Annotated in this window: 62 protein-coding genes and 1 pseudogene (2 of these 63 running past the window's edge); 21 read left to right on the forward strand and 42 right to left on the reverse strand. The window is 61.5% G+C overall.

The annotated features are described in order from the left end of the window. The 3 genes from IT430_04235 to IT430_04245 all read right to left on the reverse strand — a co-directional run. A protein-coding gene (locus IT430_04235) for a DUF2294 family protein (GenBank protein ID MCC6907129.1) crosses the window boundary here: on the reverse strand, positions 1-236 show its 5' end (the start). The gene continues 646 nt to the left of window position 1, outside the view; only the first 236 of its 882 coding nucleotides appear in the window; its start codon is at positions 234-236; its stop codon lies off the left edge, out of view. After that, positions 181-3315 carry a PAS domain-containing protein gene (locus IT430_04240; GenBank protein ID MCC6907130.1) on the reverse strand — a complete coding sequence of 1045 codons (3135 nt, stop codon included), beginning with the start codon at positions 3313-3315 and terminating at the stop codon, positions 181-183. The genes IT430_04235 and IT430_04240 overlap by 56 nt, the downstream gene beginning before the upstream one ends. A gap of 541 nt (positions 3316-3856) precedes the next feature. Continuing rightward, the gene (locus IT430_04245) at positions 3857-4276 is read right to left on the reverse strand and encodes a DUF2867 domain-containing protein (protein MCC6907131.1); all 420 of its coding nucleotides are present in this window, start codon (positions 4274-4276) and stop codon (positions 3857-3859) included. Between the two features lie 483 nt (positions 4277-4759). Here IT430_04245 and IT430_04250 point away from each other — a divergent pair, with 483 nt between their 5' ends. Continuing rightward, complete coding sequence (locus IT430_04250) at positions 4760-6646, forward strand: AAA family ATPase (protein ID MCC6907132.1); 1887 nt, start codon at positions 4760-4762, stop codon at positions 6644-6646. After that, the gene (locus IT430_04255; protein ID MCC6907133.1) at positions 6627-7748 is read left to right on the forward strand and encodes a hypothetical protein; all 1122 of its coding nucleotides are present in this window, start codon (positions 6627-6629) and stop codon (positions 7746-7748) included. The genes IT430_04250 and IT430_04255 overlap by 20 nt, the downstream gene beginning before the upstream one ends. 113 nt (positions 7749-7861) lie before the next feature. Here the strand turns inward: IT430_04255 and IT430_04260 are convergent, their stop codons facing one another. After that, on the reverse strand, positions 7862-9028 hold the full coding sequence (locus IT430_04260; GenBank protein ID MCC6907134.1) for a hypothetical protein: 1167 nt from the start codon (positions 9026-9028) through the stop codon (positions 7862-7864). A 654-nt stretch (positions 9029-9682) separates the two neighbouring features. Between IT430_04260 and IT430_04265 the strand changes: the two genes are divergently transcribed. After that, the gene (locus IT430_04265) at positions 9683-10945 is read left to right on the forward strand and encodes a chloride channel protein (protein ID MCC6907135.1); all 1263 of its coding nucleotides are present in this window, start codon (positions 9683-9685) and stop codon (positions 10943-10945) included. 356 nt (positions 10946-11301) lie between these two features. Here IT430_04265 and IT430_04270 read toward each other — a convergent pair whose 3' ends face one another. Next, positions 11302-12090, reverse strand: a complete 789-nt coding sequence (locus tag IT430_04270; GenBank protein ID MCC6907136.1) for a nucleotidyltransferase domain-containing protein — start codon at positions 12088-12090, stop codon at positions 11302-11304. 225 nt (positions 12091-12315) lie between these two features. After that, positions 12316-12765, reverse strand: a complete 450-nt coding sequence (locus IT430_04275; protein MCC6907137.1) for an Rrf2 family transcriptional regulator — start codon at positions 12763-12765, stop codon at positions 12316-12318. An 84-nt stretch (positions 12766-12849) separates the two neighbouring features. On the opposite strand from IT430_04275, the gene IT430_04280 reads away from it, so the two are divergent. From IT430_04280 to IT430_04295, 4 genes are all read left to right on the forward strand, one after another. Then, a complete protein-coding gene (locus tag IT430_04280; protein MCC6907138.1) occupies positions 12850-13191 on the forward strand; it encodes a carboxymuconolactone decarboxylase family protein in 342 nt (113 codons plus the stop codon). Beyond that, positions 13188-13637, forward strand: coding sequence for a group III truncated hemoglobin (locus tag IT430_04285; protein ID MCC6907139.1), 450 nt, complete (start codon positions 13188-13190; stop codon positions 13635-13637). The genes IT430_04280 and IT430_04285 overlap by 4 nt, the downstream gene beginning before the upstream one ends. 91 nt (positions 13638-13728) lie before the next feature. Continuing rightward, complete coding sequence (locus IT430_04290; GenBank protein ID MCC6907140.1) at positions 13729-14163, forward strand: DoxX family membrane protein; 435 nt, start codon at positions 13729-13731, stop codon at positions 14161-14163. Next, positions 14147-14863 carry an RNA polymerase sigma factor gene (locus IT430_04295; protein MCC6907141.1) on the forward strand — a complete coding sequence of 239 codons (717 nt, stop codon included), beginning with the start codon at positions 14147-14149 and terminating at the stop codon, positions 14861-14863. The genes IT430_04290 and IT430_04295 overlap by 17 nt, the downstream gene beginning before the upstream one ends. Before the next feature lie 12 nt (positions 14864-14875). On the opposite strand, the gene IT430_04300 is transcribed toward IT430_04295, so the two are convergent. The 5 genes from IT430_04300 to IT430_04320 form a co-directional block, all read right to left on the reverse strand. Further along, the gene (locus IT430_04300; protein ID MCC6907142.1) at positions 14876-15265 is read right to left on the reverse strand and encodes an AraC family ligand binding domain-containing protein; all 390 of its coding nucleotides are present in this window, start codon (positions 15263-15265) and stop codon (positions 14876-14878) included. A gap of 89 nt (positions 15266-15354) precedes the next feature. Continuing rightward, the gene (locus tag IT430_04305) at positions 15355-16221 is read right to left on the reverse strand and encodes a 4Fe-4S dicluster domain-containing protein (protein MCC6907143.1); all 867 of its coding nucleotides are present in this window, start codon (positions 16219-16221) and stop codon (positions 15355-15357) included. Between the two features lie 38 nt (positions 16222-16259). Then, positions 16260-16637, reverse strand: a complete 378-nt coding sequence (locus IT430_04310) for a DUF488 family protein (protein MCC6907144.1) — start codon at positions 16635-16637, stop codon at positions 16260-16262. A 72-nt stretch (positions 16638-16709) separates the two neighbouring features. Then, entirely contained in the window at positions 16710-17201 is a 492-nt protein-coding gene (locus IT430_04315) for a hemerythrin domain-containing protein (protein ID MCC6907145.1), read from the reverse strand. Positions 17202-17204: 3 nt separating this feature from the next. Further along, on the reverse strand, positions 17205-17675 hold the full coding sequence (locus IT430_04320; protein ID MCC6907146.1) for an Rrf2 family transcriptional regulator: 471 nt from the start codon (positions 17673-17675) through the stop codon (positions 17205-17207). 153 nt (positions 17676-17828) lie between these two features. Between IT430_04320 and ric the strand changes: the two genes are divergently transcribed. Both ric and IT430_04330 read left to right on the forward strand, forming a co-directional pair. Next, entirely contained in the window at positions 17829-18569 is a 741-nt protein-coding gene (gene ric, locus IT430_04325; protein MCC6907147.1) for an iron-sulfur cluster repair di-iron protein, read from the forward strand. Next, on the forward strand, positions 18569-19114 hold the full coding sequence (locus tag IT430_04330) for a hemerythrin domain-containing protein (protein MCC6907148.1): 546 nt from the start codon (positions 18569-18571) through the stop codon (positions 19112-19114). Before ric ends, IT430_04330 begins: the two co-directional genes overlap by 1 nt. 48 nt (positions 19115-19162) lie before the next feature. On the opposite strand, the gene IT430_04335 is transcribed toward IT430_04330, so the two are convergent. The 7 genes from IT430_04335 to IT430_04365 all read right to left on the reverse strand — a co-directional run bounded on the left by IT430_04335 (position 19163) and on the right by IT430_04365 (position 26383). Further along, entirely contained in the window at positions 19163-20296 is a 1134-nt protein-coding gene (locus IT430_04335) for a tellurite resistance/C4-dicarboxylate transporter family protein (GenBank protein MCC6907149.1), read from the reverse strand. Next, positions 20293-20535, reverse strand: coding sequence for a hypothetical protein (locus tag IT430_04340; protein MCC6907150.1), 243 nt, complete (start codon positions 20533-20535; stop codon positions 20293-20295). Before IT430_04340 ends, IT430_04335 begins: the two co-directional genes overlap by 4 nt. Further along, a complete protein-coding gene (locus IT430_04345; GenBank protein ID MCC6907151.1) occupies positions 20532-21080 on the reverse strand; it encodes a Rieske 2Fe-2S domain-containing protein in 549 nt (182 codons plus the stop codon). Before IT430_04345 ends, IT430_04340 begins: the two co-directional genes overlap by 4 nt. Positions 21081-21135: 55 nt before the next feature. Then, the gene (locus IT430_04350) at positions 21136-21759 is read right to left on the reverse strand and encodes a 4Fe-4S binding protein (protein MCC6907152.1); all 624 of its coding nucleotides are present in this window, start codon (positions 21757-21759) and stop codon (positions 21136-21138) included. 71 nt (positions 21760-21830) lie between these two features. After that, on the reverse strand, positions 21831-24077 hold the full coding sequence (locus tag IT430_04355) for a molybdopterin oxidoreductase family protein (protein MCC6907153.1): 2247 nt from the start codon (positions 24075-24077) through the stop codon (positions 21831-21833). Between the two features lie 36 nt (positions 24078-24113). Next, positions 24114-25358, reverse strand: coding sequence for an MFS transporter (locus IT430_04360; protein MCC6907154.1), 1245 nt, complete (start codon positions 25356-25358; stop codon positions 24114-24116). A 215-nt stretch (positions 25359-25573) separates the two neighbouring features. Then, positions 25574-26383 carry a hypothetical protein gene (locus IT430_04365; GenBank protein ID MCC6907155.1) on the reverse strand — a complete coding sequence of 270 codons (810 nt, stop codon included), beginning with the start codon at positions 26381-26383 and terminating at the stop codon, positions 25574-25576. A gap of 317 nt (positions 26384-26700) precedes the next feature. On the opposite strand from IT430_04365, the gene IT430_04370 reads away from it, so the two are divergent. Next, positions 26701-28185, forward strand: coding sequence for a potassium/proton antiporter (locus IT430_04370; GenBank protein MCC6907156.1), 1485 nt, complete (start codon positions 26701-26703; stop codon positions 28183-28185). Between the two features lie 23 nt (positions 28186-28208). Then, a complete protein-coding gene (locus IT430_04375) occupies positions 28209-28991 on the forward strand; it encodes a DUF4136 domain-containing protein (GenBank protein MCC6907157.1) in 783 nt (260 codons plus the stop codon). A 150-nt stretch (positions 28992-29141) separates the two neighbouring features. Here the strand turns inward: IT430_04375 and IT430_04380 are convergent, their stop codons facing one another. The 5 genes from IT430_04380 to IT430_04400 form a co-directional block, all read right to left on the reverse strand. After that, a complete protein-coding gene (locus tag IT430_04380; protein MCC6907158.1) occupies positions 29142-30509 on the reverse strand; it encodes an NAD(P)/FAD-dependent oxidoreductase in 1368 nt (455 codons plus the stop codon). Positions 30510-30577: 68 nt separating this feature from the next. Next, entirely contained in the window at positions 30578-30766 is a 189-nt protein-coding gene (locus IT430_04385; protein MCC6907159.1) for a hypothetical protein, read from the reverse strand. A gap of 174 nt (positions 30767-30940) precedes the next feature. Beyond that, positions 30941-31579, reverse strand: a complete 639-nt coding sequence (locus IT430_04390) for a trimeric intracellular cation channel family protein (GenBank protein MCC6907160.1) — start codon at positions 31577-31579, stop codon at positions 30941-30943. A 134-nt stretch (positions 31580-31713) separates the two neighbouring features. Continuing rightward, complete coding sequence (locus tag IT430_04395; GenBank protein ID MCC6907161.1) at positions 31714-32205, reverse strand: VOC family protein; 492 nt, start codon at positions 32203-32205, stop codon at positions 31714-31716. Positions 32206-33878: 1673 nt separating this feature from the next. After that, on the reverse strand, positions 33879-34670 hold the full coding sequence (locus IT430_04400; protein MCC6907162.1) for a nucleotidyltransferase domain-containing protein: 792 nt from the start codon (positions 34668-34670) through the stop codon (positions 33879-33881). Between the two features lie 269 nt (positions 34671-34939). Between IT430_04400 and IT430_04405 the strand changes: the two genes are divergently transcribed. The 10 genes from IT430_04405 (at position 34940) to IT430_04450 (ending at position 43708) form a co-directional block, all read left to right on the forward strand. Further along, positions 34940-36394 (forward strand): sigma-54-dependent Fis family transcriptional regulator, encoded by a 1455-nt coding sequence (locus tag IT430_04405; GenBank protein MCC6907163.1) that lies wholly within the window; start codon positions 34940-34942, stop codon positions 36392-36394. 759 nt (positions 36395-37153) lie between these two features. Further along, positions 37154-37387: a DUF2934 domain-containing protein gene (locus IT430_04410; protein MCC6907164.1), complete on the forward strand. Its 234-nt coding sequence runs from the start codon at positions 37154-37156 to the stop codon at positions 37385-37387. Positions 37388-37477: 90 nt separating this feature from the next. Beyond that, positions 37478-37714, forward strand: coding sequence for a thioredoxin family protein (locus IT430_04415; GenBank protein MCC6907165.1), 237 nt, complete (start codon positions 37478-37480; stop codon positions 37712-37714). A 135-nt stretch (positions 37715-37849) separates the two neighbouring features. Beyond that, positions 37850-38458 (forward strand): HPF/RaiA family ribosome-associated protein, encoded by a 609-nt coding sequence (locus IT430_04420; GenBank protein ID MCC6907166.1) that lies wholly within the window; start codon positions 37850-37852, stop codon positions 38456-38458. A gap of 417 nt (positions 38459-38875) precedes the next feature. Next, complete coding sequence (locus tag IT430_04425) at positions 38876-39184, forward strand: hypothetical protein (GenBank protein ID MCC6907167.1); 309 nt, start codon at positions 38876-38878, stop codon at positions 39182-39184. Between the two features lie 80 nt (positions 39185-39264). After that, entirely contained in the window at positions 39265-40776 is a 1512-nt protein-coding gene (locus tag IT430_04430; protein ID MCC6907168.1) for a Glu/Leu/Phe/Val dehydrogenase, read from the forward strand. 63 nt (positions 40777-40839) lie between these two features. Next, positions 40840-41259, forward strand: a complete 420-nt coding sequence (gene rnk / locus IT430_04435) for a nucleoside diphosphate kinase regulator (GenBank protein ID MCC6907169.1) — start codon at positions 40840-40842, stop codon at positions 41257-41259. A gap of 156 nt (positions 41260-41415) precedes the next feature. Next, on the forward strand, positions 41416-41976 hold the full coding sequence (locus tag IT430_04440) for a DUF2179 domain-containing protein (protein ID MCC6907170.1): 561 nt from the start codon (positions 41416-41418) through the stop codon (positions 41974-41976). Positions 41977-42495: 519 nt separating this feature from the next. Beyond that, a complete protein-coding gene (locus IT430_04445; GenBank protein ID MCC6907171.1) occupies positions 42496-42933 on the forward strand; it encodes a DNA starvation/stationary phase protection protein in 438 nt (145 codons plus the stop codon). Between the two features lie 34 nt (positions 42934-42967). Beyond that, positions 42968-43708, forward strand: a complete 741-nt coding sequence (locus IT430_04450; protein MCC6907172.1) for a hypothetical protein — start codon at positions 42968-42970, stop codon at positions 43706-43708. Positions 43709-43762: 54 nt separating this feature from the next. Here IT430_04450 and IT430_04455 read toward each other — a convergent pair whose 3' ends face one another. The 19 genes and pseudogenes from IT430_04455 to IT430_04545 all read right to left on the reverse strand — a co-directional run. Then, complete coding sequence (locus tag IT430_04455) at positions 43763-44191, reverse strand: hypothetical protein (protein MCC6907173.1); 429 nt, start codon at positions 44189-44191, stop codon at positions 43763-43765. A gap of 114 nt (positions 44192-44305) precedes the next feature. After that, positions 44306-44863, reverse strand: coding sequence for a transposase family protein (locus IT430_04460; protein ID MCC6907174.1), 558 nt, complete (start codon positions 44861-44863; stop codon positions 44306-44308). 68 nt (positions 44864-44931) lie between these two features. Then, positions 44932-45102 (reverse strand): annotated as a pseudogene (locus IT430_04465) (transposase). A gap of 311 nt (positions 45103-45413) precedes the next feature. Continuing rightward, entirely contained in the window at positions 45414-46370 is a 957-nt protein-coding gene (locus IT430_04470; protein ID MCC6907175.1) for a hypothetical protein, read from the reverse strand. 64 nt (positions 46371-46434) lie between these two features. Continuing rightward, a complete protein-coding gene (locus IT430_04475) occupies positions 46435-47229 on the reverse strand; it encodes a hypothetical protein (GenBank protein ID MCC6907176.1) in 795 nt (264 codons plus the stop codon). Beyond that, the gene (locus tag IT430_04480; protein ID MCC6907177.1) at positions 47226-48032 is read right to left on the reverse strand and encodes a hypothetical protein; all 807 of its coding nucleotides are present in this window, start codon (positions 48030-48032) and stop codon (positions 47226-47228) included. Before IT430_04480 ends, IT430_04475 begins: the two co-directional genes overlap by 4 nt. Next, positions 48029-50368 (reverse strand): phage tail tape measure protein, encoded by a 2340-nt coding sequence (locus IT430_04485; GenBank protein ID MCC6907178.1) that lies wholly within the window; start codon positions 50366-50368, stop codon positions 48029-48031. Before IT430_04485 ends, IT430_04480 begins: the two co-directional genes overlap by 4 nt. A 3-nt stretch (positions 50369-50371) precedes the next feature. Further along, a complete protein-coding gene (locus IT430_04490) occupies positions 50372-50809 on the reverse strand; it encodes a hypothetical protein (GenBank protein MCC6907179.1) in 438 nt (145 codons plus the stop codon). Further along, positions 50806-50976: a hypothetical protein gene (locus IT430_04495; protein ID MCC6907180.1), complete on the reverse strand. Its 171-nt coding sequence runs from the start codon at positions 50974-50976 to the stop codon at positions 50806-50808. Before IT430_04495 ends, IT430_04490 begins: the two co-directional genes overlap by 4 nt. 68 nt (positions 50977-51044) lie before the next feature. Next, positions 51045-51539 carry a hypothetical protein gene (locus IT430_04500; protein ID MCC6907181.1) on the reverse strand — a complete coding sequence of 165 codons (495 nt, stop codon included), beginning with the start codon at positions 51537-51539 and terminating at the stop codon, positions 51045-51047. Further along, positions 51511-51675 (reverse strand): hypothetical protein, encoded by a 165-nt coding sequence (locus IT430_04505; protein ID MCC6907182.1) that lies wholly within the window; start codon positions 51673-51675, stop codon positions 51511-51513. The genes IT430_04500 and IT430_04505 overlap by 29 nt, the downstream gene beginning before the upstream one ends. A gap of 1 nt (position 51676) precedes the next feature. Continuing rightward, complete coding sequence (locus IT430_04510) at positions 51677-51820, reverse strand: hypothetical protein (protein ID MCC6907183.1); 144 nt, start codon at positions 51818-51820, stop codon at positions 51677-51679. A gap of 28 nt (positions 51821-51848) precedes the next feature. Further along, positions 51849-52451: a hypothetical protein gene (locus tag IT430_04515; protein MCC6907184.1), complete on the reverse strand. Its 603-nt coding sequence runs from the start codon at positions 52449-52451 to the stop codon at positions 51849-51851. Beyond that, a complete protein-coding gene (locus tag IT430_04520; protein ID MCC6907185.1) occupies positions 52451-52882 on the reverse strand; it encodes a hypothetical protein in 432 nt (143 codons plus the stop codon). The genes IT430_04515 and IT430_04520 overlap by 1 nt, the downstream gene beginning before the upstream one ends. A gap of 18 nt (positions 52883-52900) precedes the next feature. Continuing rightward, positions 52901-53326 carry a hypothetical protein gene (locus IT430_04525; protein MCC6907186.1) on the reverse strand — a complete coding sequence of 142 codons (426 nt, stop codon included), beginning with the start codon at positions 53324-53326 and terminating at the stop codon, positions 52901-52903. Next, entirely contained in the window at positions 53326-53559 is a 234-nt protein-coding gene (locus tag IT430_04530; protein ID MCC6907187.1) for a hypothetical protein, read from the reverse strand. The genes IT430_04525 and IT430_04530 overlap by 1 nt, the downstream gene beginning before the upstream one ends. Further along, positions 53559-53942, reverse strand: a complete 384-nt coding sequence (locus tag IT430_04535; protein ID MCC6907188.1) for a hypothetical protein — start codon at positions 53940-53942, stop codon at positions 53559-53561. Before IT430_04535 ends, IT430_04530 begins: the two co-directional genes overlap by 1 nt. A gap of 6 nt (positions 53943-53948) precedes the next feature. Further along, positions 53949-54644 (reverse strand): DUF2190 family protein, encoded by a 696-nt coding sequence (locus IT430_04540; GenBank protein MCC6907189.1) that lies wholly within the window; start codon positions 54642-54644, stop codon positions 53949-53951. A 59-nt stretch (positions 54645-54703) separates the two neighbouring features. After that, positions 54704-56034, reverse strand: the 3' portion of a protein-coding gene (locus IT430_04545) for a hypothetical protein (GenBank protein ID MCC6907190.1). Its footprint extends 691 nt past the window's final position; only the last 1331 of its 2022 coding nucleotides appear in the window; the start codon falls outside the window, past its right edge; the stop codon is at positions 54704-54706.

Below are 56034 nucleotides of genomic sequence, written 5' to 3' on the forward strand. Positions count from 1 at the left end.
AGATCGAGCAGCACTCCATCCAGTCGCTCACGCCGGCAGATGTCCTCCGCTTCCGCCAGGCGCGCCGCCGTGGCGATCACCACGCAGCCAAGCTCTTCAAGCAGCGATTTCAACGCCATCGCCACCATGCCGACATCCTCGACGACGAGCACGCGCAGCCCGCCCAGCGATTTGGCGCGGTCAGTCTCGACCGCCAGGCACTTGACTTCCACGGGCGGCTTCTTTGTCGTCTTCATGGCTCTCTCCTTTCACGATCGGGAACTCAATGGTGCATTGCAGTCCCGACGACAAGAACTGCAGGTCTACTGTGCCGGCCAGATCATGTGTGATGCTGCTTTCAATCAAGAGCGATCCGAAGCCGCGCTTTCCGACAGAAGTGATCGGCGGGCCGCCTGACTCGACCCACCTGATGCGGGCATGCGAATGGCTTTCCTGATCAATGCGCTCCCACCGTACGGCAATCGTTCCGGTTTCGTTCGACAGGGCGCCGTACTTTACGGCGTTCGTGACCAGTTCATGAAATACGAGTTCCAGGGCAATGGCCGATCCACGCGAGACCACGAGATGGCCACCCCCGATGATAATGCGAGGTGAAGCCTTGCCGACATAGGGGTCGAGTTCCCTATTAATCATCGCACTCAGTTCGACTCCTTCGTCGCCGGGCTGGGTCAGCAGTGAATGCGCGCGGGCCAGTGCGGCCAATCTCGGCTCGAACTCGGCAAGAAACTCCGGCAGCGAGGCGCAGCGCTGGCCCAGCGCCTGGATGATCGCCTGCACCGTGGCCAGCGTGTTCTTGATGCGGTGACTCAACTCGTGCATCAGCCGCTCACGCTGCCGCTCGCCTTTTTTGTGCTCGGTGATCTCCACAAACGTGACCACAACGCCATCGATCCGGTTTTCAGCCGTCCGATACGGCAGCACGCGGCGGATATACGACTGCCCCTGTTCGCTGTCGACTTCCGCCTCGACGGGAACGAGTGTTTCAAGCACCTTCTTCGATGCCGGCTCAAGTTCCGAACCAGTCACGATCGACGCCAGGTCGCTGATCGGACGGCCGATGTCCGATGGAATCAGCCGAAGCACCTGTTTGATCGCCGGCGTAAACCAGCGAATGCGGCAGGAGGTGTCCAGGAACAGCGTCGCCACTTCGGTGCTGGCCAGAAGATTGTTCAGATCGTTGTTCGTCTGCTCCACCGCCTCAACCTTGCTTCGCAATTCGTTATTGAGGGTGTTGAGTTCTTCGTTGAGCGACTGCAACTCTTCTTTGGACGTTTCCAGCTCTTCGTTCGCGGATTGAAGTTCTTCGTTGATCGAGAGCATCTCTTCGTTGGATGTGCTGTACTCCTCGATAAGGCGGTCATACTGCTCCGACACTTCGCGAAGATCCTGCCGCGTCACGCGCAGTTCCTCTTCCAGGTGATCGACGGTCTGGCCGGATTGGCCGCGGCCGTCGTCATCTGCAGACTCCCGCGTCGCCGCATCCGCCGGCGCCGTCGGCTCTTCGAAGCTGACGAGCAGCAACGGCGACTCGTCGCGCGACCGGCTGATCGGGCTGACGGTCAGTGTCACTGGCCGTCGCCGCTCGCCTTCCTTGAGGTAGGCGTTCGTTGTCGTCGCGGATCGTCGCTCACTGTTCGCCTCGAGAATCGCATGGCGCAGCGGAGGCCTGAGCCCCGGCGACACGAGCGCCAGCAGGTCGCGCGTCGGCTTGCCGCCCGGCTGTGAGAGATACCGCGAGGTGTTGCCGTGATACACCAGCACCTGATGATCCGCGTCGATCACCACCGAAGGCGGGGCGTACCGATCCAGCAGTGCCCGATGCGCCATCGTCTGATATTCATCACGCTCGGGATGAAAACCCCTCGGCTGGCCCGGGGGCCTGCGCCGCTGATCCGTCACCGAAAACCTCGGAAAGTCAAACCGCCCGGCGTGGACCACCCGGCGAGAGCGGAAGATGCGCCACGGGGCCGAGAGCGGCTCGAACAGCTCCCCCTGCATGCCGATCGTCTCCGCGCTGCCCAGAAACAGCGTTCCCCCGTCGCGCAGCGCGAAATTGAACATCCCCAGTATCCTGCGCTGCGTGTCCGGCTCGATGTAGATCAGCAGGTTGCGGCAGATGATCATGTCCATCCGTGAAAAAGGGGGATCCCTGATCACGTTATGCCGGGCGAAGACAATCATGTCGCGCAGGTTCTTTTTCACCTCATAGTGCGAATCGCGGGCGATGAAAAACCTCGTCAGCCGCTCCTGAGACACCTGCGCCGCGATCGTGTCCGGATACACACCAGCCCGTGCGACTTCGAGACTGTCTGACACGTCAGTCGCGAAGACCTGCGGCTTGATGTGCTTACCAGAGCGATCGATCGCCTCCGCCAGAATCATGGCGATCGTGTACGCCTCTTCACCCGTGGCGCAGCCGGCCGACCAGACTCGAATCTCCTCTCCGTTCTCGCGCCGGGCCACCAGCGGCTCGACGACCTGTTTGTTCAGTTCCTCCCAAGCCTTCGGATCGCGGAAAAAACTCGAAACATTGATCATCAGATCGCGATACAGCGCCGCGGCCTCCGTCGGATCGTCGCGCACGATTCTCGCATACGAATCGAAATCATCAACGTTGCGCAGGCTCATGCGACGCTGCGTGCGCCGCAGCAGCGTCGGCCGCTTGTAGTCCGCGAAGTCGTAATCGAACTGACTGTGCAGGAGGCTGAGAATACTCTGCAGCGTGGCGGAGTCATCATCGGATTCGTCCGCACCTGATTTCCCTCCATCCGGTTCGCGGCCGCGTTCCGCGATGCAATCCACACGCGGCCGCGCCGCCAGTCTCTGCAAGACCTCGGGCATCTCCGCGATGGGCAGGACGAGATCCACCAGCCCGGTGCTGATCGCATTGCGCGGCATGCCGTCGTACTCCGCCGTCTCCGGGTCCTGCACGATCACCATGCCGCCTTCGGTCTTGATCGCGGAGATGCCGCGCGACCCGTCCGACGCCGTGCCGGAGAGAATGATCGCAATCGCGCAATCGCCGTACTCCGACGCCATCGAGTCATAGAGCCGATCGATCGGTCTCCGCTGGCTTCGCTCCGCTTCGGTGTCGAGCAAGCGCAGATGACCGTCCTTCACGACCAGGTCGCGATTGGGAATACACACGTAAACATGATTCGGCTCAATCGCCAGCCCGTCCTGCGCCGGCCGCACCCTCAGCGATGTGTGCCGCGAGAGGAGATCGACGAGATGGCTTTCGCTCTTCGGGTCGAGGTGTTGAACGACGATGAATGCCATGCCCTCAAGAGAGGATCCAGCGTCGAATAGCGCCATCATCGCATCCAGCCCGCCGGCTGATGCGCCAATCGCTACGACGGGGAAGGTTTGAGGGATGGTCGAGATGTAGCCACTCCCGTTCGGTGCGCAGTGCGAGACAGATAAACGACCGCTCTGGAACAGATTCTAGTCGAGCCGGCGTCGAATGGCGGAGCGGGATGATCTGGACCAGGCCAACGTGCCGGATTCAACGCCACTCCATGTCTGATTCGCCGCTTAACGTGCGGTCGGTCCCATGCCGACCAAAATCTTCTTGCAAACGCGTTGCCCCTTCATCGGATCGGCGTTACGAGGATCGGCGCTCGCGTTCGCTGATGTGCGGTTAGTGCACCTTTACTGCATCCGTTAATGGCGAGGGAGCTGCGGAGATTGCCCTTGTACCAGTAGACTTTACTGAGGGCTTTCATGAGCGCGACGATGGCGGCGGGCGAGAGTCGTCTCGACATGAGGAGCTGAACGACAGCGGGACGCTGGAGCGCGCGAACACACTTGTCGCCGCGGACTCTCACCCACCGCAAGTACACGCCGACGCGTTTGCTCAGGCCCTTGGCGATCCTGCTGCCTTCTGCTCGGCAGCCGCCACCAGTCCCTTCATCATCCCGCGAAAGACGATCCCGTGCAGCGGGAGCACCGAGTACCAATACGCGATCCCCAGCAGGCCGCGCGGGCGGAACCGCGCGGTCATCACCAACCGAGCACCGAAACCGGCGGCCGGCGCGGGTTCGACCTCGAAGCTCAGCGTGGCGATGCCCGGGAGCTTCATTTCGGCGGTCAGCACCAGCCGGCGCGGCGGCTCGATCCCGGTGACACGCCAGAAGTCCAAAGCATCACCCAGATGCAGCTCGTGCGCGCTCCTTCGGCCACGGCGCAGGCCCGGCCCGCCCATGAGCCGGTCCATGATTCCCCGCAGACTCCATGCCGCGGAGCGAGATGAGACCCTCAGAAGTGCGGGACTCACGCTCGTGAAACCCGTGACACGTTCCGCCAAAGGGAGTCGTGCACGGTCAGGGCGCTTCGCCGAACTTTCGCGTGAACAGCGACAGTTGTTCGACCAAGTCGCGTACCAAGTGCATGACGAGGCGACCCTCTTAACTTTCACCGTGTCGTCAATGCGCGATTGGCTGGAACCGCCCCTAACCGAGTTGGCCGATGACGCGCTGAGGCGCCATTTGGACGTTCTCGTGGCCCGAGGACTGGTGAAGCTCGTTAGCCGACCAGCCGGGGAGGTGACCGGTAGTCCGATTGAAGAGTACCACGGAACCGGGTACGGCAACATGTACTATCTTGTTTGCGAGCAGACGACGGACGAGCAGCAATCCGACCTCGCTCGAATGGACGAGCTGGCTCGCTTGGCACAAGTCACGGAATCGTGGGCAAAGGCGACAGGGAACTGGTCCGATCAAAGAGGGTCGTGGAGCGATGAAGGCAAGGAGCCACGTGAGTGAGACTGCGATACCTTCACTTGCCGGACTACGGTGTGCTGCGAGACCTCAAGGTGGAGTTTCGCGACGAGACGATCCTCAGCCGCAAGGGCTCACTGCAGTTCGTCGTCGGTCTGAACGGTACGGGCAAGAGCAGTTTGTTGCGGGCCGTCTACGAGACATTCCGATGGCTCGAAGCTGAACGCGTCCCACCGTTTCCGGTGGCTCTCGTGTATGAATTACAACGAGACAACGAGCGAGCCATGGTGATGTTCCGCCATCTGTGCCGGACGGCAAGCGAAGCCGCGTTTGCTGTCATTCCAGAAGGCTGGGAATTGTGGGAAGCCTGCACATCGGACAAGTCCGCCATTGACTGGGACGAGGTCCTCGAATCAGTTGACGGCGACGATGTACGGGACTCCGACCATTGGGCACAGATTGTAAATGGGGATCGACTGTCGGGAAACCAATTGGTGAGGCAATATCTTCCGTCGTCAATTGTGGCGTACACATCAGGTGACCTGGATGCGTGGGAGAAGGTGCGTCAAGTAGATTTGTCAGATGTCGATTTGTCGTATGCCACATATGACGGGTTGAGTGACGATCAAGACCGACCGCGAGGATGGACTCTTGAACGGGAGATGAACTCCCCAGAGGTCGCCATTAACAAATCCGAGCGATCCGCGATTCAATCACGAACGAGTCCGGCCGACCGTGGTACTGACGGCAAATGCATTTTGCTGGAGCCACAGGACTTGAAGCTGGCTGCCATCTCCGCCGGACTGATTGTGGCGGTACGCGAGTTGGCCGACGTTGCTGCAATCTCGTCACCAGAGAGTTGGCGAAGTGCCTTGCGGACGGCCGTGGCTCAACAGCTGAAAGGAGAGCGCCCGGCCGAAAAGGATGCACGCACGCTCTTGAATGAGATTGACTGGTGGTGGCCAACACACTTGAGCATCACTTACCGCCCACCATCCCAGCAACTCAACTCGGAGTGGCTAGCACAGTGGATGGCCCTAACGGCACTGGCTGATGAAGTCATTCGACAACCGCTGGGACGGTTGCAGATGGTCATACACCTTGGACGGTCCGAGAGGAGAATCGAACCAGATATTCGGGGAGTGTCTGCCGGCAATCGTGTGCCAGAGCCGCTGCGGGAGATCGTCGATCGCGTGGACGGTTCGTCTTCTGGAGCCGAGGCCGTAGTGCGAGTACTGAGCACCGTTTCGAAGCAGTCAACGGATTGGAATGATCGAGCGTTGTGGGACGTATTCCGCGCCCTTCACGCATGGCGGGCAGCCGGCCTGATCGAGGAAATCACCGTCACCGTGATGCGTACCACCCAGATGATCGCACACGACGGTCAGTTGGACGATGTGATTCTGACTTGGGATGACTTTAGCGATGGAGAGCGCATGCTGCTGGGGCGAATGGCGCTATTGCTGCTACTACGCGAGCGCGACGGGAGCCTGCTTCTGCTTGACGAACCGGAGACTCACTTCAATGACTCCTGGAAGCGGGAGATTATCGACATCATCGATGACAACGTTTTGAAGACCACCGCGGCTCAAGTGATGGTTGCTACGCACACGAGCATCGCGCTGACCGATGCATTCGCCAGTGAGATTGTCCGTCTGACTCGAGAGAATGGCCAAGCCGTACTTGATCCCGTCTCCTTCTCAACATTCGGTGCAGAGCCAGGTCGCGTGATGCTGCACGTCTTTGGAATGCAGGCATCGATCGGATCGCGAGCGGAGCAGGCACTACGCGCATACCTCGGACAGAAGTGGGATGCTCAGAACCGAAATGAACTGGAGCGATTGCTTCTAGCGATTGGCGGCGGGTGGCCGCGAGCAAGACTGCAACAGATCCTCGACGAGATGCGTGATGCTTCACCCGGTTCCTGATTCAGCCGTTCGCAAGAACATGCTACGGATTGTCGTGCTTCAGCGGCGTCTCGTCCGGCAATTGTGTGCGCTACCAGAGGGCTCAACCATTGATCTTCAGTGGCTGGAGAACGTTGCATGGCCGAACGCTGATCACGATTGGATTCAGAGGTTTTGGACGAACGATGGTGGCCAGAGACAAGCGTTGCTCGGAACCATTGCGAGTGCCGATCAAGGACCAAAGCAGGAGTTTCTCGCCGTGATGCGGGAACAGCACGCATTTCGGCACTGCTACACGGAGAATGCAGCAGTTCGTCTTCGCAAGACGGACAGAAGCTACTGGACGCAATCGCCAGTCCATGAAGCGATAAAGCGACTAATGCTCGCTTTCGACGATCCATGGCTCAACAAGTCGCTCGGCTATCCAGCGTCGATACAAGGCGCGCCAGAGAAGCTCACCAAGGAGTTGTACGTACGTACGCCACGTGCAAGAGTTTGCCCGTATTGCGACGGTGAACTACAGAGCATCGAAGTAGACCATTTTCTGCCAAAGAGTGCATTTCCATTTCTGTCCGTCCATCCCGACAATCTGGTTCCCTCCTGCCATGAGTCCAACAAGGGAGATCACAAGGGCGATAAAGTGCCTCTCGATTGGGATGAAGAGGATCAAACATCGCAGTGGTTCCATCCACGTCTACGAACGGCAAGCAACCGATTTGTGGTCGACTTCGTAGAGAAGACTGATCGGACGCTGGGGATAGGGCTTTCGGCGATTGAGGCAGCCGAGGCAAAGCGTGTTGAGAATCTGGACGGATTGTTCCGTTTGTCTGAATACTGGGGCGCTGCCATCATGGACGATATCCAGACGATTCAGCGGACTGTTGTCGACTCCCTCAGTGCTGCGACTCAAGCAGTTAGCGCCAGCATTGTCATCGAGCAGTTCGAACTCCTGGCCAAGCAGGAATCAGCGTGGATTGGCAAGCGCGCTCGCGCCATCTACTACAGTGAACTGTACAGATTTGCAGCTGCAAACGGGGCGATAATCGAGGACACGCTGTTGCAACTCGACGAAGACCGGAGGCGCTTGGGGATCAAGTCTGCCGTACCTCCAGCGATAAACTGAGTCGAGATGCGATTCGGCTCCACGTTTCAATTCAGGGCTAGAGGACTGGCCGGATGACCCCATGGCTGGCGGTCGACAGTCCCAACTGGCCCCGGATCAGACTGCCACGATCGTTATGGCGAGGAGTGGTTGCCTGTGATGCCTTCAATGGCCTCTGTGTTGAGCGAGATGCGCACGGCAAACCCTTTGCGATTGACAATGCAGAGATCATCCAAGAGAATCACAGTACCGAGAATACACCGTCTCGCCTGATCGCGCGTCGAACTGGAATGCACTCCCCGATTTGCGAGGTCGAGCAGCCGATCAACGCACGCTGCAGCATGTTCAAGATTCGCTTCAATCATCCGCGCATCTGTCTGTTCGACTTGGCACTCCTCCAGGTACTTCAGCAATCGGTTCTTGAATGAGGCCTTGTCGAGCTTCCGCTCATTTGGAGCCGACGCTTTGGGAGGAAAGAGGCAGTCTGCGGCGTACTCGATAAGCCGCCGACAGCCCAGTGCGACGCTGGTGAACTGCTCATCGACTCTCGCTGTTTCAAATCCACGAAGTGTTGCCCATAAGCGTTCGTGGACGTCGGGCATGGCGTCTCTAATGCGAACAAGAGAGGAATCAACTACCCCATCGAATAGTTCGACCATTGAGCCTCGGCACTCGGCTGATTTGAGTTTTGCATCGCAACCGCTGTGCCGATCAAAGATCGTAAACTTGGCTGACACATCCTCGTAATCGACTGGATCAAAGCCTACCCGTTGAAGCAGTTCAAGGAGCCACGGCTGCTTTGAGTCCGGAGAAAGTCCGTCCCAAGTTACGTACGCAGCCTTGCCATCAACTCGGAGCATAGCCATGAGCTGGTATCCAGCAAGATGAGAGGGCAGGCGTTCGTCGACTTGAAGTGCGCCCAGGTACAAGTCCGGCAACGCTTTCGATGCAGCGCTGTGAAGTTGCAGGGCTTGGCGAGGCTCGATCGTCTCGAAGAGCGTGCAGTAGACGTGGCTGGAAGAGACAACTTCGACAGCTCGCGGCAAGAGACCAAACCAGCAGAATGGTTGTGGCGTTAGCCACTCGCGAGTAAGCGATTCCAGTGTTTCCAGGTTCGTTTTGCTCGTGGTGGTGCGGCCCCGGTGGACTAGCTCTTCGGCACCCGTGTGAATGAGAAGCGATCCTCCGTAGAGTCTGGACCGGATCTTGAGGTCGCGGCGTCTTCCGTGCTTGAGCAAGAACTCAATTGCGCTGGCGCCGCTATCCAGAGCGTTTTCATCAAAGTGAAAGCAGACTTGCATGGTGAAGGGTATTCTTCTGGCCGATCGGCTCACAAGGCCTCTGACGATCGCCCTTGAGACCGGATCGTCTCAGGTCGCCCTCCTCTTGGCAATTCACGCGGCGGCTGCAAGCGGCTCGCCCGGGGTGGCGGCTGCATTGACGGCGCCACACGGATGCCCCGCTTGACCCAAGTCGAGCCCCAGCCTCCAACTGGCGCCACCGGTCGGCACCGGCTGCCGGCTCGCCACGTCGCACGTCCGTGCACCAGACTCGGCACGCCCAGACAAGCCCAGGCAAGCCCAAACACGCCCAGCCCTCTTTCGGCGCAAGACAAAGGCCAGCCCTAAGTGACTGGCCTTCATCATCTTACGAAAGTAGTGGGAGCGCAATAGTGTTCGCGACGCCGCGACAGGGGAAGAGAGACACGAGAGGGACGGGGCGGTTTCCACAGTTGCAAATGGCAGAGGGAAGCCATCGTCGCGACCCAAGATGGCGCACGTCGCGAACCGATGGAGCCGCGGCCTAGGCTCAGATCGACACACGGCCCGTCAGGCGGCAGGCATCTGGTCAAAGTTCACGCACGTTCAACCGTTAGCAGCGATCACAATCTGGGCACAGGCCCGTTAGCCTACCATGATGCAGTCGCTTGGATGAATTGAGGGATCACGCATTTCATGGCGCAGAAGACGTTCTGGCAAATGGTGTTATGGTCGGCGGCGCTAGGCGCGGTGGTTGGACTGTTCTGTGCGGGGTTTCTCGTGATCTGGCACGGGCTGGATCGATTAATCTGGGAGCAATGGCTTTCGAGCGGTGTCGATCGCATCTGGTTCAGCACGCTTGTGGGGTTGATGGTCGGGCTGATTCTCAAGTTGCTTTCCGATCCCGGAAGCATGGCGACGATCATCTATCACTTTCACAAGTCAGGCGAGTTGCCCATGAAGGACAACCTGCCCATCCAGCCCGTATCGATCATCGGACTCGTCGCGGGGCAAAGCGCGGGCCCAGAGGGCGCGCTTACACAAGCAGGAGGATCGTTCGGTGCGTGGTTTGCGAAACTCATCAAGTTGCCTGCGCTCAAACGGGTGCTCACACTGGCGGGAATGGGCGCGGGCTTTGGAGCCTTTCTAGGTGCGCCGGTGGGCGGCGCGCTGTTGTGGCTGGAGATGCTGCATACCCGGGGCCTGGAGTATTACGAGGCGATTGTTCCGACGCTGGTGTGCAGTTGTGTGGCGTTCCTGACGATGACGGTCACCATCGGACACGGCATCGTTCAACCATGGCACGTGACGATCACAACAGCGGGCGCATCGTTGTGGTGGACGCCGCTGGCGGCTGCGGGGGTCGGGTTGGCCTGCGGCCCGGTGGCCAAGGCGTACTCGCTGCTGTTTGGCGCGCTGGGCAGACTGGTCAAGCGCTCGAGACTGCCCCTGGTGGCACAGACGACTCTGGCTGGATTGATCATCGGGCTGTTGGGCTACTTTGTCCCACTAAGTTACTTCTATGGCAGCACCCAGATTCCACAGGTGATGCAGCTGCAGGGGGCGACGGCGATAGCGCTGGTGGTGTTGCTGCTTGCGAAGATGTGCGCCGCGTCGGTGACGATTCGCGGCCACTGGCAGGGAGGTCTGATCATTCCGCACATATTCATGGGCGCGGTGCTGGGGAAGATCATTGCGATGGCTGTGCCTGGGATGGATCCGACACTCATCATGGTTTGCAGCATGGCGGCGTTCAACTCTGCTGCGACACAAACACCGCTTGCATCTGCATTGATTGTCCTGGCGTTGACCGGCTGCGGCGAACCCGTGCCGGTGTTTCTGGCAAGCGTCGTTGGGTTCCTGGCGGGTCAGGGAATCGTTTTGATTGAGAACAAGCAGTCGCGGACCGAAGGGTCGATCTATCACCTGCAGCCAGCGGAGGCGCAGTTGGTGCCCTAGCAGCGTCGGCGCTCTTTTCCAGGCGTCAAGAATTCGTGTGGGCAAGGGGAGAATCGACCGATGCGCGCCATACCGATTCGGTTTGACTTCTCAAAGGCCCGTCTCATGCTGAGTTTGTCCAGTTCCGCCAGCGATCGCTCGTCTCGCGGCACGGTGGTTCGGAAAACAGCTGCAATTCCAGTGCCTCAAATCTCTTGGCCCTAAGTCTTCTTCCCATCTCAAGGGGATGAGCCAAGGTCTGGGGGGCCGGCAGCGGGGCCCCCCGCAACCGACTCACGACGTCAGCGAATCCAGACAATTCCTTGAGGTCCTCTCTCCCAATACCGGGCAATCCGATTGAGCGGGCGTTGGTCGTCTCACGGTGCCGCATCGGACGCCGAAGTGCCGACTCCAAGTTGGAGTGCGCGCAGGTCGGGGCGGTGGCTCACGTCGGGGGTCTCAGTCACCCATTGGATGTTGAGTATCCCACCGGGGAAGGCATATCCGGTCTGCCGAAAGGCGAGTTCAGCCAGGCAGAAGCTCCAACCCTCGAACCAATGACTCGCCTGGTCGCGTTGCAACTCGGACCCCGTACACACCACGAGGAGATCAATGTCGCTCCCGGGCCCGGCGTTGCCGCCCTCGGTACTCCCGCCCAGAAAAAGAGCGGAGATTCCATATCGCTCAGCATCGAGCAAGGCCGCCAATCTCTGGGCGTAGTGTTCGCGCCACCGCCAATGGACGCCGTCTGCTGTGGCTCGTTCTCCGAGCAACTCGGTATGCTTCCACTCAAGGTACTCCCCAAGTCGATGCGCGATGCTGTGCAGGAGCTGCCTCTCTTCGTCGAGGAACGCCGTGGATTCATCATCGATGGCCGACGCATCGGAGACTTCGACGCAACCCACGACGATCCCCCCGAGGCGGATCGGTGCGGTGATCGACTGGCCCGATGAGGAGAAGCCGGGTCCAACGTAACTGCGACCGAGATACTCAATTCTTGCACTGGTGGACTCGGGCCGTTGCCAGCCTTCCGGTATCGCCTCCAACACGGTCAGGAAGGTGCGCGGGGGAGTCTGGCCGCGCTGGGAGACCATTTCATGGATGCGGTACAGACACCGCAGTTCTTTGGCGCGTTCTCGCAACGCATCGATATCTTCGCTGGGCATGGTGAACCTCGGCTGAAAAACTCCACGTGGTGGGCTCGGCCACGGGTTGGCGCCGCTCGCGACCTCACTCCTGATCATTCCTGATCGGACGATCGGGCCTGCTCTGGTGATGCGCCGCCGCTCGCTCGTGCATCGTACTGCCCCGCATTAACCAGCGTGGGCCGGACCCAATCGTATCCGAACTGCGTGTCAGCGGGTCGGTGCGTGATTGAGAGTGGGGGTGGTTCACCGCCCGGTCGATCTGTCCGGGTCCTTGCCAAGGGCCTTGAGCAATGTGAGCCGGGGCTCGGCGAGGTCAGCGATCGTTTTTGTGTTCAAGACTTCGAGGAAGGCTCCGCTCGCATCTTCGAGAAGTCGCTCGAGCCGGCACGGTCCGTGCAGAGGACACGCCCCGTGCTCCCGGAGACATTCGGCGAGAGCCATGTCCGGTTCGAGGAAGCGAATCACATCTCCGACGCGCACCGATGCGGGATCGGCCGTGAGGGCCACACCCCCGCCTCGCCCTCGGGTGGTGCGCACAACGCCGAGTTCGCCGAGGCTCTGGACCACCTTGACGAGGTGGTGGTAAGAGACCGAGAACCGCTCCGCCATCTCCACCACCGTGGCCTGGCGTCCCGAAGCCGCCAGAAACATCAGCACTCTCAGGGCGAAATCGCTTCGATCGGCCAGACGCATGGTTTGATCTCCAGATGGTGGACAGATGGCACGTGGACTGTATAATGGTATATCAGATACCACAAATAAAAGGAAACTCTGACCATGCTTTTTCCGGTCCACCCTGATATCGCCCGCCAGCGGCGCGAGACGGCGCCCGCGCAGTACAAAGCGTTCCAGGAATTCTCCAGGCAGGTGTTTGCGGATGGGGTGCTGGACGCCAAGACAAAGCAGTTGATCGCGCTGGCGGTCGCGCATGTGACGCAGTGTCCATACTGCATCGAGGGGCACGCGAAACTGGCGGCCCGCGCCGGGGTGACGCCTGAGGAAATGATGGAAGCCATCTGGGTTGCGGCCGAGATGCGCGCCGGTGCCGTCTACGCCCACTCGGCCATCGCGCTTGAGGCGATCGCTGCGACCCCAAAGGCAAAGGATGGTGCGCCGTGAGTGCGATGGCCGGTCAATCAGAACCGACCAACGCCAGCGCTGATCCCCTGGCCTCGTTTGAAGTCAGTCGCGCCACGTGGCCTGTTGAAGCGGTCGACCTCGACGTCATTCGGACCGTCGTCGACTCTTTCTACGAGTCGATTCGCAGCGATTTGATTCTGGGTCCGATTTTTCGTGATCACATTTCGAACTGGCCCGCCCATCTCGCAATCATGTACCGGTTCTGGTCCACGATCGTCAACTTCACCGGCCAGTACTCCGGCAATCCGCTTTTGGTGCACGCCCGCCTTCCCCATCTGGCGGAGGCTCACTTTGTCCGCTGGCTTGAACTGTGGTCGGAGACGGTCGAGAAGTTCGTGGCGACTTCCGATCAATCGAGGTTTGTGCATCCGGCCGTTCGCGTGGCCCGGCGGATGATGGCGGTTTGCCTGCCCTCGGCGGGCTGATGGGCTCGGTGGGGACGATCTTCGATTTTTCTGGAGTCGTTCTGTAACCAATCCGGCGCCCGGCACTCAGTGTTTGTAGGAGGTCTACACCATGACCAATACAAACAGTCTTTCGTCGATCTACGTTCCGCTTCGCCTGACCTACGGCCTGGTGCCCATTGTGGCGGGGCTGGATAAGTTCACCAACCTGCTGACCGACTGGTCAAAGTACCTGCCGCACTTTGTCGCGAATGTGTTGCCATTTGATGCATCGACGTTCATGCTGATCGTCGGAGTGATCGAAATCGTTGCGGGACTGGTCGTCCTTACCAAACTGACCCGATTGGGCGCGTTTGTGGTAATGGCGTGGCTGGTGCTGATTGCCATTGCGGTCGCCAGTTCGGGCTTCCTGGACATCGCCGTTCGCGACCTGGTGATGGCGCTTGGAGCGTACACCCTTGGCGCGGTCGCTGGGATTCGCGGCGAGCCCTGGGTGCCGGGAATGGCCGCGCCTCAGAAAGGCCATGCGCATGCTCCCGCACACTGAGTTGCGCCCTGACACGCGATTCAATGAGTCGCCCACTTCAGCCCGACCTGATCGCCTGAAGTGGGCTCTCACGGACGAGGAAGTCGTCGGCCGAGTTCTGGCGGGTGATCTTCCCTCGTTCGAGATCATTGTGCGGCGGTACAACCAGCGCCTCTTTCGAATTGCGCGAAGCATGACCGGGGAGGACAGCGAGGCGGAGGATGTCGTCCAGGAAACATACGTTCGGGCTTTCGAGCATCTCTCACAGTTTGAGGGACGGGCGAAGTTCTCAACATGGCTGACGCGAATTGGCATCTACGAAGCATCGTCGCGCCGGCGCCGGCGCCGGCGGATGCGGCCGACGGATATGCAAGGATTGAACGGCTCGGACGAGCCGCAGAGCGAACAGAGCGATGACGCGGGGCGGAGGTCGAGTATGCGTGAGTTGCGCGACGTTCTTGTGGAGGCAGTGGAGTCGCTGCCGGACGACCTTCGAACCGTGTTCGTGCTTCGCGCAGTCGAAGGCGTGGGCACGGCCGAGGCGGCGGACTGTCTCGACCTGACGGAATCGAACGTCAAGGTGCGTCTTCACCGCGCGCGCGCCATGCTGCGGAACTGGATCGACGCCCGAATCGGGAAAGATGTTCGCCGCCTCTATCAATTCGACGGCGAGCGCTGTGATCGAATCGTCACGACAGTGCTCAATCGACTCTCGCCGTGAGAGGCGACGGCCTCAGGTCCCCAACTGTACAGTCAGCAGCATTTCGCTCCGCTCGTACGCCACCACGTTGTGCTCGATGCCCGGCGCCAGCGCGAGCAGCGTGCCGGCCGAGAGGTCATGCACCTGCTCTTCCGCAGTGACCTGGAGACGGCCCTTGAGTACCTGGATGAGGACCACGCCATTGGCCTGATGAGGGGGCAGGTGGGTGAGGTGACCGAAGAGGAACAGTGCGACCGTTGTGTTGCCGTGCTTGTAGATCGTCTGCTGTTGGTGGCCCGCCTCGCCGGCCTCGGCGTCCTTACGAAGTTCCTTCGCCCTGGCGTTCAGGTCGATGTGATGCTGCGGCGCCGTGAATCGGTATTTGGATTCCCTGACGACCTGCTTGGGATCTTGCTCACTCATGTTGAACCTCTCCTCATCGGGTGTAGGCATCAGTCATTCAATCAAAGCACGGGCTGTTCCCGGCGTGGTTCATGTTGTGGTTGTGCCCTTCATCCGCCGAAGTACGCCTTGATGGCCGCCAGTGTCGTCTGCCGACCAATCGTGGCGATCGATTTGAGATTGGGCAGATCCTTTGGACAGACCACCACGCAGTTGCCCGCCCTGCCGCAATCGTCGATGCCGCCTTTTTTCATCATCAGGTTCAGCCGCTCATCCTTGAGCACTTCGCCAGTGGGATGAGTATTGAACAGTTTCACCTGACTGAAGATCGCGGCCCCTACGAACTGGTTGGTCGCGGAGTATTGCGGACACGCCTCCAGGCAGCACGCACAACTCATGCAGCGTGAAAGCGCGTAGCGCTCTTCCTGAAGTTCACGCGACATCGCCGGACCGGGGCCCGGGTTGTAGGTGCCGTCAATGGGGACCCAGGACTTCGTACGCGTCAGGTCGTCAAACAACCGCTTGCGATCGACAAACAAGTCGCGCACCACGGGGAACTTCGTCAACGGCTCGAGCGTGATCGGTTTCTCCATCTGCGGCGCGTGACGTTTGCGCATCGGTGGGTGCTCGTCATAATCAACCGGGTTGTAGGCCGGATGATCGCGCGCGGACCGTTGACGGGTGTAGGTTGGCTCCAGCCGATTCACCAGTGCGGCACAGGCTTGCCGTGCCTTGCCGTTCACGAGCATGGTGCAGGCGCCGCACACTTCTTCGAGGCAGCCGCAGTCGTAGACGACGGGCGTGGTCGGTGTGCCATCGGTTGTGACGGGATGCGCCGCGATGTACTGCAGGCACGAGATGATGTTCCCGCCCGACACGCGCGGCACGGTGAAGTCCTCCCAGCGCGGGGAAGCATCGGGGTGATCTTGACGGCGAATTCGCAATACCACAACTTGTGCATCGGCCTGATCGTCCATCTGTTCCACCTCTTTCCTGAGACCGGCGCTGGTGGCAATCAGGGGCGCTTGCGACTCTGTGCCTGCGACCAATCCTTCAACACTGACCTGAGCACAATCGCGTGGTTCAACTTTGGATCTCTCGCCCCGTAGAGCAGCGTGAGGCGACGGCGGCGGTCAATGCGCGTTAGAAAAGCGTCCACCGCAGTTGCATTTGCGCGGAGTTCCTTTCGATAGTCGCGCGCGAAGGCGTCAAACCGGCTCATCTCGTGCCCGAAGGACCGGCGCAGTTCGGTGCTCGGCGCCAGGTCCTTAGCCCAGAGGTCGATGGCAGCTCGCTGTTTGGAGATCCCGCGGGGCCAGAGTCGGTCGACGAGTACGCGCGTGCCATCCTCAGGCGACGGGTCGTCGTAGATGCGTTTGATCTCGATGTGCATAGGTCATCTCCCGGACCGAAGCAGCATGGACTGCGCCAGTGCCTGCAATGCCGCGCCCTTCGATGCGCGGCGTCAGTCTCGCGTGTGTCGCGGCTTTCGCCCGCGTGCCGGATCGATCACGGCCGTCTGGGCTTCCAAAGCGCGTCGTTGCTCGTCTGTCAGCGCCTGCTGGAGTCGATTGAACAAGTCGCGCTCCTCCCAGCGGATGTGCGATTCAAGCAGATCGCCCATCGCGCGCAGCGTGACGGATTCGGAACGTCCCCGATCGCGTTCAGCGCGAATCCGCGCCGCCAGGTCGCGTACTTGACCGTGTTCGTTCAATAGCCTCTGCCGATCCGGATCGTTCATGAGTTCAAGCAGCAGCCGCTCTTCGTCGTCAAAGTGGTCGGCGATCTCGCGATCCCAGGCGTCGATGAAGTCAGTCGCGAGTTTGGCGCATGCTTCTGCGCCGTCGGGAGGGGCCTTGCGTAAACGGCTGGATTGCACGAGCCCGGTGTAGTGATCGCGGCTGAAGGGCGCGAGCACCTGCTCGCGTGTCAGTGGGGGGTGTTCGGAGTTGCTCACGACTCAATCTCCTTTGCGAGTGGCCGACACGGTTGGTTCAGCGCACAGCGCCGGGCACAGTGGCCGGGAGCGCGAGGGTTCGTTGATCAGTTGCGCAATGGTAACGGATGCGAAACTCCGTTCGATCTGAGACATTGCTTCATCGATGCGTCGATGCATCGGACACAAGTGGGTGCCGTGTGACTCGATCCCCAGAGGGCACGAGAGGATGCGTTCGATCGGGTCGACAGCATTGATGACATCCAGGACAGGGAGGCTCTCCGGATCGCGCTGGAGGGTGAAGCCGCCGAGGGATCCCCTCTGGGCCGAGAGGATGCCGGCCTTGGCCAGCGCCTGTAAGACCTTAATCAGGTAGCCCGGAGCCGCCCGCGTTCCCTCGGCGATCTGCCGCACCTTCAGCATTTCGCCGGAATGCTGGCCGAGCCAGACCGTGGCCCGAAGGGCGTATTCTCCGGCGTCGGATAGAAGTTTCACACTAATTCTCCCTGTCTGAGCACCGAATTCGGCGATTCTGCTGGTCCTGAGGATATGATCGTCCTAAAAGAAGTCAAGAAAGCATTGAAGCACGAATGAATGATATCGGAATTGACGATTCGATCCACTAACCCCTTCCCACGGAGTCCCTTCATGACCACCCATATCGATCCCGCCACCACTGTCGGTCAACTGGTTGCCCAGCGTCCCGGCCGATCCCGGTTCTTCGAGAGCATTGGGATTGATTACTGCTGCGGCGGCAAGATCCCGCTTGAACAGGCCGTCAAAGGTCGTGGGCTCGAGATTGAGGCCGTGACGGCCATGCTGGAGGCCGCCGATGCCAAAGCCCAGGGCCACGACGCCGTGCTCATCGATGCCAACGCGATGGGGCTGGCCGAACTGGCAGACCACATCGTGCAGACGCATCATGCATACCTGCGCGCCGAGTTGCCGCGCCTCGACCAGATCACCGAAAAGGTGTACCGCGTGCATGGCGAACACGAGCCGCGCCTGGCCGAGGTGCGGGGCGCGTTTCGTGCGCTGCGAGATGAACTGACCGAGCACATGATAAAGGAAGAGCGCATTCTCTTCCCGATGATCCGCGAGATGGCCCAAGCGGACGGGCCACAGCCATTCCATTGCGGCTCCATTGCCAACCCGATCAACCAGATGGAGGCGGAGCACGAACACGTCGGCGATGCGCTCGCCACGATGCGCCGCGCCACCGATGACTACCAGCCGCCGGAGTGGGCCTGCAACACCTATCGCGCCATGCTCGACGGCCTGGCCCATCTCGAGCGCGACATGCACCAGCACGTTCACAAGGAGAACAACGTGCTCTTTCCAAAGGCGATACAACTCGAAGCCGAATTGCAGCAGAAGGCGGCCGTCTGATGCCCGTGCAACTTGGCGGCCAAACGCAGGCGGACTTCACGGAGCCCATCCAACTGCTGATGGACTGCCACCGCCGCATCGAACACTTTCTCGGCATTCTGCAGAAGGTGGTCGATCGGTTCGGTCAAGGCGAACTCAACGACGAAGCGCGGCGGGCCCTCGCCGCCGCGCTCGACTACTTCGCTCATGCCGCGCCGAATCACACGGCTGATGAGGAGGAGTCGCTCTTCCCGCGGCTGCGGCAAACGCACGATTCCGCACTGGCGCCAGTCGTCGAGCAGGCGGCGGCGCTGGAACGCGACCATCGCCATGCCGAGACGATTCATGCGCGCATCGAACGCATCGGGAGAGGATGGCTGTCAAACGGACGGCTCGATGCGGCCGACCTGGATCGGATCCGCGAAGATTTGCGATTGCTGAGCGGCCTATACGCCGCGCACATTGCCTTCGAAGACGAGCAACTCTTTCCCGCAGCTTCAATGGCGCTGGACCAAGCCAGCCTGGCTGAAATCGGCGGTGAAATGGCCAAACGTCGTGGCTTGTGACCCCACAGGCGCCGATTGCCGGTAAGCTTGATTCGGTGCTGCGCGTCCCTAGCGCGCCATCGCCGGGTCCTTTGGTCGGATTGTTCTTACGAGCATGAGCAGCAGCCCGAAGAACGTCAGTCCCCAGGCCGCCAGTGCGACGTAAACAAACCCGCGGGGAATGACGTCGAGGAAATCCAGCGGCATGACTTTGCTGATGCGAAAGGTACAGGCGGTGTACATGCCCAGCGGAAAGACCGCGCCCCAGTAGAGCGGGTCATAGCGAAGCGAGAAGCGCCGGTAAATGTGACGCCAGGTGCCGAGGATCAGGAGCATTGGAATCCACCACGTGGCCGTCGCCCAGAACAGCAGTGTCACGCCCATGAGAAAGGGCGAGAGATTCTGGAGCAGGGGAGAGGCGGGGGTATTGTCGATGAGCACCGTCCCGGCCACGGTCGAGATGGCCATCGCGCCCATGTTGATCCAATACGGCGGCGCCAGATCCGAGGGTTCGAGGACGAAGAAAGCGTAGCGGTAAAAGATCAGCGAGATGATCCAGACATAAAGCATCCCGCCGCCAAGCCACAGAATCAGTGACAGGAACAGAATCTCCTGGCGTGACGCTGCAAAAAATTCCGACAGTTGACTCCCGAGCAGGGACACGGCCTGCGTTCCCACGACGGCGACGAGCCAGCCGCCGTTGATGCCGCGCGCCAGTTCCGGCTTTTCCCGTTTGACCGTCAGGTTGGTGAACACCGCATAGATCAGAAACATCCACAGCGCCAGCCCAAAAAACCAGAGGACCTTGGCTGCGCCTGGCTGTCGTGCGATGAGCAGGGTTTGCGTGCCCAGCACGCAGGTGCCTGCAATCATCGTGAAGAACCCCACGCTTCGGTTGTGATCGCGCAAATCGGCGAAGAGTTGTTGGGGGTAGTTAATCAGTCGAATGCCGGTCATGGCCCAAAGACTGACATAGAAGACGACGTTGAGCCAGAACAGAATGGCGGCGAGCCAACTGTGGCCAAGCAGGTGGCAGGCGATGGATACGATTCCCGTCGCCATTACCATCGCAAAGTATGCTGGGTGGAGATCGCGCGCGCCGAGGATGATCCGGGCGCGCAGGCCGTTTGCCGCGGGCGGATTGTTCTTCGCCGTATTCGGCGTAGCGGCGTGGGCCTGGTGCGGCTGGATCGGTTGGCTCATCGCTCCATCCTGTACAGGTAGCGGAGCAATCCGAGATTGAGACCCAGGCAGACGATGCTGACAATTGCGGCCGGCCAGATTACGGCAGAGTCACCTCCGAGCCAGGCGTTCATCGTCGCCGTCAACAACCATAGTTGAAGCACATCAAGAATCAGGACAAAGCAGAGTATGCCATGTACAACGGCCATGCGCTGTGATCGCGAGAAGAAGGGCGTTTTTCGATTGCGCGGGTCGCTCATGCGGTGCGCTCCTCCACGCCGGTGGCATAGACCGCGCCATTTCGCACATCGAGCGTGATGCGAGGCAGAGGCCGGCGCGGCGGCCCGGCGATGGGCCGGCCCGTGGTGAGATCAAAGTAGCCATGGTGGCAAGGACAACGAAACTGGCCTTTGTCGACTTCCGGAATGACCGCGCACGCGAGATGCGTGCACTCCTGGGCGTAGGCCAGCCAGGTCAGTTCGCCGGTGCGAACGAGCAGGCAGGCGTCATGCGGCTGAGGATACGCGAAAGTGATCGTCGAACCGATCGGTACGTCACTCACCTTGGCGATCTCCGCGATTGGCGGCTGGCCGCGCCGTCGGCGCCGCCAGTTTTCGATTCCGATCCAGACTTGGCCGACGGCGAAGGCGAGACTGGTGAGAACCATGAACTTGGTGAAATCGCGCCGCGCAACGTACTCGTCCTGCGGGAGATCGATCGGAAAGTCGCGACGCCACTTGGGTTGTTCGACCTCGGGTCGCCCGTCCGGAGTTCTAACGATTTGATTGAGATCAGGTCGGGTCATGTGTCTGGCTGCCTTTGAAGGGTCCTCTCGGTCGTTGCTGCCGCACACTGGGGCACTAAGTCGACAACACGTTGAGCATGATGTCCCCGCCGAGCGAATCCTCCTCCATCGCTGCGGCCACATCGATGTATTCGGGGCGGGCGTCGCGCGGCACCATCATGTTCACCTTCGTGGTCACCGTTTGGTTGCCGAAGCGAAAGCGGTTGACCGCCGCCGATCGCTTGCGCAAGCGCTCGATCTCCTCGCGCGTGCCAAAGAACAGCGCCTGACTGGGGCACACCGACGCGCACATCGGCTTCTTGCCCACTGAACTACGGTCGTAGCACATATCGCACTTCATCATCAATTCGAGATCGGATTTCATCTTTGGCACGCCGAAGGGGCATGCCAGTACACAGTTGCTGCACGCGATGCAGCGCGGCTTGCGGGCGCTCTGCACCACGCCGTCCTCGGTGCGCTTGATGGCGTCTGCCGGGCAGACTTCCGCGCAGGTCGGAGAGTCGCAGTGCATGCAGATCACTGGCGTCGTCTGCGTGGTTCGCGAGCGTTCGACGTATTCGAGATGGATCATCGAATGGCCGCGATGCGTGTCGCACTCGCTGCACGCCTGCACGCACGATTCGCATCCGATGCAACGACTGGGGTCAATAAAGAACTCAAGGTGTTCCGGAACGGGCATCACCACTCCTGTCATGATGTCGCGGATTCAGGCGCCCGGATGCCGAGGCCGCCCATGGCGCTTCAACTGCCTCACTGCTGCGGTTCGAGTTCGGCCTCCCAATCGGGTGGGCCCTGGGCCTTGCGGATGCGCACGGCGCACGCCTTGTACTCTGGAATCTTGGAGATCGGATCCTGGGCCGAGTTGGTGAGTTGGTTGGCGCTCTTGCGCCCCGGCCAGTGGTAGGGGATGAAGATGGTGTCGGGCCGAATGGTGGTGACGACCATCGCCCGCAGCGTCGTGTCCCCGCGCCGCGTCTCGGCCGTCACCCAATCGTTGTCCGCGATTCCGTGCTGCTCGGCGAGCCGTGGATGCATTTCGATACGCGGCTCGGGATACTGCTCCACAAGCGGGCCGATGCGCCTCGTCTGGGAGCCGGAGAGAAAGTGGCTGACCACGCGGCCGGTCGTGAGCATGAGCGGGTACTCGGCGTCCGTATCTTCGACGGGCGGGCGGTACTCCGCGATGTTGAAGCGCGCTTTGCCATCCGGGAAGTAAAACGGCCCGGAGCCCTTGGCGACCGGATTCCACGAGCCGGGCTCAAACAAACGCGGCGTCCCGGGATGATCATCGCTCGGGCATGGCCAGAACACGCCGAATTGGTTCTCAATTTTCTCGTAGGTGATGCCCGAGTAATCCGCCACACCGCCCTTGCTGGCGATACGAAGTTCGTCGAAGATTTCCGCAGGCGAGGCAAACGTCAGGCCGTGTTCCCGCCCGAGGGCGTGGGCGATGTCCTGGATGATCTTCCAGTCCTGACGGGCCTCGCCGGGACAGTCGACTGCCTTGTTGATCTTGATCACGCGTCCTTCGAGTTGCGTGACTGTGCCTTCATCTTCCTCATGCAGCGAGCCGGGAAGCACGACGTCGGCGTGCTGGGCCGTCTCGTTCAGGAAGAAGTCAATCGCGGCATAGAACTCGAGTTTGTCCAGCGCCTGGCTGACGAAATTGTTGTCCGGCAGAGAGACTTGCGGATTGAAGCAGATGCTGATCAGCCCGCGAATCTCTCCCCGATCGATCTTGCGGATGATCTCGTAGGCGTCCACGCCGGCCTTGGGCAGATCCGCTTCTTCGATCCCCCAGACTTTGCAGATGAACGCGCGGTGTTCCGAGTTGGAGATATCCCGCGCGCCGGGCAGTTGATCACACTTCTGGCCGTGCTCGCGCCCACCCTGCCCATTGCCCTGCCCGGTGATCGTGGCGTAGCCCCCGCCTTCGCGCCCGATGCGACCCGAGGCGAGGACGATGTTGATGGCGCCCAGCACGTTCTGAACGCCGTGCGCGTGGTGCTCGATCCCGCGCGCGTGCATGAGGAAACTCGACTTGGCCGTTCCCCACCATTCCGCGGCGCGCTGGATCGCCTTGACCGCAATGCCCGTCACGTCAGCGGTCTTCTGCGGCGTCCATTCTTTCACGCTGGCCGCGACGGCATCGAACCCGACGGTGTGTCCTTCAATGAACGCATGATCGATCCAGTCGTGTTCGATCATGAGATGCAGGATGCCATTGAACAGAGCCGCATCGCGTCCCGGCTTCACGGGCAGGAAAAGATCGCACGTACGGGCAATGGGCGTGATGCGCGGATCGACGACGATGATCTTCGCGCCGTTCTCGCGCGCCTGCCAGACATAGTCGGTGGTGATGGGGGCGCACTCGCCGACATTGGCGCCGCTGATCCAGACGACTTCGGAATTCGGAATGTCGCTCCATGGATTCGCCGCCCGGTCAATCCCAAACGCTTTTTTGTTGCCCGCCGCGGCGCTCACCATGCACAAGCGGCCGTTGTAGTCGATGTTCGCCGTTCGCAGCGCCATGCGAGCGAACTTTCCGATCAGATACGCCTTCTCCGTCGTGAGACTCGCGCCCGTGAGGATGGCAAAGGAATCGGGGCCATGTTCGTTCTGGATGCGTTTGATCGCCTCCGCCACCCGACGGATCGCTGCTTCGTACTCGATCGGTTTGAACCCGCTCGGGACAGACCCGTCGCGCTCGACGGCGTTGAGCAATCGATCCGGGTGTGAACCCTGGAGATAGCGCTTCACGCCTTTCGGGCAGAGCATTCCGCGGTTGAAGGGGAACTCGAGCCAGGGTTCAAAGCCAATGACCTGCTCGTCCTTGACCTTGAGTTGGATGCCGCACTGTTGTCCGCAGAAACAGCAGTGGGTCTTGACAATCCGATCGGGTTCGACGCCGGGGTCGAGGCGGATTCCCGACATGAACGCGCCGTGCGGACCGAATTCTTGGATGATCTGAAGTTTCTCGACTGGCAGAGTGGCCATGATGCTCCATCTGTACGGAGATGAATCGCGGGTGAATCACTCGAATCCTGCAGGGTCCATTGCGTTGGTGAGCGCTGACGCTCGCGATTCTTCCGCACGAGCCGACTCCCATAGGGTGCCTTGCGCCACCGCCAGCATCGAGCGCCGGCAGCGCGGGCAGATCCACTGATAATGTTCGATAGCCGAGTTCGGGAGTTCGTATTGATAGCCCAGTTGACGTTCAACGGTGATCAGGTCTTCCACCTGCATGCGCGATGCGAACGGTTCGCCGCAGCGCCGACACGCCGCCTGCGCGCCGGCCGCGCCCACGTCTTTGTAGAACGCCACGCCCAATTGTGCCGGCCGCTGGAAGATGTGAAAGAACTTTCCAAATGGCAGGTACAGAAGCGTGAAGATGACCGTGATGGCGTGGAGGATAGCAAGAAAATCAAACGCATAGCCTTTCATCCACGTGTAACTCGCCGTGAGCATTAGCCCGGTTACGCTGATGGCAAAGAGCAGGAGAAGCGGAAGGATATCCTCACCGAATTCCTGCACCGCCGCCGCGCCGTGTTCACGCATGCGGCGTCGCATCGCGATCATGACGCCGCCGATCACTAGAAACGCCGCCCACACCAGCCCATGGAACGTGATGAATCCGAGAATGGAGTCGACCGGAAAGGCAAAAGTCGGCAGGCCGAATACGTACGCGCGGTACCACTCGAGGTTGTCCGGGAGGGTCTCAAAGTGGATCCAGCCGAAGACAAGCGGGAACGTGATCGCCGACGCGAGAATGCAGCCCCACATGATCAGCCAGTGCGCCGCCCAACGGGATCGACCTCGCTTCCAGATGAACAGATTCAGGGCAAAACCCCGGAAAAAACGTCGGAACCACTCCGCCGTATTCCTCCACAAATGTCCCGAGCGGAAGAACACGCGCCACCCTCGCCTCCAGTACATCGCGGTCGGCGGACGCTGCAGCCACATTGCGTAGCGGTACGTCAGTCCAAAGGTGGCGAAGAGTGACGCAAACAAGTAGCCGATCAACGCTGCATCAAGATGCGTTAGATTCCGCGACCCAAGGACAATCAAGATTGCCAGCAGTCCGGTGATGATCGCGGCCCACAATCCGGACTTGAGAACTGGTCTGGTCAAATCCGATCCTTCCATCCACTCGACCCACGCAGCTCCGAACGAGCATGCAGGTAGCCTTCGGAAACATCCGGATGATACCCGTGCGCTCGGAAGACGTCCCTGTGCTCGCGACGAGTTCGCGGGATCACTTGAACCTTCGAGACGCATCCTGCGTCGACATCTGCAACATCGTTCCTCTCTCACTTCGCCGTACCGAGGGAGTCGACATCAGACTGGTGATGTGGAGCAAGCGAGGGTTTCCATGGGCGATTGAGGCGGGAATTCGTTACGAGGCGGCTCGTTGGTTGGGGTTGAGCTTTCGGCGCTTTGTGCCTGCGCTGTCCACCCTGATTCGCTCGCGTCGCCTCCGTAGGATTGCAAGGTCACCGGGCCGGGAACTGAATGCATCTCAGACGCGCTGTTGCGCGCCGTTTCCGGCACCCCGTACATCCCCGTCTCCGTTCCTCGCGCGCATCTGCCAAATCCAGAGCAGCGGCATCCACTATCCGATGTGCCGCAATCCGCGGTCCGGGCGCTTCAAGCGATTCCAGCCCGAGCCCCGGCTCAAGACCACTGCAATCCGTATCGCACGCCATCGTCAATGTCGCCGTGCCTCCCGTCGCGGCTGGATGCATCGCAGTTCCGGAACCGCCGCAAATGCAGCCCGTGCTGCTCAGACCGTTTGTGATCATCAGCGGCCAGGTCGCGTAGTTTGCGCATTGGCGGGCGTCGAAGTTGGCGACACCGAAGAAAATCGGAATGGGGATGCCGCCGCCGGGAAGGGCCGTGACCCAGAGGATGAACCGCCGCGTCGTGCCGATGACCTGGTAGTCGAGTACCGCGCTGGCGATCAGCACGTCGAACGTGTTGCTCGTGCCGGTGCAATTGGAGTTGACGTACTGAGTCGCGTTGATGCCGGTGTCAGCCAGGATCAAACAGGTGCGCCACTGACAGCAGACCGTATCGGGGTTGATCGTGTTGCACGGTGAGTCGGGATCGCAGATCGAGGTGTGGACGCCGTCGAGGTCTCTCTCGAGGGCGCCTTTGCTGGACCACAGGGCCGGTTGCGTTTGCAACCGACTCTTCATCATCCCGGGGGCGCAACGGTGTTCGTCATCATGGGCAATGCTCACAGAGACTTGACCGAGGAGAATCGGCTTGCTTTCCTGCAATTCGGCTGACAGTTGCGCCAAGATAGCGATCGACGAGGTTGTCGTGTGGGTCGGTGAGCGTGTGGATGAAGAGGTCTTGGCTGTGCCGGGAAGCAGCGCGCTGGATACATCTTGATCCGGCGGCCGTGCACCGCTTCGCGAGCGAGTCGATTGCTGAGTAGCTCCCCAACTCTTGCGGACTCGAGCCCACACCGATGTCATTCGATACGGACGCTCCGCAGCCCTGTTGTCCGATGCGAATGGGCCCTGACGGAGCGATCCCTGGGTCGAGTCCGCCCACTCGACTGCCAGCCCGGAACTGACGCGACAAGTTAGGAGTTTGTGCGATAATCTCGGCGATGATGCTGTCACTCACAGAACCTTCCACGACGGCCACATTGCTGCTCGTATTCGGCCTGCTCATTGCGTTCAGCGTGCTCTTCACCCGAGCATTGGACCGGCTCGGAGTGCCCGTGGTCCTTCTCTTTCTGCTCCTTGGAATGCTCGGCGGGTCGGAGGGCATTGGCCGGATCCGCTTTGAAGACTATGAACTCGCGTTTCGGCTCGGCACCATTGCGCTGGTTCTCATCCTCTTTGACGGTGGGTTGAACACGGCGCACTCGTCGATCCGTCGAACAATTGGACCTGCGGGCATCCTTGCGACGGTCGGAGTCGCCTTCACCGCGGGTATCGTCGCGGTTGCGGCCCGACTCTTCGGTCTGCCATGGGGCGAGTCTCTCCTGATAGGGGCGATCGTCTCGTCGACTGACGCGGCGGCCGTTTTCGCCGTGCTGCGCGGCGGGAGTATTCGGGTCAAAGAGCCTGTCCGCAGTACACTTGAAGTCGAGTCGTGCATAAATGACCCGATGGCGATCATCGTCACTATGACGATCGTCGAAGTGATCGGGAGCGGCGCCGGCCCAAGCACATGGAACTTGGTGCTTGTACCAATACAATTGATCACTGGCGGCACAATCGGTGTTCTGATCGGGTTCGCCGCCCGCTGGGTTCTCAACCGAGTCAACCTGAGTACGGCTGGGCTTTATCCCGTAGCCACGCTCGCAACCGCGTTCCTGGCGTTCGGATTGACCACTCTTGCCTACGGAAGCGGATTCCTTGCAGTGTTCGCGGCCGGCGCAGTATTGGGCAACGGACCGCTGCCATATAAGGCGGGATTGACTCGAGTGCACGACTCGGTCGCCTGGTTCGCCCAAGTCTCCATGTTCCTCATGCTGGGCCTGCTTTCGTTTCCAAGCCGATTGGTCGATGTGGCGGGGATTGGTCTCGCGCTCGGTCTCGTGTTGGCAATCGTTGCTCGGCCACTTGCCGCTGCTGCGTGTGTTGTCCCATTCAGATGGCGCAAAGCCGAAATCCTCTACACCGCGTGGGTCGGCCTCCGCGGTGCAGTCCCGATCGTGCTCGCCACGATTCCGATCATGGCCGGCATTCCCAGCGCCGAGCGCGTCTTCGATGTCGTTTTCTTTATTGTCGTTGTCAGTACCGTCATTCCCGGCGCGAGCATCATCCCCTTCACGAGGCGTCTGGATCTCGTGGATGAGAAGCCGCCGCCACCATCCGCGTCGATTGAGATGCACTCCCGGGCACGGCTGAGTGGCGATATCCGCGTCTATCGCCTCCAACCGCCGGCCACGGCTTGTGGGGCGGCCCTGTCTGAGCTCGCTTTGCCCGAGCACGCGACGGTGCTCCTTGTTGTTCGAGGCGAGGAGCTCATCCCAGCGCGTGGACGGACGCGGCTCGAGGCAGGGGACTTTGTCTACGTCTTTCGCCAACCTGAAGACGAGGCGCCCATTCGCGTTCTCTTCGGCCGCTCGCTCGATGAGTAGGCCATTTGTTGGGAATTCAATCAATGAGTGACGACTTCCTTCAAACGATAGTTCAGTACGGAGCAAGCGCGTTCGTCGCTCTCCTCGTCTTGGTGGTCCTCGTCGTCATCGCGTCTACCACAGATCTGGGAAGAGCAATGCTCCCAGACGCGGTGACAAGTGCGCTGGCCAAGCTCCTGCCAGATTCGTGGATCAAGGATGTCAAGGTGAAGGGTCCCGGACTGTTCGAACTGAAGGTGCGGGGAGCGGCCCATCTGAAGACTGTGTACGTCCGACATGCACAACACAGAACCATCGCCTGGACCTTTGATCCAGAAGCACGATGTCCTCAGGCGGGCACCTTCTCGATTGTCGATTTCTATCCCGACATTCGAGTAGCTGCACGGTCACCCATCGACCGTGCAACAGTTCGGACGCGAATCTCGACCGCTCTGAGTGAAGTACTTTCGACCAAGGGCTTCCAACCAGTCAAGCAGAGCGATGCGGACATCCTGATCCGCATCGTCGTGTGTGTCGACCATGGCATTCCGATTGACGATCTGCAAAGTTCGTTTGGCGACCGAGACATCGGAGAATGGAAGGCAGCGCTTCGTACGGCCTTGCAGCACGATGGAGTTCGGAATCCCACGAAGCTGGCCCAGGGCACAATCCTCCTGAGCCTCTTCGACGCGGCCTCCCACACAGTCTTATGGCGTGCAGCGGCGCTCGGGAGATTTGTCGTCGATGTCAGCGAACACGAGCGCGATCGGCGAGTTCGACTGGCGGTGTCGGAGATGTTGGATTCGTTTCCGCCGAAGGCTTTGTAGGCCATTCAGTCGAAATCATAGTACCAGTTCTCAACTTGTTTCGTCTCGACATGTAGGACTCGTGAGCCACTGTCGGCGAGCCGAGCTGACCACGCGGTCAGGACCTTCACCCACCCAGAACATTGATGCATACGACCCTCGCATGAACGCTCACGACTGACCCGTTGTCGACGTTGTAACTCCACCAGCGGAGTGGACCGACGCTTCGCGCGCATCACGGTCCGCGCGTACCTCGTCAGGAACGAAGTCGGGCGGGCGAGGCACCTGAATGTTGAGGCGTGAATCGCCGGTGATGAGGCGGGCGTCGCGCGTGTTCAGAAGCCAACCCCAGACCCAGCTAAGCAGGACGAGAACACGGTTGCGGAATCCGATCAGGAACAGGATGTGAACGACGCCCCAGAGCAGCCATGCGAGGAATCCGCCAAGCTTCCATTGCCCGATGTGAGCGACAGCCTTCGCCTTGCCGATTATCGCTATCGAGCCTTTGTCCCGGTAGACAAACCCGGAGCGCTCGGCGGGCATTGCTCGTCCTGTGACCTCGCGTGCGATCACCTGACCGGCGTAGCGGCCCATCTGAATGGCTGCCTGCGCCACTCCCGGCACGGGGTCATTCGTATCTGCTGACCTGGCCGCGGCCAAGTCGCCGACGACGAAGACTTCCGAGTGACCCGGAATGGTCAGGTCGGCGTTGACGACCACGCGGCCGGCACGGTCGAGCGCTACGCCCAGGGATCGGCCCACCGAGCTGGCCCTCACGCCCGCAGCCCAGAACACGTTGCGCACCGGGATGAACTCGTCGCCGACGGATACGCCGTGCGTTGTGATGTTCGTGACGATGGAGTTCAGGCGCACCTCCACGCCCATGCGTTCCAGGTCGCGCTGAGCGCGCCTGCTCAACTCCGGCGGGAACGGAGGCAGCACACGGTCGGCTCCCTCGAAAAGGATCACACGCGTGGTCCGTGTATCGATGTGCTTGTAATCCCTGGGAATCGTCTTCCCGGCAATCTCCTTGATGGCGCCAGCGAGTTCGACCCCGGTTGGTCCGGCGCCGACGATCCCGAAGGTGAGGGCCGCGCGGCGTGCTTCCGGGTTGCCTTCGTATTCGGCAGATTCGAACGCCAGCAGGATGCGCCGCCTCAACTCCGTCGCGTCCTCGAGGGTCTTCAAGCCCGGCGCGATTGTGGCCCACTCATCGTGCCCGAAGTAAGCGTGCGTCGCCCCGGCCGCCAGAATGAGATAGTCATATCTCACGCTCCCGCCTGCGAGCATGAGTCGACGACCAACGACATCGACTGCAGTGATCTCCCCGATCGCAACCTGACAGTTGCTCTGGCCGCGCAGAATCGTACGGATGGGCGAGCTGATGTCGGCGGGCGAGAGCGAGGCTGTGGCCACCTGATACAGCAGTGGCTGAAAGACGTGGTGGTTCCGGCGGTCAATTAATCGGACATCGACTGGGGCGCCGGCCAACGCCTTGGCGGCCGCGAGGCCGGCGAAGCCGCCGCCGACGATGAACACTTTGGGTGCTTCTGTAGGCTTCACGCTTTGGAATCACCTACGCCCGAGTACGTGGATCGACACTACGATTACTTGTGCAGGGCGCCTCCCTCGTTCTCCCACTGTGCGAGCGCCTTCTCCGATGTGCTCTGATTGGGCGCCGTCAGGCGGCGCTGGATCGTCTCGTTTCCCGACCACCGCGCTCGCGTGACACCAGATTCATGCTCTGGCTGTTTGAGAACAGGTTGTACGCCGTCTGAGTCATCGATTGCCATCACGACATGATTGTATCGTGCTGATCGCAGCCGCGATGGCCAAGCATGCTGACGCGAACAGTATCATCGGTTTCGTGTGAAGTGCTCATGACTTGGACCAACTGACGCAAGCGTGTGCGCCATGATGGGTCCGCTGCTACCATAGAAGGCGCCGTTCCGAGGGCGGCTGAGCGCATCTCAACTGCTTCCCGCACGTGCCGTGAACTCAGGCAACTTCAATCTCCAGCGAATCGATGCCAGTCGAAGGGTCAACGTCACGACGATTGCCATGGATTGAACGCCCCATGCCTCCATTCGAGGGGCGAGCACCACGTACGTGATCGCTCCGCACAAGGCGGCCGTAGCATACAGATAGACGCCCGATCGCAGCACTAGCGGAACCTCGCCGGTGAGGACATCGCGGATCATCCCTCCGGCAACGCCGGTCATTACGCCAAGCAGCACGGCGACGATACTCGTCTCGGTGTACAGAACCGCTCGTTCCGTCCCAACCATCGTGAAGAGAGCGAGCCCGAACGCATCCGCGACGAGCAACAATGCGCGCGGCGTATCCCAGCAGCGCGCTGCAAGGAACGTGACGCCGGCAGCGAAAATGGCGCTCAACACGAACGTCGCGTCTGCAACCCAGAAGGGTTGCACCCCGAGGATGAGATCTCGCAGCGTTCCGCCACCCAGTGCGGTCACAAGTGCAAGAACGACCACGCCGAACAAATCAACGCGCTTGTTTGTTCCGGCGAGGACTCCTGTAACTGCGCACACCGCTACAGCGAAGTGTTCAGAGACATACCGCAAAGAAGCGTCCACTTCAACCAGCAAGAGTCACCCCCGACGCAGAGTGCAGCAGCATCCCGTCGCGACTCCAAGTGAACGGTCATTCCGTCGGCCGCACCCCTGCCGCGACGGACGTTGCCGTCGATTTACTGTGCAATGGCGTAGATTTGACATGCGCGCTAACCCGACTCTCGCAGTAGATCGTTCACTGCAAGTCGCTTGTTGTGCATGACTATTGCCCCAGTTGGGTCGCGGGGCCACTCGGAGCGCGGGCGATCCCAGTAGAGTTCCACGCCATTGTGATCGGGGTCGTGAAGGTACAGCGCTTCACTCACGCCGTGATCACTGGCCCCGTCCAGAGGGATCCCAGCGCTCATGAGACGCCGTAGGGCATCGGCGAGCGCAGTCCGCGTTGGATAGCGAATCGCAAAGTGGTAGAGTCCGGTCGTGCCAGGCGCCGGCGGCGAGCCTGCTGCGCTCTGCCAGGTATTGAGGCCAATGTGGTGGTGGTAGTCACCTGCTGACAGAAAGACCGCTTGCTCGCCATAGCGTTGGGTGATCTGAAAGCCCAGCACATCGCAGTAAAAGGACAGGGACCGATTCAGGTCGGCGACCTTTAGATGCACATGGCCAATGCGCGTTGCGGGATCGATGGGATTGTCGGGAGCCATAATCAGTAGTGGGTCGACCTTTCGCCGAAATGACCATCAGGCGGCGCCTGAACGAAATGTCCGAGCCAAGACGGCGAGTGCACGCGGCGCGGCTTCAGCGGCGTCGTCAGTACTCACGCATCGGGATCGCACCGCTGCGATTCTTCAGCTGTCCCATCAGTGTCTGATGAACAGGACACTTGTCGCCGTTCTCCAGCAGCCTCATGCGCTGCTCCTCGGACAGGTCTCCGGTAGCTTCGACATCCTTTCTATGAGATTCACTCGAGCCGTTGCGTACTCACAATCTGCGCAGTCCTGAGCGTACATCTTGCGGTGTCCGAGAAGAATTGAGACGCTTGCAAGGGGCCGCCCCTTCCGCCGTGCGTACAGATGACAATCATCGACGTGCACGCGCCGAGCGACACGAGGAGCAGTTCAATCGGGTCAGGCCCCTTGTCGGCCCCGCCAACCTCGACCGGCTCATCGGCTCGCGAGCTGTGTTCGCCGGATCAACCGAGTCGCTCGTAGCCGTCGCCCACCGTAGTGACGAGCACTTCAGTCGGTTGATTGGACATGAAGATGCTCCCATTGAACTTTGCATCGTGATGTGCTCAACGAGTCCGACGATTGTAGTCTACTCCGACACACGTACGCACCTGCGTCGAGTGAGCGCCGTCGTTATCACCGTTGTCGCCGCCGGCTCTCATGGGCGGCCGATCCGTGCGGTGAGGCTGAAATCGAGGTTGACTGAACGACGTCAGAGGCTCAGCCAATCTGGTCGCACGCACCATCACTCGTACAACTCTGTGCCATCGGCAGTTATGGGATCGAAGTTGTTGGAAGCACACTCAGGGCGCCCCGAACAGCGCGATGCACACAACCGCGATGATCACACAAATGATGGTGAGTGCGGACAAGGTCAGACAGCCGCGCATCGACTGATACTCAGTGCCGTCGGCATCGTGTGCGGAATGCGTGGAATCCTCGAGCGTAGACTGATGTCCGGTTCGCGAGCGAGACACGTTAGGCCTCCTTGTAGACCCTTTGGGTGTGTCACAGTGGTCGACGTCGTACAATCGCCGCGCACGTTGACCACCTGCGTGGTTTCAGAGCTGAAAGCGCGCCGCCAAACGGAGCGGAGATCTCCGTTCCACAGGCGGCCAAGCGCGCAAAATGAAGGGTGAAAATCAGCCGTGCATCAGTGGCGGAGCGCGGGGTGCGTGAAGTCGACCACGAGTTGAAAGGCGCTGCCGATGCGGCGTAGCCCCTCGCTGATTCGATCCACACTGCAGTTCGAGGAAACTAAATGACCCCACCAGCGCGTGCCTGGGTTGGGGGCCGCGTTCCTGGGGGTGCGGGTCATTGTCGCCTCGGCGCTCCTCGTGGAGCATCGGCGGGCCCGACGGGAAGGGCAACAGGACCGTGCACTCGGGGGCGTAGGGCTGCGACGCAGTCGAACCCGCCGGGCCAGGCTGTCGCGCAGCCAGAACCGGTTGGGCCGCCGCTGCAACGATGATCCACATCGCGAAGAGGAGCCGGGGCAACTGTCCGATCGAATGCACCGAGTCTTCATGACGAGATGGTGCGCCCATCGTGTGCCATTGTAGACGGGGCAGTCGTAACGGGGATGCGGCAGAGATCTTGCATACGGCTTCGGGCGGCTGGTCCACCCGTCTGCGCGACACGTCTTGATATCACAAAGGGCGACCGGGACCTGATGATTGGAGGCCGGCAAGCCGCAGCGACCTCAGGTCAGGTCGATGTCGGAGGTCGGGGATCTCCGTCATCCACTGAATGTTGAGGATCCCACCCGTGAATCGGCACCCCGTCTGCTGCAGGGCGAGTTCGGCCAGACAGAGGCTCCAGCCCTCGAACCAATGACTCAGTCTTGTCCTCTGCTCTTCCGAGCCTTGGCAGACAACGATCAGGTCGATGTCGCTGCCCGGACCGGCGTTCCCGTCCTCAGTACTTCCGCTCAGGTAAACGCCCAAGACTCCGAAGCGCGCCGGGACCAAAGCAGCCGCCATCGCCTTGGCATACATGTCTCGCCAACGCCAGTGAACGCCGGCTGTTGTGGGTCGCTCGCCCAGCAACTCCGTATGCTTCCACTCGAGGTACTCCCCAATTCGGAGAGCGATGTTGCGGAGCAGTTCCTTTTCTTCTTCGAGAAACGTCGTACTCTCGTCCGCTACGGGTGATGCATCCGATACTTCGACGCGACCGACGACGGTGCCATTGAGACGAATGGGTTCGGACATCGATTGGCCAGATGACGAATAGCCGGGTCCGACGAAGCTACGCCCCAGGTACTCGATTCTCGCTCCAGTTGAATCGGGGCGCTGCCATCCTTCCGGAATCGCCTCCAGCACCGCCAGGAAGGTATGCGATGGCGGTTGGCCTCGTCGAGAGACGACTTCATGAACGCGGTACAAGCAACGAAGTTCCTTTGCTCGTTCCCGAAGCGTACGCAACTCTTTGTTCGGCATCGGAAACCCTCCGAGAATTGCTCCTCTGTACGCGACTCATTCCAGGGCGACTGTCCGCATGTCGGCCGCAACGCCGCACACGCAACCCGCAGCGGCCCCTTTCGCAGCCGTTTGGACATTCGCACGCTCTGACCGGGGTCCGATCATCTCGATATGATAGAGAGGGTACCACCTGCCGAGACAACCATGATCGTCGCGACACTCCTCGGAACGAGTCTGATCTTTCACACAGAGTGGGGGTGCCTGTTGTCAGATGCGAGCCCGGTGCGATGACAGACACACCGTACGAAGAACCACACCACACCGAAAAGTTAGCGCATGCGCTCGAGGAGCGCGTCAAGGAACTTCATTGCCTCTATGAGGTCTCTGCAATCCTGGCGGATGAGCGTCGGTCCGTTGACGAGAAGCTTCAGTCGCTTGTGGAGAGCCTTCCTGCGGGCATGCAATTCCCTTCCATCGCCGCCGCGCGGTTGCGCTTGGACAACCGCAATTTCGAGAGCAGTCCAACGCCAAAGGTCGTCCATCAGCAATCGTCCGACATTCGGGTCTTCGACGAAGTCGTCGGCCAAGTTGAAGTGGTCTACAAGAAGACCATCCCTGACGGATCAACGCCCGCATTCTTGCGCGAGGAAGCACTGCTGATCCATGAGGTCGCGCGGCGGCTGGCGGACTTTCTCACGTCGGAATGGCGGCGGGAACGCGCGCACCATCTGGAAAAGAGACGTCACTCTCAGGCATCGGGTGCAGCGAAGCCCGCGAAATTGGACGGGCCCCAGGGTCTCGTCGGCCAGTCGACGTCGATGCGAGCGGTGTACCGAGCGATCGAGAAGGCCAGTACCACAAGTGCGACGGTTCTGATCCACGGCGAAAGCGGAACTGGCAAAGAACTCGTGGCGCGCGCCATCCACTATGGAAGCAAGCGGTCGGGCGCGCCGTTCGTCCCGGTCAATTGCGCGGCCATCCCGGAGAGCCTTGTCGAAAGCGAGCTCTTCGGATACGTCAAAGGCGCGTTCACCGGGGCGGACACCACCCGCGCCGGCTTCTTTCAGACGGCCGAAGGAGGGACGATCTTCCTGGACGAGGTGAGCGAGATGAACACGGCCGTGCAGGCGAAGCTATTGAGAGTGCTGCAGAATCAAGAAGTGCGAATGGTGGGATCAGATCACACTCGGGCCACGGATGTCCGCATTCTCGCGGCGACCAACCAGAACCTGGCTGATCTGGTGGAGGCCGGACGATTCCGTGCCGACCTCTTTTTCCGCCTGCACGTGCTCACAATAGACCTGCCGCCGCTTCGTGAACGACGCGGTGACGTCAAACTGCTCATCAATCACTTCGTGGATCGCTGGGCCCGCCAGACACATGGAGAGCGCCTCGCCTTCTCGGATCGAGCCCTCAGCGCGCTTGAGAGCTATGACTGGCCAGGAAACGTTCGAGAGCTGGACAACCTCATACAGCGACTCAGCGTCATGTCCGATGACCGGTACGTCGACATCGATGATCTCCCAGGTCCGATGCACTTTGAGCCGACTCACACGCCGAACACCAGCCTTCGCACTCTTCACGAGGTCGAGCTCGATCATGTGCAGAGGGTTCTGGACGCTGTCGACGGGAATCGGAGTCGGGCCGCAGACATTCTCGGGATCGATCGCAAGACGCTTCGCAAGAAACTAGACGCGATTGAACGGCCGGGGGACGTGTCGCGTTCAGCGAAGCCTCAGTGATACAAAATGTCAACCCGGGTGAGAGCGCGACGATGCGCCCGTGCGCGATTCAGACTCGCGCCGGCATCGCAATGTTTGTGCAGTCGGATTGTGAGGAGAATCTCCTCACAGGGGAGATATTCCCCGCCGCTTCAATCGTCAAATCTTGGTTTTCGAGGCCGTGAGCGTCGTTCCTGAGGTGGCACGATCTTTGCTTCCTCAATGGCAAGGCTGAGAGCAACTTGGCCCACAGCCGTTCGGAGCAGACGCCATGCGCTTGATTCGCTTCAGACAGTTCAACGCTGCATCTCCCTCTTCCTCCGACGTTGAGGTTGCGCGGACTGGACATCGTTCGAGTGGGCGCTTTCAACGGGCGCGGCCCGAAGGGGCCCTGCGTGAACTGCGATGTTCGCTCTTCCTGCTCGTTTCCAGTGCCTGAAGACGGTATCTGGAACGGTGAGGAGTACAAGTAGCTCGTCCGTCAACTACGGACCGGAAAGGAGTTCGCATGTCAGTCATCTACACCACCTTCGCGTACGCCGTGTTCGTAGCCTGGGCGCTTGCTTCCGTAATCGCCGTCGGAATGTGGGTCTGGCTCTCGATCACTCAAGACGCCGATCGTGATGGCTTCGGTGCGACGAGAGGCCTGACTCGTGGCGCCCGCCGCGCGCCCTGGCGCAGTGGTGGGCGGAAGGTGACTTCTTAGCCCTGTTTCACTCTTGATCCGACCATGGCGCCCGCAGTTGACTGCCAATCCGATCACAAACGAAGGAGCACAACATGAGCACAAAGCCGACTACATCACGCGATCGAAAAAAGCACCGTCTCGCCCCAGCAGAGATTACGCATGAACACATTCGCCATCGGGCATACCAGATATTTGAGGCCCGCAACGGTGCGCCGGGCAGTCCAACACTCGATTGGCTTCAGGCAGAACAGGAACTGCGTGACGCCCAGACGAGTCGCGCTGCGAAACGATCAGAGCCATCACTGGGAGGCCGCAAGGCTCGCTAGAGACCCCACGTTCAGCCCTCTGTCTCTTCTCCGGGCCGAGGCGTTCTCGGCCCCTGATCAGCTACACACTTCATGCAGGGAGTTAGCCAAATGAAAACCGCAGTGTTCTATCACGCAGGCTGTGCAGTGTGCGCCGATGCCGAGCGCCAGATCGCCAATTCGCTCGATCCCGCAAAGTTCGATGTCGAGGTGGTCAATCTCGGGCGCGAAAGCAACCGGATCGCCGACGCTGAACGCGTCGGAGTCAAGTCAGTACCGGCACTTGTGATCGACGACCACCCGTTCCACATCAACTTCGGCGCTGCACTCCAGGACCTCAAGGCCTGAGCGCCGGAAAGCCCGATGACGTGTGCCGGCCGTAGACGTGCTCGCTCAGGTAGCCGTCAACGGCCGGCACGGGACCGCATCTACGCCGCTCGTTGTCTCAGCCCAGGCCAACTCATCGCAACAGGATTGTCCCCAATGACCTCGCTCTCAACACATTCATCTCACGGTTACGGCCCGAACCCTCCACTCAAGGGCGCGCCTGTGGATCGGTCATCGGCTTGGGCCGTCAGCGCTGACTTCGAAACGCAGCGCTGGGAATCCGAGGGCGGTGCCATTCCGACGCTGGTGTCGAAGTCAACTGTGTCGCACACGCGCCGCTCGGCGCCACCGCTCATGGAGACCCCTCTTCCTCGTACCAACACGCACGTGAAGTGTCAAACCTCAAAGGCAAGGCAAGTCGTCATGCAAATGGACATTCATGCCCATTCCTTCAAGCTGACCTCTGCAATTGAGAAGTACGCTGCTCGGCGCGTCGAGCATGCTATCGGTCGTGCAACAAGATCGATTCAAGGCATCATGGTGCGGCTGCTGCATGTCAACGGCGAGCGCGGCGGCGTGGACAAGACGTGTCGCATCGTCGTATGGCTTCGGCGAGGTGAACCAGTCATCGCCGAGGCGACTGACCGCGATCTCTATGCCGCCATCGACGCCGCATCGGTGAAGTTGCGGGTTGCACTTGGTCGGCGCGTGAGTCGTCGACGGACGCTTCGGCGTGAGCATACGAATCGTCGTCTACGACACTGATCCTGAATCGATCGGCATTCACCATTTCCAAATTGGATGTGCTGATCGCGAAGACTGACAGCGCGGCACTTGTGAGCCTGATGGCATCTGTGCAAGTTCGGCAGGTGCTCGTGCGCGAAGGAATGGAGTCGAACATGCGGACCCTATTGAGCGTGAACTGGGCAGATCTATTGGCCTATTTGGGCAGCGTAACGGTCGTTACGCTGATCGTACTGCTAATCCTCTGCCTGCAACTGTTGCCGAGTCGCATTCGGCGCTCTCGCCATGAGGTCCGAGATGCCGGCCAGGACGCACGATCCAAGCGGCCCCATAGTTCCGAATTCATCGCGCGTGTGTCCAGCGATCTCGCATGGCGGCAGCAAATGAAACGCCAACTGTGGCTGGCAAGGTCCATGGCTCGAAAGGAAAGCCTAACAGATGGGCACCATGAAGCAAATCTTGAAACCGGGGCGCCGCGTGCGCATCGTCCGTCAGATGCCGACACGAGATAGGTGCTGGATTCCCGCGGTCGAGGGCACGATCGTCTCCTATCGGCAGGAAGCCACAGGAGCATGGTTCGCGCACTCACGAAACCACAAGCTCTGGTTGGATCGCCTGATCATTCGACACGATGACGGCGAACTGACTGACTGCATACTCGACGCATTTACGCGCATCGATCCTGTTGACAATCTCCGATCCGGATTCACAGGTCGTCGACTGCGTGGACAGCACGCGCGCCGCTGACCGAACCGTCCATCGTACTGATACCGAGTGCTTCAAACGGCGCGTTCGCGATCTGGTTAGCACTCAAGAGGAGTTGCCTGATGTCCACGACGCAAGCACCGAACTCACTCGAATTCCCCACAGGCACTGGCCGTGAGGCGCATCAACGCGCGATAAGCAGAACGGGGTCGCCGACTCCATCCCTCGGCGCCGATGGCTCCCTGCTGGGCAGCGTGCACCGCATGATCGACCGTGCCGCCAGCTATCTCGTACTCGCCCCGGGCTTGTCTGAGCAGATCAAGCAGACCAAAGCCGTGTACCAGGTGCGATTCCCCGTAAGATTTGGCAGAGAGTATCGGCTTTTCACGGGTTGGCGCGCCGTGCACAGCGAGCATCGTCTGCCCGCAAAGGGAGGCATTCGCTTTGCGCCCATTGTGAGCCAAGACGAGGTCGAGGCCATGGCGGCTCTCATGACCTTCAAGTGTGCTCTGGTCAATGTGCCCTTCGGGGGCGCCAAAGGCGGGTTGATCATCGATCCGCGCCAGTACGATGAGGAGGACCTGGAACGGATTACGCGCCGGTTCGCGCGCGAGTTGATCGCCAAGGGATTCATCAGTCCGAGCCTGAACGTGCCCGCGCCTGACTTGGGCACCGGCCCGCGCGAGATGGCTTGGATTGCCGATGTCTACCGTACTCAATTCCCGGGCGATATCAACGCGCTCGCATGTGTCACTGGCAAGCCGGTCTCCCAAGGCGGCATCGCCGGGCGACGGGAGGCAACAGGACGCGGTGTCCAGTATGGACTGCGCGAGTTCTTCCGGCACAAAGACGATGTGCGTGACGCGAAACTGTCGGGCACTCTCGCGGGCAAATCCGTCATCATTCAGGGTCTCGGAAACGTCGGGTATCACGCCGCCAGGGCGCTGGCAGAGGAAGATGAGGTGCGCGTGATTGCGATCATCGAACATGATGGCGCGCTGGTGTCCGAGTTGGGTCTTGATGTCGAAGCGGTTTACGAACACCTCCGAGAGACCGGTGGTGTGCGCGGTTTCCTTGATGCCCAGTTCGTCGAAGACGGCGGAAAGATTCTGGAGGCGGAGTGTGACATCCTCATCCCGGCCGCCCGGGAGGATCAGATCACCAGCGAGAACGCACCACGTATCCGTGCAACGCTGATCGCTGAGGCGGCCAACGGCCCCGTGACTGCCGAAGCAGATCAGATCCTCCAAGCCGCGGGTAAGACGGTCATTCCGGACATCTATCTGAACGCCGGGGGCGTCGTGGTGTCGTATTTCGAGTGGATCAAGAATATCACGCACATCCGATTCGGGCGTCTGGAACGTCGTATGGACGAGGCTCGCGGTGAGGAGCTGCTTGAAGCGCTTCAGCACATGGTTGGCCGAAGCGTCCCGGAGGCATTGCAGCACCGGATTCGTCGCGGCACAGCCGAGGTCGATCTCGTACTCTCGGGGCTCGATGACACCATGCGCCACGCCTACCAAGAGATGCAGCTCGTGCGGCACGCGAATGGTCGAGTACTGGATCTTCGAACGGCCGCGTACATTGTTGCCATGGACAAAATCGCGACGACATACCGAGAGATGGGGGCGTGAGACTGGTATTTGGGTCTTGCTGAAAGGCCAGCAACGTAAGTGTGTTGGCACGGAGACTTGATAATGATTGGAACCCGAAACATCGTCATCACTCAGAAGGACTTCGAGCGATTGCAGGAACTGCTGCGCTCCAGCCGTCTCTCGCGCGGCGAAGGTGAGGAGTATCTGCGCGCACTTACCGAAGAACTCGATCGTGCCACGATCGTCGCTCCCGAAGACGTATCGGCAGACACGATCACAATGAACTCAACCGTGCGTGTGGCCACGAGGGGTAGCCGCGGATGGCAAACGTGGACCATCGTGTATCCGGACGAGGCGAATATGGACGATGGGCGCATCTCGGTACTCGCCCCTCTCGGGACGGCACTGCTGGGATACCGTGTTGGAGACACGGTCGAGTGGGACGTGCCAGCGGGTCGGCGCACCTACCGCATCGTCGAGGTTGTTCACCAGCCGGAAGCTGCCGGCGAATGGGATCGCTAGCGCATTCCGCCAATGGCTGTCACCAGATTGGGCTGCTGGCGAGTTCATGTTCAGTCTCGTAATCAGGACGATCTCCACAGATCATCCGTCTAACCACCACGCAATCGCTCCCCGCTCCACGATCAAACCTGCGGGAGCGATATGAGGACAACCGCCATGGCTTGGAACCTGTTGATCGGCTGCTTGATAATCGTCATTGCTCGCATTGCGGATGTGTCTCTTGGAACGATTCGGACCATTGCAGTAGTCAGCGGTCACCGCGGCATGGCCTGGGTCTTCGGACTCATGGAGGTGTCGATCTGGGTGTTTGTAGTGGCCGAGGTCATCACCCACATCGGCACCGAACCAGCCTACGGCATCGCGTTTGCGCTGGGTGCTGCGACCGGCAACTACATCGGCGTGAGTTTGCAGGGATTGCTTCCATTCGGTGATCAGGTGATTCGTGTGTTTACGCGGAAGGGTGAGGAACTCTTCGAGGAGTTGCGCCGGAGTAAGTACCGCGTCACCAGATTTGAGGGTGTCGGCCGTGATGGTGCAGTGACCATGCTCTTTGTCCAGGTGCGTCGGTCCCGGACCCCTCAGGTCGTGCGCGCCGCACGGAGTGTTGATCCGGCTTGCTTCTACACGATCGACGACATTCGTGTGGCGGATACTGCTGCGATCGCGAGGCCGTCGCTGACAACAGCTAACCCACCCCGATGTGGACATCGTGGCTGAAGCGCCACCGCTCGCCGAAACGTCCTTTACGGTTCCGCGTCGAGGAGGCGCACTCGGACGCACCTCGCGGACAATGCCCTCATGTTGCGAGCTCCGTCGTGCTGCATCGGAGCCGAAACCGTTGCCTTCCAGCCAAGACGCCGGCTTGATGCTGAGCCAGCGTGTGGAGAAGCTTTTCGGTGTACGAGTGTCCACACGCGGCACACACGAGCGACAGTCGATCCACAATGCGAACTTGGTCGTTGGACAGATCTCGATTCTTGACCCACTTCAGATCAGCTCTAGTGGGGTATCGTAAGGGTGATTTGCTCGAACGGGACGTGCCCGCATGTCTGCTGCACTGCCGAGTGATCAAGAGCGTTAAGCAGCCCGAAACCGCCAGCAAGTGGGATCGCTAGAATGCGCCCTCACTTCAGGCGGGGCAGGTTAACCGGCAAACCCAGTGCGTCTGATGTGCCTGCCCCGCCCCTCTCACGATCGCGAGTTGCGTAGACACACCAGCAACATAAGGAACACAGAATGAACCAGCAAGTGATCGACGCGCTCCGCCAGACTGTTGCGAGCACCTACGCCTTGATGGGTCAGCTTCATCTCTGCCACTGGAACGTTCGCGGCAGGTCGTTCTTTGCCCTGCACGATGCATTTGAGGCGCAGTACACCGAGCTCTTCGCAGCTGTGGATGAGATTGCCGAACGCATCCGAGCGATCGGCGGGTTGGCGCCGGGAGGGCTCGGGACACTCGCGCAGATGGCCGGGATCAAGGAGCTCGCCGAGGATGCGTCAGCTGACGAGATGGTGACACACCTCGTGGAGGATCATAGAAAGGTGCTCAGCGATCTTGCGACTGCGCGTAACATGGCTGCCGAGGCAAAGGATGCAGAAACTGAGGACATGATGATCGCACGGACCCAAGTACACGAGAAGGCAGTATGGATGTTGACGAGCTATCTCGGATGACACGGTATGCAGGACACCTTTTTGGTGGTGCCTCATGACGAACCAGGCAACACCGCATGTACCGCCCTCTGCGGAGGTTGTGAACGTCAGAGCCAAGCGCATCCGCTTGGGACTCTTGGTGATTCTCCAGACCGTGATGGCCGCGGAGTTGATCTATCTGCTTTTCGAGAACCTATGGGCGAGCAGCGTCTGGCTGCTCGCGGTCATGGCCATCACAGCGGCACCCATGCTCCTTGGTCGCCGCCTGCCCGTTCGGATACCTCCGGAGTACGACGTTTTCGCGATTCTGTTCGTGTTTGCCGCGCTCTTTCTGGGCGAGTTCCGCAGCTACTACGCGCGATTGTGGTGGTGGGATGTCGCCCTTCATGCAACGTCCGGTCTGTTGCTCGGCGTCGTTGGTTTCCTGCTCGTCTATGTGCTCAACGAGAGCAGGCGTATCGACCTCCATATGCGTCCGAGATTTGTCGCCCTCTTTGCCTTCGCTTTCGCAGTCACCGGCGGCACACTTTGGGAGGTATTCGAGTTTGCCATGGATCAGGTCTTCGGAACCACCATGCAGAAGCCCATGCTCGGCGACCCTTCCGGCCTGACAGATACGATGTGGGACCTGATCGTCGATGCGTCGGGCGCCGCCATCGTGAGCGGTTTTGGATGGTGGAACATGAAACGCAACGCGCATTCGATCCTCGATGTGTGGATCGAGAAATTTCTTGAACGGAACCCTCGTCTGTTCCGCGGCCGTCCTTGGGTTCGAAGTCTTGACGCGCCAAAGTAAGGCTCGCTGACTCCCCCGCCTTCTCGACTGCGAGTCGTCCAAAGGGCTCCTCGCCTATTCAGTGCCCAGTTCAGCCCAACGACCAGACACTTGAGTCACTCGATGATTGACTCTGTAGCGACATTCATTGCGTTCTTCGCCGTCATCGATCCCATCGGGACCGCGCGGATTGGTACTGCCGCCCTCGTTCTCCCACCGCGCCATCGCTTTCGCCGCCATGATGCTCACAGCCGCGCCCGCCGGATTGCCCGCCCTGCCATCCACGGCTGAGATCAACGGGCCGGGGCCGACGAGGCGGACATCCAGTCGGCTCAACTTTTCATAGAGCCGCCGCACACGCACGATCGGCCACCAGTCGTCCAGGAAGATCTCGATCGGTCGCCACATCGCCACCCAGCCCACGATTAGCGAACCCTCGCGCAGGAGCGTCGGGAGAGGCCCGTCGCCGAGCATCCAGCCGATGAAACGCGAGAGCCCGAACACGGCCGCCAGGAATGCTACGCCGATGGCCAGGGTGACAAAGCCACGTCGCAAGAGGCGGCTCAACGATCGCCGCCGCAGCTTTGACCTGCCCCCACGATTCATACCACCTTCAAGTTAGTGTAGAGAGCTCGGCGCTCCCCGCACCGGCGGGCGCAGCGCAGCGGAGCACGCCTCTGCGGACGCCTCGATGCCCACCGCTGACCTCATCTCCAGTTCTCGCTGCGTCCCCATCATTTTCGCCTCCGGCGCCGGCGGCCGGTCGCCCAGGCTGGTGTGCGGCCGCACCCGGTTGTAGTGCTGACGCCAGCCTTCGATGAGCACTTTGGCCTCTCTCAGAGTATAGAAGATCTCCCCGTTGAGCAGCTCATCACGTAGCTTGCCATTGAAGCTCTCCATATACCCGTTCTGTGACGGGCTGCCTGGCTCGATGAACAAGGTCTTCACTCCGACACGGCTGAGCCAGGATCGCACCACCTTTGCCATGCACTCGGGCCCATTGTCCGATCGGATGTGGTTCGGCACGCTCCGGATTACCAGCAGCCACGCCAGACGCTCGAACACCTCATCGCTGGTGATCCGGCGTGCCACGTCGATTCCCAAGCACTCACGCGTAAACTCAGCCACGATGGTCAGCATCTTGAAGGCGCGGCCGTCGTGGATCTTGGTCTGCACGAAGTCGTACGCCCAGACGTGGTCCTGGTGCTCGGGTCGCAGTCGCACGCACGGGCCGTGTCATTGAATCACAATCGCCCGCGAATTGGGTGCCTGCGGGGTACCTTCAGGCCTGCACTGCGCCAGATCCGTTCCACCCGCTTGTGATTCACCTTCCACGTCTCATCGTGCGGCAATGCCGTGATCCTTCTATACCCATAGTCGCTCCCGCTCTGAGCCTTTAGCCGCCGTAGCGCGGCGCAGTGACGTCAGTGTTTTCTCCGCACTCGAGTTGTAGCACCTGATCATCTCACAGTTCCAACCATCAAAGAGTCGAGAGACAAACTTGGAATACAAAGCTGCGAATCGTCGCGGATGCGTCCTGTCTTCTTCCGGGTAGGAAGGCACTCACGGGAGTTCAATGTCCCGCGATCGCAGGCTGACTGACATTCGAGCGAGCGTCTCCCAGTGAGTCCTCGATTCGGCACGAATCGCTCGTCTCGCGGCAACGATCGGGCACCGACAAGATTACTCCTCGTGTCGGCATCGATGGTATCCTGTTCCTTTACGCTCACGTTGATGTTCGCTGACTTTGGCATCTCGTGCATCCGCGCAGGCGTTCCTCGCGAGCGTCGGCCATGTCCAGTGCGGTTACATCCACTTGCCGATGCGGCGCAATTCGCGGACCAGACGCTTCGATTGACGCCAGCCCGAGCCCAGGTTCGAAGCCACTGCAATCCGTATCGCACGCCATCGTCAATGTCGCCGTGCCACCCGTCGCGGCGGGGTGCATCGCCGTGCCGGATCCACCGCAGAGACAGGCAGTGCTGCTCAGCCCATTTGTGATGACCAGCGGCCATGTCGAGTAATTCGCGCACTGGCGGGCGTCGAAACTGGCGACACCGAAGAAGATCGGAATGGGGATGCCGCCACCGGGCAGGGCCGTGACCCACAGGATGAAACGGCGCGTGGTGCCGACGACCTGGTAGTCGAGCACGGCGCTGGTGATGAGCACGCTGAACGTGTTGCTCGTGCCGGTGCAGTTGGCGTTGACGTACTGCGTGGCGTCGATGCCGGTGTCGGGCAGGACGACGCACATGTGCCACTGGCGGCAGACCGTGCCGGGGGCGATCTCAGCGCACGGCAGGTCGGGATCGCGAATCGGCGTGTGCGCGCCGTCGTTCCAGTTGAACGGCAGCACCAGATCGGGCATCGCGGCGGAGAGGTACTTGTACGATGCCCACGTGCCCGGCGCGGCCACGCAGTTGTTGTTGCGGAACGTGCGGCAGTTCGTCACGAACGTCAGGCCGCTGAGCGTCACGGTCAGACAGGCCTTGCCACTGGCGTTGTGGCAGCCTGCGGTGGGTAGCGCGTGTTTGATCCCGTCGCCACAGACCCAGCACTCGCAGCACAGGCAGTGGGGGCAGTCGGCGCCCTCTTTGCAGCAGCAGCATCGCGTGCTCGTCGCGGGCAGGCCGGACGAACCGAGCAGCAGCGTGTTGCCGGATGGGCCGAGGATAAGGGGCATGGTTCGACTCCCTTCGGTCGCTCACCACAAGTGAGTTCGACTCCGTTCGATTGCGCACAACGAGTCACGGACAACTCTCCAGATTCACGTCGCTGGTCTGATCGGTGGTGGGCGTGGCGCCGACGCCGATGACCGCGCCGGCCACATTGCGCGAGAGGGTGATGATCGATCGCTGGGCCGTGATGCGCAGGACGTTGCCGACGATGGCGTGCGTGACGCCTGTGACGAGGGTGAGTTGCACGGTGCTGTTGACGGTGGTGTCGATTTTGAGACAGCCATTCGCGTCGAAGGCCAGGCCGCTCGCGCTGGCGAGACAGACGGCCGCGCCACCGGCAGGCAATCGGACAATCGCCTGGCGCGTCGTGCTGATCGAACTCTCGACCCACAGGATCTGCGCCGCGCCGCTGTCGCCGCTGAGCAATCGGTCGGTGAACCCCGGCGACACATCCGCGAACTCGTGGTTCGGATCGGCCATGCCGATCTTCACGGGAACGACTCCGCCCATTGCGGCGCGGACGATGGCCCCGGGCGAGGCAGTCTCAAGCAGGATTGCGAACTTGCCCGCGTGCTCGGCCGCCGGCACAACGCCAGTGAACGCGACACGTTCGAGTTCAAGAGCGTCAGTGGGGGCGATGATCGGATCGGTGATCGCGAGCACGCCGAAGCGATTCACGGTCGAAGCGGTGGAGTTGAGAACGAGGATGACATCGTTGTCCCGCTGCAGGCGCTGGGGTTCGCGGGATTCCTCATGCTGGCGCTGGCGCAGATCGATGGCCGCATCGACGAACGCGTTGTACGCCCCCGCGGGGATACGCAGCGGATCGCCGGATTTCACCTTGCGCAGGGAATCGCCGCTCATGTTCCGATCTCCAGCCCAGTGAAGTCGCTGCTGTCATAAACTCGCTCGACGTAGACCGCGACAGGCCGCTTCACCAGCGCGCCGGCGGTCGCGTCCTCAACCTCGGCATAACGCACCCAGAGGTACTCCCAGCCCTTTTTGTCGATGCCGGTGATGTCGCCGATGCTCAGGCCAGTGCGGTTCGGCCGAGAGGCGAAGCGAAACGTCAGTTCCCAGTCGCCCTGGCCGCGTTTGGAGCCTGAGACGCCCAGGAAGAGGCACTCACCGGCGTTGAAGCCCTTGAAAGCCGCATTATTGACCCGGCCGGTGAGGGCGAAGAGCGTACCTTTATATACGGGCGTCACTAGACTGTCGTCGAGATAATGCGTCTCAGTGAACTGGTAGACCGGCACCACGATCTCCACACCCTCGACACTGTCGGCGGTGACGCCAATCGCCCCCTTGAAGTCCGGCGCGGTCTTTCCGGGCGGGGCGTATGAAGCGATGGTGGCCGATGACTGGGTGATGTGCTCACTGCCGCCGCCGGTCTCGAAGGTGAAGGTGCTCTCGCCCGTGTCGGGCGGATCAGTGGATGAATCGACCTGATAAATGACAGCCCCGTCATAGAGATCGGGCCCGGCCTCCTCGACACGCACCTGATAGAGGGGCAGTCCGCCATAGAAGGATGGAACCTCGGCTTCGAGCGCCGCCAGCGCCTCGAGGTCATCACTCGTGCCGCGCACCCAGTAGAGGCGCTCGGTCGATGGACTCCGGCCGCTGCTGGTCGTTCGACTGATCCCGCGTTCCTGAACTTCCGTGCTCATCCGAAGGCCAATCCCTTGTTTGAAGCCTCGACGAGGCGCTTGGTGTGGCGGGCCGTCTGTTCGGTGGCGCGCGCTGTGCGCTCGGCACTGTCATCGCCGGCGGCGAGGCCGCGCACGGCCGAGGCGTCGAAGGTGCCGCGGACACTGACGCGACTGGCGAGCAGATCGAGTTGATCGCCCAGGTCAGCCAGGCGCTGCAAAGCAGTCGATGCGGGATCCTGTCCGCTGGTCAGCGCCTCTTCGCGCCGCTGCCGCGCCGTCTCGACCGCCTGCGCCAGTTCCTGTTTCGTGCGGGCCAGTGCTTCCTCAGCCTGGCGCACGCGCTCGGCCGTCTGCTCGTCGAGATCAGCCAGGGCCTCGGCGCGCTGGGCATCGACGGCATTGAGCGCCGCCTCCTTCTCCTGCTCGCGCTGGGCATCGCTGCGACCGCGGCGGCGCTCCGCCTCGGCGAGCGCGTCCTTGCGCTGCGATTCGATCCCCGCGAGATCGGCATCCAGTTCCCGGCGATTGAGCGCCTTGGCCCCTTCGACATCGAGCGTCTCATCGAGCAGGCCCATGACTTCAGTGAACCGGTCGGCGAGCCAGTTCGTCACCCGGGCCCAGATGCGCTGCACGCCCGCGGCGAGATTGGCCCAGCCTTTGGCGATGCCCGCGGTGAAATCCGGGAAGTTGCGTTCGAACCAGTCGCGCACCTCGATCCATGCCTTTCGAACGCCGGAGAAGGCGATGATCGCGGCCTTCTGGAAGCCGGCGCTGAAGCCGATCCACGCCTGGCGCAGGGGCTGGATGCCCTGTTCCCACGCGACGCGCAGGCCAGCCCACAGCGCGCGGGCGGCCAGTGCGATGTCACCGGCGGCGAGTGCATCGCGGATACCGGCGACCACGGCGCCGACGAATGTGCTCAGTTCGCCGAACCGATCACGCAGCCACTGCAAGGCCTTGCCACCCGCGCCGGACCATGCGATGACGGTTCCGCCGAGCACTGCGACGGCGGCGATGAGCAGGCCGATGGGCGAGATGACGGCGCCGATGATCGCGGCCGCGGCAGCGAATGCGACTTTCACTGCTGTAATCACCGAGACCAACCCGCCGAGCACGAATGCCGCGGCCTGCGCACTGGCGCCCACCAGCACCAGCGCCACGCCGACAGCGCCGAGCACGGCGACCGATCCCGCGGCGACGACGACAAGCATCCGGTTCTCGCGCACCCACTCCGCGATCGCGGTCGTGACGCGAGTAATCAGGTGCGTGGCAATGCGCAGAGGCGCCACGATCGATTCGCCTACGGCGATGCCCAGACCTTCGAGGGCGCTCTTGAGAATGATCGCCTGACCCTTGAGGGTGTTGAGTTGAACGCCGGCGATGCGCTCGGCCGTGCCGGTCGCGCCCTGCAAGGCGTTCTGGTAGTCGCGGAGGTTGTCGGCGCCCTGCGAGAGGAGTTCAGCCACGCCGGCCGCCTGCCGGGCCTGGAAGACCCGGCCGAGGATTTCGAGTCGCTTGCCCGAGCCCATGCCCTCCATGGCGCGATTCAGATCATCGATGATGGCCGCCAGCGGCCGGACGTTGCCCTGTGCGTCGAGCACGTTCACACCCAGTTCCTTGAGCGTGTCCGCCGCTTCCTTGCTCGGGCTCGTCAGCGCCAGGATCGCCCCGCGCAGAGTCGTGCCCGCCATCTCGCCCTGGATGCCGGCGTTGGAGAGCAGCTGAATGGCCGCGACGATCTCCTCGAAGGCGATGCCTGCGCTCTTGGCGATCGGGCCGACGAACTTCATGGCGTCGCCCAGTTGGAGCAGATCGGTGTTGGCGGTGGTCATGGCCTTGGTGAGCACATCCACTGCCTCGCCGAGGTGATCGGCTTCGATCCCCATGCCGGCCATGATCTTGGCGGCGATGTCGGCGGACTGGGCGATCTCGAGCTGGCCCGCCGCGGCGAGATTGAGTGTCGGGCCGATGGACTTGAGGATCTGCTCGACGCTGAAACCCGCCAGCGCGAAGAATCCCATCGCATCCGCGGCCTGGCTCGCCGAGAACACCGTCGTCTCGCCGAGGCGCTTGGCTTCATCCGAGAGACGCTTGAAGTCCTTCTCATTGGCGTTGGTCAGGGCGCGGACGCGGGCCATGCTCTGCTCGAAGGTGGCGAAGGCGATGCTGCTCAGCGCGAAGGGCGTGCCGATGACGGCCGCGGTGGCGACGAGACGCTGGCCGACTGACCGCACACCGTCGCCGAAGGCCTTGAGACGCACCTGGGCGCGCCGCAGGGCGCGGAGCAGGCGCGAGTCGTCGCCGCCGATCTCGACGAAGGCCTTTCCGGCGCGGATGCCCTGGGTGGTGGCCATTGCTCAGGTCCCCCTCACACTGTTGCGCCAGAGTTCGGGGAATTTGGGCCGCTCCTTCTCCAGCGCCGGCTGCATGTAGGGGCGGGCGGCGATGCGCACGCGGCGCTCGCTGCGCCTGCCGCGCCGGCGGCGGGTGACGGTCGCCGTGCCGCCGCGTTCGAGCACGCGCGGCGCGGCCGAGGCCTTGAATCCCACGGGGCCGATGACCACCGAGTCGCTCTGCTTGTCGTAGCCGAAGAGGATGAAGCGCCGCAGCAGGCCGACGTGCGAGTGGGGCGGCGCTCCCGGCTTGCTCGTACCCTTGCGTTTGCGGATGCTCGTGCGCGCCGTCTGGCGGATGAAGGCGCCCGCCTTGCTGAGCACCCGGCGGCGCGCGGCATCGACGGCCCGCCTCACCTTTGGCCGGTCGAAGAACAACTGCTTGATGCGCAGATCGATCATGGTGATTCCCGGGCCGGCTTCGGCACCCCTCCCTCAATGAACACTTCCTTCAGTACCGACACATCCGCCTTCATGACGCCGCCCTGGAGGGCGAACGGATCGAAGTCGCTGGGCCGGAACGCCCGCTGGTGTTTGGCGCTGCGCTGGGTGTTGGCGATGAGGGCCATGATCGATGAGACCCGAGCCCACTCGTCACGCTGCCTTTGCTCGGCCATCGCGAGCAGGTCGCGCAGCGTCAGGTCGGCGGGATCGAGGCCGAGGATGCCGGCGCAGCGCCAGATGAGTTGCCAGAGGTCGCCGCCTTCAGCGCTTCGTCCACGATCCGTTCGATCTCGCCGCCTTCCAGACGGGCCTCGACCACGTCGCGCGCCTTGTCCATCGCGCGGCGGACCATCAGAAGCACCCGCCCGAGGTTGGCCCGGTCCCTCGGGCTGGGGCAGAAAGCCACCAGTTCATCGAGCAATGCCGCCGTGGCGGCGTCGATGGCGTCGCCGGCCATCGCGGCGCCGAAGGCTTCGTCGCTGATGCGCTTCTCATCCGCCTGCGGCTTCACCAGCGCGTAGATGATGTCGCACAGCAGAACCGGGTCGCGCATGAGGCGTTCGAGCAGGTCGCCGCCGCTGATCACTTCGAGCAGGTCGGTGCCGGTGAGGGAGCGGATGCGCTTCAGCGCCGCGATGTTGATCTCGACCGTCCACTCGTTACCCGTGTTGTCCTTGAACATTTTCACCGGCGGCATCTCCTGATTGCTCGGTCGGCCCGTTCTCCTGAGCCCGACGCGCTGCGCGGGCCTGCTGGTATTTCCAGTCCGCCCACACCCAGATCAGCCAAAGGAAGACGATTCCACCCACCCAGTACATGATCATGTCAGACTCCTGTTTCCGGATCTCCGGCCCGCTCGCCTGGCTGCTTGAAGAGCTGCGGATCGATGACGGGGAACGTGGCGCGGAATTGGCGGCCGCACCAGAGCGCCAGCAGCCAGACAATCCAGCAGGCCAGGATGGTGTACATCCAGCATCCCATTGGTGCGTCCTCCTGCTCACGGCGTCGAGTCGTAGAGCACGCCGAGGTTCAGAACCGCCGTCGCCGACGACGATGCGTTGCTCGCCGTCAGCCCATCGACCGAGTCGCCCGCGAGCGGATTGACGATCTGCTGGCCGTCGAGCCAGAACCACGTCTCGTTCTTCACGAGGTCGATCGACAGCGCCGTCACGCCGGTGTCGCGCACGCTCAGGTGGCCGCGCTCTCCGAGTTTGGCGCCGATGGCGACGAGTTCATCGCCGGTAAACGCCAGCGCGATCGCCACCTGCTCAGCGGCTGTCACCGCAGTGTCCTGCGCCGGCAGCACATCGCCGGCTCCGCCCGAGAATGTGATATCGTCGCCGGCCACGCCATCCACATCCACGTCGTAACGCCTGCCGCCATCCCAGTAGATGTCGATGACATCGCCGATCTGCAGCGTGCTTCCTGCGATGGTGAGCACCCCCGTGGTGTCGGTGCTGCGCGTCGAGAGCGTCCCGGCCTCGGCGGCGGGCAGCGTGATCGGCCCCTGGCGGATGGAGCCGTCGGCGGTGCGCTGAAGCGTGGCCCCCAGCGGCGCGCCGCCGATCTCACCGGAAAGTGACAGGGTACTGCTGGGCATCACGCACCTCCGATCCACGAGGGCGGCGTGGCCGAGTAGGCGACCTTGGCCGTCACCGAGACGGTGATGCCTTCCTCGAGTGGTTCGCTGCGACTGAAGGAACTGATCATGAAGTCGGCCTGCAATCCCTCGCCACCAGTGTCATCGAGGACCTGGAAGCCCAAGATGGCGTTATTGAGGTAGGCGTTGCGGATGGCCGTGAAGCCGGCGTCGGCGGTATCCCACACCATCTCGAATTCGATGGTCGCGGACTTGAGTGTGGCGACATTGGCGCGCCAGCCCGCATTCGCCCGCGTGGTCAGATCCGCCTCGGCCGCTTCGAGATTGAGCGTCACATCGCGGACATTGGTCAGCTCGAGCCACGCTCCGCCGGCGCCCTGGCCGTCCACCTTGTAGTTGAGGACGGCCTCCATGCCGAGTTTGAAGCCCATGGGTCACGGTCCTTTCGTCTACGTCCTCACCCTGTAGGTAACCGACACGACACTGGTGAATGCGCGCTGCTGATCGAGATGCTCGGGGGAGATGAGCGGATCGGTGGTCGTGCCCATCCACGCAGCCTCGGGCGCGCCTGCCAGCCGTTGGTGACTGAGGTGCTCGGTGATCTCTTCAACCAGCGCGATCAATGCGTCGGCATCCGGATCACTGGCCACCTTCTTCTGCACGCCCACGTCGATGGTGCAGTCCAGCCAGGAATCGCGCCGGCCCGAGGCGGTCCGCGTCACCGTCCGCGGCACGACCGTCACATGCAGGTTCGCCAGGTCTTCGAGTCCGAGGCTCGGCACGAGGAGGCGCTGGGCGGTGAAAGGCATCGAGAACGAGGCCCCGTTCAGGCTCGCCACCACAGCATCCGCGATGGTCAGGACCGTGCTGCCCATTATGGCCCGCTCCTCCCGTTGGACCGGCCTTCGAGGTAGGACAGCCGCCGCTCGATCTCTTTGTACTCGGTGCGCAGTGAGCGCGCTTCGAGGATGAGTTCATCGAGGCGCTTCTCGACGTGATCGAGTTTGGTCGTGATGACGCCCCACTGGACCGTGAGAGCCGCGCCGGCGACGAGGGCTGTGAGAATCGGCCCCGCCCAGCGCGAGAGATTGTCCCGGCTGCCAGCCATCAGAGCACCTCCGTCGCCACGTGCTTGGTGTGGATGCGAAGCGTCAGACGATTCACATCGCTGTAGCGCCATGGCGGCTCACTGCCCGGCGCCATCACCTCGTAGGTGTACGTGGCGACGGCATCGGTCTCGATGATGCGATCGCCGGGCTGGGGCAGTGTGGTTTCAGCGGCGAGGACGAGATCGACGGCGCGGATAAGGAAGTCCCGCGATTCGATGCGCGTGAGCCCGCCCACGTGGTCGTCCTGTTCGAAGACGGTGCGGCCGATCGTCGCCGGCAGTTCCACCTCGCTGCCGCCGCGCTGGTACGTCACCATCCGCGTCAGGTGCTGGTGACGCTGATCTTCGAGCCATGACAGTCCCTGGCTGAGCAAATCGGTCATGATGCATTACACCGTGGAGAGGGCCGCGCCGTCATTGCACACCACGCGCCAGGCGAGGGTGCCGTCGTTGTCGATCGCGTGCAGGCGGATCGAGTCGTTCACTTCCGCCATCGTGATGGTGTTGTTGCCGGTCTGGTTGATCGCCGCGGCCACAGTGATCACGCAGGTGCCGCCGTCGGTCTTGATGAACAGGAGCAGTTCCTGCCCGACAAAGGTCGGGATCGCCAGTGTGCGCGTCTCCGAGCCGCCAGTCACGATGGGCACATAGCCCGACTGCGCGACGGGAATGGCACCGGCGTCGCCGGGATCGGGAATCGCGCCCGTCAGCGTGCTCTGGAGCCCAATGACGGAGTGATCGACGAGCACGCGCGCCGTGGCATCGGTGTCCGCTGCGGCCCGTACGGTCTTGCCGAGGTAGGTGTTGCCCGTCGAAGTGGTCGTCAAAGCGCCGGTTCCGGCCGTGCCACCGACGGGATCGCCATTGGCATCCCAGTAGACCGCGATGCCTGCGCCGATCGCGCCGGTCACCTTGACGATGTCGTAGATGCCCGCCACGCCCAGGGACCCCAGCGCATTTGCCGCGATGGGTGTGCGAGCAAAGCCCGGCAGTGTGCTCTGCACCACCACCTGGCCGGCCGCCACGGCGCTGCCGGGGGTGTAGTCGATGGCGTTGCCGGGTGAGACGAATGTTGCCTGTGTCATGTCGAAACTCCTGAATCACGTGTGCGGCGGAGAACTGATCACTCAGATTCCAGTGCCGATCACACTTCGCCCTTACTCTTGGTCCCACCACGCGGATCCTGCAACGCGCATCCGAAATCGTGATAGCCGCGCATCTGGATGCCCAGCACGTTGAAGTCGGCTTCGGCGGTCTCGATCGTCGGCGACTCCTGTCCATTGAGGAACGCGACCTCGATGACCGGCAGATCAGCAGGGTCCGCGAGCAGGTACCACGCCTTGGCGGAGTTGCCCGTGTACGAGGCGTTGCTCAGGTACCGGCTCACCTCGACGCGGAACTTGCCTTGGTGCGGGTTGGACACGGGGTACTTTGTGCTTGCCGTGGTGTCACGCAGTTCCATGCTCTTGAACAGCTGCGTGCCGACGGCGCTGAGCGCCGTGGGCACGAGCATGATCGAGGGCATGATGCCGATGGGCTTGCCGTCCCCATCGACCTGGTCCATGAAGGCGACCTCGGCCTTGGTCAGACCGTCAATGCTCAGGGCCGTGTCGGCGCCGCTGATGAAGTTCTTGTTGCCGACCTTGAAGAAGTCGCTGTTGGCCAGGAAGATCGTCCAGAAGACATCGTTGATCTTCAGGCCGCTTCCGCGACCCAACTTGCGCGGCACCGTGGTGATGGCGCCGAGGTCATCATTGATGATGTCGCGGCGATCAATCGCGAGCAGCAGGCCGTAAGTGTCGGCCTTGTTGGTGTACTGCTCTTCACCGAGGGTGCCGTGCTTGAGTTCACCGCCGGGCGCCACGATCTCGTACTGGTCCTTGCCCACGAGCCGGTACGACGTGACGGTCTTGAAGTCGCTGACGTTGCGCACCGCAGTGATGTTCCGCCAGGTTCGCTCGACGGAGAGGAATCCCTCGAGGAGGAACTTGTTGGCGACATTGCTCAGGATGCCGCCGATGTCGATGGTGCTCAAACCCGCCTCGATGCCCGGGTTGAAGGCGAACTTGAGGACATTGCGGCTGTCGCGGAAGTTGCGGCCGCTGTATCCGTTCGCCCACGCGGCTTCAAGCAGCAGTTCCTGAAGACCGATGCCGCCGCGAAATCGCCTGGCAGCCAGGTCGAGCGCCTGCTCCTGGCAGTGCTTCTCAGGTTCATCGAGCCCGGCGGTGAGCATGCACGCGGCTTCGAGCACCTGCGTGCTCACATTCTGGTCGTGCACGTGGATCGCCGGGGCCTTGGGCCGGCTGGCGCGGAGGATTTCGAGTTCGGTGCGCGTGGAATCCCAGCCCTCACGAATCGCCTTGGCTTCGATCTCATCGTGCTGGCCGGCGCAGAGCCGGCGGACTGCGGAGATGCGCGTCGTTTCGGCGACCGCCTGTGCGCGGATGTCCCCCACGGCGCTGGCGTTGGCAT

The organism is Phycisphaerales bacterium, assembly GCA_020852515.1.
Lineage (GTDB): Bacteria > Planctomycetota > Phycisphaerae > Phycisphaerales > UBA5793 > UBA5793.

Excerpts from the sequence above, each read along its gene's own strand:
- IT430_04420 (MCC6907166.1), top strand. The coding sequence starts at position 37,850 with ATGACCTCGCTCTCAACACATTCATCTCACGGTTACGGCCCGAACCCT.
- IT430_04395 (MCC6907161.1), bottom strand. The coding sequence starts at position 32,205 with ATGGCTCCCGACAATCCCATCGATCCCGCAACGCGCATTGGCCATGTG.
- IT430_04280 (MCC6907138.1), top strand. The coding sequence starts at position 12,850 with ATGCTTTTTCCGGTCCACCCTGATATCGCCCGCCAGCGGCGCGAGACG.
- IT430_04400 (MCC6907162.1), bottom strand. The coding sequence starts at position 34,670 with ATGCCGAACAAAGAGTTGCGTACGCTTCGGGAACGAGCAAAGGAACTT.
- IT430_04340 (MCC6907150.1), bottom strand. The coding sequence starts at position 20,535 with ATGAGCGACCCGCGCAATCGAAAAACGCCCTTCTTCTCGCGATCACAG.
- IT430_04375 (MCC6907157.1), top strand. The coding sequence starts at position 28,209 with ATGAGTGACGACTTCCTTCAAACGATAGTTCAGTACGGAGCAAGCGCG.
- IT430_04270 (MCC6907136.1), bottom strand. The coding sequence starts at position 12,090 with ATGCCCAGCGAAGATATCGATGCGTTGCGAGAACGCGCCAAAGAACTG.
- IT430_04485 (MCC6907178.1), bottom strand. The coding sequence starts at position 50,368 with ATGGCCACCACCCAGGGCATCCGCGCCGGAAAGGCCTTCGTCGAGATC.
- IT430_04430 (MCC6907168.1), top strand. The coding sequence starts at position 39,265 with ATGTCCACGACGCAAGCACCGAACTCACTCGAATTCCCCACAGGCACT.
- rnk (MCC6907169.1), top strand. The coding sequence starts at position 40,840 with ATGATTGGAACCCGAAACATCGTCATCACTCAGAAGGACTTCGAGCGA.
- IT430_04260 (MCC6907134.1), bottom strand. The coding sequence starts at position 9,028 with ATGCAAGTCTGCTTTCACTTTGATGAAAACGCTCTGGATAGCGGCGCC.
- IT430_04265 (MCC6907135.1), top strand. The coding sequence starts at position 9,683 with ATGGCGCAGAAGACGTTCTGGCAAATGGTGTTATGGTCGGCGGCGCTA.
- IT430_04515 (MCC6907184.1), bottom strand. The coding sequence starts at position 52,451 with ATGCCCAGCAGTACCCTGTCACTTTCCGGTGAGATCGGCGGCGCGCCG.
- IT430_04310 (MCC6907144.1), bottom strand. The coding sequence starts at position 16,637 with ATGCACATCGAGATCAAACGCATCTACGACGACCCGTCGCCTGAGGAT.
- IT430_04360 (MCC6907154.1), bottom strand. The coding sequence starts at position 25,358 with ATGCGTCTCGAAGGTTCAAGTGATCCCGCGAACTCGTCGCGAGCACAG.
- IT430_04540 (MCC6907189.1), bottom strand. The coding sequence starts at position 54,644 with ATGACACAGGCAACATTCGTCTCACCCGGCAACGCCATCGACTACACC.
- IT430_04415 (MCC6907165.1), top strand. The coding sequence starts at position 37,478 with ATGAAAACCGCAGTGTTCTATCACGCAGGCTGTGCAGTGTGCGCCGAT.
- IT430_04495 (MCC6907180.1), bottom strand. The coding sequence starts at position 50,976 with ATGGCCCTCATCGCCAACACCCAGCGCAGCGCCAAACACCAGCGGGCG.
- IT430_04255 (MCC6907133.1), top strand. The coding sequence starts at position 6,627 with ATGCTTCACCCGGTTCCTGATTCAGCCGTTCGCAAGAACATGCTACGG.
- IT430_04240 (MCC6907130.1), bottom strand. The coding sequence starts at position 3,315 with ATGGCGCTATTCGACGCTGGATCCTCTCTTGAGGGCATGGCATTCATC.
- IT430_04425 (MCC6907167.1), top strand. The coding sequence starts at position 38,876 with ATGGGCACCATGAAGCAAATCTTGAAACCGGGGCGCCGCGTGCGCATC.
- IT430_04410 (MCC6907164.1), top strand. The coding sequence starts at position 37,154 with ATGAGCACAAAGCCGACTACATCACGCGATCGAAAAAAGCACCGTCTC.
- IT430_04470 (MCC6907175.1), bottom strand. The coding sequence starts at position 46,370 with ATGCCCCTTATCCTCGGCCCATCCGGCAACACGCTGCTGCTCGGTTCG.
- IT430_04450 (MCC6907172.1), top strand. The coding sequence starts at position 42,968 with ATGACGAACCAGGCAACACCGCATGTACCGCCCTCTGCGGAGGTTGTG.
- IT430_04345 (MCC6907151.1), bottom strand. The coding sequence starts at position 21,080 with ATGACCCGACCTGATCTCAATCAAATCGTTAGAACTCCGGACGGGCGA.
- IT430_04350 (MCC6907152.1), bottom strand. The coding sequence starts at position 21,759 with ATGCCCGTTCCGGAACACCTTGAGTTCTTTATTGACCCCAGTCGTTGC.
- IT430_04490 (MCC6907179.1), bottom strand. The coding sequence starts at position 50,809 with ATGATCGATCTGCGCATCAAGCAGTTGTTCTTCGACCGGCCAAAGGTG.
- IT430_04520 (MCC6907185.1), bottom strand. The coding sequence starts at position 52,882 with ATGGGCTTCAAACTCGGCATGGAGGCCGTCCTCAACTACAAGGTGGAC.
- ric (MCC6907147.1), top strand. The coding sequence starts at position 17,829 with ATGACCACCCATATCGATCCCGCCACCACTGTCGGTCAACTGGTTGCC.
- IT430_04525 (MCC6907186.1), bottom strand. The coding sequence starts at position 53,326 with ATGGGCAGCACGGTCCTGACCATCGCGGATGCTGTGGTGGCGAGCCTG.
- IT430_04355 (MCC6907153.1), bottom strand. The coding sequence starts at position 24,077 with ATGGCCACTCTGCCAGTCGAGAAACTTCAGATCATCCAAGAATTCGGT.
- IT430_04445 (MCC6907171.1), top strand. The coding sequence starts at position 42,496 with ATGAACCAGCAAGTGATCGACGCGCTCCGCCAGACTGTTGCGAGCACC.
- IT430_04300 (MCC6907142.1), bottom strand. The coding sequence starts at position 15,265 with ATGAGTGAGCAAGATCCCAAGCAGGTCGTCAGGGAATCCAAATACCGA.
- IT430_04370 (MCC6907156.1), top strand. The coding sequence starts at position 26,701 with ATGATGCTGTCACTCACAGAACCTTCCACGACGGCCACATTGCTGCTC.
- IT430_04330 (MCC6907148.1), top strand. The coding sequence starts at position 18,569 with ATGCCCGTGCAACTTGGCGGCCAAACGCAGGCGGACTTCACGGAGCCC.
- IT430_04510 (MCC6907183.1), bottom strand. The coding sequence starts at position 51,820 with ATGTACACCATCCTGGCCTGCTGGATTGTCTGGCTGCTGGCGCTCTGG.
- IT430_04405 (MCC6907163.1), top strand. The coding sequence starts at position 34,940 with ATGACAGACACACCGTACGAAGAACCACACCACACCGAAAAGTTAGCG.
- IT430_04530 (MCC6907187.1), bottom strand. The coding sequence starts at position 53,559 with ATGGCTGGCAGCCGGGACAATCTCTCGCGCTGGGCGGGGCCGATTCTC.
- IT430_04440 (MCC6907170.1), top strand. The coding sequence starts at position 41,416 with ATGGCTTGGAACCTGTTGATCGGCTGCTTGATAATCGTCATTGCTCGC.
- IT430_04335 (MCC6907149.1), bottom strand. The coding sequence starts at position 20,296 with ATGAGCCAACCGATCCAGCCGCACCAGGCCCACGCCGCTACGCCGAAT.
- IT430_04295 (MCC6907141.1), top strand. The coding sequence starts at position 14,147 with ATGCTCCCGCACACTGAGTTGCGCCCTGACACGCGATTCAATGAGTCG.
- IT430_04505 (MCC6907182.1), bottom strand. The coding sequence starts at position 51,675 with ATGATCATGTACTGGGTGGGTGGAATCGTCTTCCTTTGGCTGATCTGG.
- IT430_04290 (MCC6907140.1), top strand. The coding sequence starts at position 13,729 with ATGACCAATACAAACAGTCTTTCGTCGATCTACGTTCCGCTTCGCCTG.
- IT430_04535 (MCC6907188.1), bottom strand. The coding sequence starts at position 53,942 with ATGACCGATTTGCTCAGCCAGGGACTGTCATGGCTCGAAGATCAGCGT.
- IT430_04305 (MCC6907143.1), bottom strand. The coding sequence starts at position 16,221 with ATGGACGATCAGGCCGATGCACAAGTTGTGGTATTGCGAATTCGCCGT.
- IT430_04475 (MCC6907176.1), bottom strand. The coding sequence starts at position 47,229 with ATGAGCGGCGATTCCCTGCGCAAGGTGAAATCCGGCGATCCGCTGCGT.
- IT430_04275 (MCC6907137.1), bottom strand. The coding sequence starts at position 12,765 with ATGCGTCTGGCCGATCGAAGCGATTTCGCCCTGAGAGTGCTGATGTTT.
- IT430_04480 (MCC6907177.1), bottom strand. The coding sequence starts at position 48,032 with ATGAGCACGGAAGTTCAGGAACGCGGGATCAGTCGAACGACCAGCAGC.